Origin of the sequence: Shinella zoogloeoides (assembly GCF_003574625.1) — a bacterium.
GTDB lineage: Bacteria > Pseudomonadota > Alphaproteobacteria > Rhizobiales > Rhizobiaceae > Shinella > Shinella zoogloeoides_A.
In genome coordinates this window covers 55,140-110,229 of the sequence record NZ_QNUJ01000015.1, presented here as the reverse complement: position 1 = coordinate 110,229, position 55,090 = coordinate 55,140, and the positions used below count along the sequence as shown (strand labels likewise).

The 55,090-nt window shown below is 66.2% G+C and carries 57 protein-coding genes (2 of these 57 only partly in view); 39 read left to right on the top strand and 18 right to left on the bottom strand.

What is annotated here, in order from left to right:
* The 4 genes from rlmN to DSD28_RS24400 all read left to right on the top strand — a co-directional run.
* Positions 1 to 801, top strand: the 3' portion of a protein-coding gene (gene rlmN / locus DSD28_RS24415; protein ID WP_424549525.1) for a 23S rRNA (adenine(2503)-C(2))-methyltransferase RlmN. It extends 429 nt beyond the left edge of the window; 801 of the gene's 1,230 nt are visible here — the last part of the coding sequence; its start codon lies off the left edge, out of view; its stop codon occupies positions 799 to 801.
* Positions 802 to 1,047: 246 nt separating this feature from the next.
* Complete coding sequence (locus DSD28_RS24410) at positions 1,048 to 2,001, top strand: ABC transporter substrate-binding protein (protein ID WP_119259031.1); 954 nt, start codon at positions 1,048 to 1,050, stop codon at positions 1,999 to 2,001.
* Positions 2,002 to 2,122: 121 nt separating this feature from the next.
* Complete coding sequence (locus DSD28_RS24405) at positions 2,123 to 3,001, top strand: ABC transporter permease (protein ID WP_119259030.1); 879 nt, start codon at positions 2,123 to 2,125, stop codon at positions 2,999 to 3,001.
* A complete protein-coding gene (locus tag DSD28_RS24400) occupies positions 3,001 to 3,795 on the top strand; it encodes an ABC transporter ATP-binding protein (RefSeq protein ID WP_119259029.1) in 795 nt (264 codons plus the stop codon). The genes DSD28_RS24405 and DSD28_RS24400 overlap by 1 nt, the downstream gene beginning before the upstream one ends.
* Positions 3,796 to 3,801: 6 nt before the next feature.
* Here DSD28_RS24400 and DSD28_RS24395 read toward each other — a convergent pair whose 3' ends face one another.
* On the bottom strand, positions 3,802 to 4,443 hold the full coding sequence (locus tag DSD28_RS24395; RefSeq protein ID WP_119259028.1) for a LysE family translocator: 642 nt from the start codon (positions 4,441 to 4,443) through the stop codon (positions 3,802 to 3,804).
* Between the two features lie 70 nt (positions 4,444 to 4,513).
* Entirely contained in the window at positions 4,514 to 5,365 is an 852-nt protein-coding gene (locus DSD28_RS24390; RefSeq protein ID WP_119259048.1) for an SDR family NAD(P)-dependent oxidoreductase, read from the bottom strand.
* A 185-nt stretch (positions 5,366 to 5,550) separates the two neighbouring features.
* Here DSD28_RS24390 and DSD28_RS24385 point away from each other — a divergent pair, with 185 nt between their 5' ends.
* A complete protein-coding gene (locus DSD28_RS24385; protein ID WP_119259047.1) occupies positions 5,551 to 6,774 on the top strand; it encodes an argininosuccinate synthase in 1,224 nt (407 codons plus the stop codon).
* Positions 6,775 to 6,844: 70 nt separating this feature from the next.
* Here the strand turns inward: DSD28_RS24385 and DSD28_RS24380 are convergent, their stop codons facing one another.
* Positions 6,845 to 7,330, bottom strand: coding sequence for a MarR family winged helix-turn-helix transcriptional regulator (locus DSD28_RS24380; protein WP_119259027.1), 486 nt, complete (start codon positions 7,328 to 7,330; stop codon positions 6,845 to 6,847).
* A gap of 172 nt (positions 7,331 to 7,502) precedes the next feature.
* Here DSD28_RS24380 and DSD28_RS24375 point away from each other — a divergent pair, with 172 nt between their 5' ends.
* Positions 7,503 to 8,144 (top strand): LysE family translocator, encoded by a 642-nt coding sequence (locus DSD28_RS24375; protein WP_119259026.1) that lies wholly within the window; start codon positions 7,503 to 7,505, stop codon positions 8,142 to 8,144.
* On the opposite strand, the gene DSD28_RS24370 is transcribed toward DSD28_RS24375, so the two are convergent.
* Together DSD28_RS24370 and DSD28_RS24365 are read right to left on the bottom strand one after the other, a co-directional pair.
* Positions 8,141 to 9,529, bottom strand: coding sequence for a sensor histidine kinase (locus DSD28_RS24370; protein ID WP_119259025.1), 1,389 nt, complete (start codon positions 9,527 to 9,529; stop codon positions 8,141 to 8,143). The two genes, DSD28_RS24375 and DSD28_RS24370, sit on opposite strands and share 4 nt — an antisense overlap.
* Positions 9,526 to 10,200 carry a response regulator gene (locus tag DSD28_RS24365; RefSeq protein WP_119259024.1) on the bottom strand — a complete coding sequence of 225 codons (675 nt, stop codon included), beginning with the start codon at positions 10,198 to 10,200 and terminating at the stop codon, positions 9,526 to 9,528. Before DSD28_RS24365 ends, DSD28_RS24370 begins: the two co-directional genes overlap by 4 nt.
* 77 nt (positions 10,201 to 10,277) lie before the next feature.
* Here DSD28_RS24365 and DSD28_RS24360 point away from each other — a divergent pair, with 77 nt between their 5' ends.
* From DSD28_RS24360 to DSD28_RS26120, 5 genes are all read left to right on the top strand, one after another.
* Entirely contained in the window at positions 10,278 to 11,345 is a 1,068-nt protein-coding gene (locus DSD28_RS24360; RefSeq protein WP_119259023.1) for an ABC transporter substrate-binding protein, read from the top strand.
* A gap of 210 nt (positions 11,346 to 11,555) precedes the next feature.
* A complete protein-coding gene (locus DSD28_RS24355) occupies positions 11,556 to 12,500 on the top strand; it encodes a Bug family tripartite tricarboxylate transporter substrate binding protein (protein ID WP_119259022.1) in 945 nt (314 codons plus the stop codon).
* Entirely contained in the window at positions 12,497 to 12,985 is a 489-nt protein-coding gene (locus tag DSD28_RS24350; RefSeq protein ID WP_119259021.1) for a tripartite tricarboxylate transporter TctB family protein, read from the top strand. Before DSD28_RS24355 ends, DSD28_RS24350 begins: the two co-directional genes overlap by 4 nt.
* Positions 12,986 to 12,995: 10 nt before the next feature.
* Positions 12,996 to 14,513: a tripartite tricarboxylate transporter permease gene (locus DSD28_RS24345; protein ID WP_119259020.1), complete on the top strand. Its 1,518-nt coding sequence runs from the start codon at positions 12,996 to 12,998 to the stop codon at positions 14,511 to 14,513.
* Between the two features lie 153 nt (positions 14,514 to 14,666).
* The gene (locus DSD28_RS26120) at positions 14,667 to 14,831 is read left to right on the top strand and encodes a hypothetical protein (RefSeq protein ID WP_162911546.1); all 165 of its coding nucleotides are present in this window, start codon (positions 14,667 to 14,669) and stop codon (positions 14,829 to 14,831) included.
* Positions 14,832 to 14,957: 126 nt separating this feature from the next.
* Here DSD28_RS26120 and DSD28_RS24340 read toward each other — a convergent pair whose 3' ends face one another.
* A complete protein-coding gene (locus DSD28_RS24340; protein ID WP_119259019.1) occupies positions 14,958 to 16,064 on the bottom strand; it encodes a DUF475 domain-containing protein in 1,107 nt (368 codons plus the stop codon).
* A 378-nt stretch (positions 16,065 to 16,442) separates the two neighbouring features.
* Between DSD28_RS24340 and DSD28_RS24335 the strand changes: the two genes are divergently transcribed.
* From DSD28_RS24335 to DSD28_RS24320, 4 genes are all read left to right on the top strand, one after another.
* Positions 16,443 to 18,512, top strand: coding sequence for a M3 family metallopeptidase (locus tag DSD28_RS24335; RefSeq protein ID WP_119259018.1), 2,070 nt, complete (start codon positions 16,443 to 16,445; stop codon positions 18,510 to 18,512).
* A gap of 313 nt (positions 18,513 to 18,825) precedes the next feature.
* Positions 18,826 to 20,388 (top strand): alkaline phosphatase D family protein, encoded by a 1,563-nt coding sequence (locus tag DSD28_RS24330; RefSeq protein WP_119259017.1) that lies wholly within the window; start codon positions 18,826 to 18,828, stop codon positions 20,386 to 20,388.
* A 116-nt stretch (positions 20,389 to 20,504) separates the two neighbouring features.
* The gene (typA, locus tag DSD28_RS24325; protein WP_119259016.1) at positions 20,505 to 22,331 is read left to right on the top strand and encodes a translational GTPase TypA; all 1,827 of its coding nucleotides are present in this window, start codon (positions 20,505 to 20,507) and stop codon (positions 22,329 to 22,331) included.
* A gap of 205 nt (positions 22,332 to 22,536) precedes the next feature.
* Complete coding sequence (locus DSD28_RS24320) at positions 22,537 to 23,043, top strand: GNAT family N-acetyltransferase (protein ID WP_119259015.1); 507 nt, start codon at positions 22,537 to 22,539, stop codon at positions 23,041 to 23,043.
* A 24-nt stretch (positions 23,044 to 23,067) separates the two neighbouring features.
* Here DSD28_RS24320 and DSD28_RS24315 read toward each other — a convergent pair whose 3' ends face one another.
* Positions 23,068 to 23,688 (bottom strand): hypothetical protein, encoded by a 621-nt coding sequence (locus tag DSD28_RS24315; protein ID WP_119259014.1) that lies wholly within the window; start codon positions 23,686 to 23,688, stop codon positions 23,068 to 23,070.
* Between the two features lie 135 nt (positions 23,689 to 23,823).
* On the opposite strand from DSD28_RS24315, the gene ppa reads away from it, so the two are divergent.
* Entirely contained in the window at positions 23,824 to 24,357 is a 534-nt protein-coding gene (gene ppa / locus DSD28_RS24310; protein WP_119259013.1) for an inorganic diphosphatase, read from the top strand.
* Positions 24,358 to 24,360: 3 nt separating this feature from the next.
* Here ppa and DSD28_RS24305 read toward each other — a convergent pair whose 3' ends face one another.
* The 8 genes from DSD28_RS24305 to hemC form a co-directional block, all read right to left on the bottom strand.
* Positions 24,361 to 24,675 (bottom strand): DUF167 domain-containing protein, encoded by a 315-nt coding sequence (locus DSD28_RS24305; RefSeq protein WP_119259012.1) that lies wholly within the window; start codon positions 24,673 to 24,675, stop codon positions 24,361 to 24,363.
* Positions 24,672 to 24,962, bottom strand: a complete 291-nt coding sequence (locus tag DSD28_RS24300) for a YggT family protein (protein WP_119259011.1) — start codon at positions 24,960 to 24,962, stop codon at positions 24,672 to 24,674. The genes DSD28_RS24305 and DSD28_RS24300 overlap by 4 nt, the downstream gene beginning before the upstream one ends.
* A 144-nt stretch (positions 24,963 to 25,106) precedes the next feature.
* Entirely contained in the window at positions 25,107 to 25,823 is a 717-nt protein-coding gene (locus tag DSD28_RS24295; protein WP_119259010.1) for a glutamine amidotransferase, read from the bottom strand.
* Between the two features lie 3 nt (positions 25,824 to 25,826).
* Entirely contained in the window at positions 25,827 to 26,312 is a 486-nt protein-coding gene (locus DSD28_RS24290; RefSeq protein ID WP_119259009.1) for a TerB family tellurite resistance protein, read from the bottom strand.
* Between the two features lie 24 nt (positions 26,313 to 26,336).
* On the bottom strand, positions 26,337 to 27,968 hold the full coding sequence (locus tag DSD28_RS24285; RefSeq protein ID WP_119259008.1) for a heme biosynthesis protein HemY: 1,632 nt from the start codon (positions 27,966 to 27,968) through the stop codon (positions 26,337 to 26,339).
* A 12-nt stretch (positions 27,969 to 27,980) separates the two neighbouring features.
* Positions 27,981 to 29,228: a COG4223 family protein gene (locus tag DSD28_RS24280; protein ID WP_119259007.1), complete on the bottom strand. Its 1,248-nt coding sequence runs from the start codon at positions 29,226 to 29,228 to the stop codon at positions 27,981 to 27,983.
* A 97-nt stretch (positions 29,229 to 29,325) separates the two neighbouring features.
* Positions 29,326 to 30,051, bottom strand: coding sequence for a uroporphyrinogen-III synthase (locus DSD28_RS24275; protein WP_119259006.1), 726 nt, complete (start codon positions 30,049 to 30,051; stop codon positions 29,326 to 29,328).
* Between the two features lie 2 nt (positions 30,052 to 30,053).
* Positions 30,054 to 30,983: a hydroxymethylbilane synthase gene (gene hemC, locus DSD28_RS24270; RefSeq protein ID WP_119259005.1), complete on the bottom strand. Its 930-nt coding sequence runs from the start codon at positions 30,981 to 30,983 to the stop codon at positions 30,054 to 30,056.
* A 73-nt stretch (positions 30,984 to 31,056) separates the two neighbouring features.
* On the opposite strand from hemC, the gene tsaD reads away from it, so the two are divergent.
* From tsaD to DSD28_RS24245, 5 genes are read left to right on the top strand one after another with little or no spacing between them, the layout of a single operon-like run.
* A complete protein-coding gene (tsaD, locus tag DSD28_RS24265; RefSeq protein WP_119259004.1) occupies positions 31,057 to 32,151 on the top strand; it encodes a tRNA (adenosine(37)-N6)-threonylcarbamoyltransferase complex transferase subunit TsaD in 1,095 nt (364 codons plus the stop codon).
* Positions 32,148 to 33,134 (top strand): NAD(P)H-dependent glycerol-3-phosphate dehydrogenase, encoded by a 987-nt coding sequence (locus DSD28_RS24260; RefSeq protein ID WP_119259003.1) that lies wholly within the window; start codon positions 32,148 to 32,150, stop codon positions 33,132 to 33,134. The genes tsaD and DSD28_RS24260 overlap by 4 nt, the downstream gene beginning before the upstream one ends.
* A 15-nt stretch (positions 33,135 to 33,149) precedes the next feature.
* On the top strand, positions 33,150 to 33,443 hold the full coding sequence (locus DSD28_RS24255) for a YciI-like protein (RefSeq protein WP_119259002.1): 294 nt from the start codon (positions 33,150 to 33,152) through the stop codon (positions 33,441 to 33,443).
* A 6-nt stretch (positions 33,444 to 33,449) separates the two neighbouring features.
* Entirely contained in the window at positions 33,450 to 33,881 is a 432-nt protein-coding gene (locus DSD28_RS24250) for an EVE domain-containing protein (RefSeq protein ID WP_119259001.1), read from the top strand.
* 43 nt (positions 33,882 to 33,924) lie between these two features.
* Positions 33,925 to 34,575: a class I SAM-dependent methyltransferase gene (locus DSD28_RS24245; protein ID WP_119259000.1), complete on the top strand. Its 651-nt coding sequence runs from the start codon at positions 33,925 to 33,927 to the stop codon at positions 34,573 to 34,575.
* On the opposite strand, the gene DSD28_RS24240 is transcribed toward DSD28_RS24245, so the two are convergent.
* A complete protein-coding gene (locus tag DSD28_RS24240; RefSeq protein WP_162911544.1) occupies positions 34,569 to 35,012 on the bottom strand; it encodes a hypothetical protein in 444 nt (147 codons plus the stop codon). The two genes, DSD28_RS24245 and DSD28_RS24240, sit on opposite strands and share 7 nt — an antisense overlap.
* Before the next feature lie 299 nt (positions 35,013 to 35,311).
* On the opposite strand from DSD28_RS24240, the gene sdhC reads away from it, so the two are divergent.
* The 17 genes from sdhC (at position 35,312) to DSD28_RS24155 (ending at position 52,744) form a co-directional block, all read left to right on the top strand.
* A complete protein-coding gene (sdhC, locus tag DSD28_RS24235; protein WP_119258998.1) occupies positions 35,312 to 35,704 on the top strand; it encodes a succinate dehydrogenase, cytochrome b556 subunit in 393 nt (130 codons plus the stop codon).
* Between the two features lie 10 nt (positions 35,705 to 35,714).
* Positions 35,715 to 36,095, top strand: a complete 381-nt coding sequence (sdhD, locus tag DSD28_RS24230; protein ID WP_119258997.1) for a succinate dehydrogenase, hydrophobic membrane anchor protein — start codon at positions 35,715 to 35,717, stop codon at positions 36,093 to 36,095.
* Between the two features lie 6 nt (positions 36,096 to 36,101).
* The gene (gene sdhA, locus DSD28_RS24225) at positions 36,102 to 37,943 is read left to right on the top strand and encodes a succinate dehydrogenase flavoprotein subunit (protein WP_119258996.1); all 1,842 of its coding nucleotides are present in this window, start codon (positions 36,102 to 36,104) and stop codon (positions 37,941 to 37,943) included.
* A gap of 18 nt (positions 37,944 to 37,961) precedes the next feature.
* The gene (locus tag DSD28_RS24220; RefSeq protein ID WP_119258995.1) at positions 37,962 to 38,741 is read left to right on the top strand and encodes a succinate dehydrogenase iron-sulfur subunit; all 780 of its coding nucleotides are present in this window, start codon (positions 37,962 to 37,964) and stop codon (positions 38,739 to 38,741) included.
* A gap of 143 nt (positions 38,742 to 38,884) precedes the next feature.
* A complete protein-coding gene (locus tag DSD28_RS24215; protein ID WP_119258994.1) occupies positions 38,885 to 39,430 on the top strand; it encodes a protease inhibitor Inh/omp19 family protein in 546 nt (181 codons plus the stop codon).
* Between the two features lie 38 nt (positions 39,431 to 39,468).
* Positions 39,469 to 40,662 carry a cell division protein ZapE gene (gene zapE / locus DSD28_RS24210; RefSeq protein ID WP_119258993.1) on the top strand — a complete coding sequence of 398 codons (1,194 nt, stop codon included), beginning with the start codon at positions 39,469 to 39,471 and terminating at the stop codon, positions 40,660 to 40,662.
* A 164-nt stretch (positions 40,663 to 40,826) separates the two neighbouring features.
* The gene (gene mdh, locus DSD28_RS24205) at positions 40,827 to 41,789 is read left to right on the top strand and encodes a malate dehydrogenase (RefSeq protein WP_119258992.1); all 963 of its coding nucleotides are present in this window, start codon (positions 40,827 to 40,829) and stop codon (positions 41,787 to 41,789) included.
* A gap of 26 nt (positions 41,790 to 41,815) precedes the next feature.
* Complete coding sequence (gene sucC, locus DSD28_RS24200; RefSeq protein WP_119258991.1) at positions 41,816 to 43,009, top strand: ADP-forming succinate--CoA ligase subunit beta; 1,194 nt, start codon at positions 41,816 to 41,818, stop codon at positions 43,007 to 43,009.
* A gap of 18 nt (positions 43,010 to 43,027) precedes the next feature.
* A complete protein-coding gene (sucD, locus tag DSD28_RS24195; RefSeq protein WP_119258990.1) occupies positions 43,028 to 43,930 on the top strand; it encodes a succinate--CoA ligase subunit alpha in 903 nt (300 codons plus the stop codon).
* A gap of 116 nt (positions 43,931 to 44,046) precedes the next feature.
* The gene (locus DSD28_RS24190; RefSeq protein WP_119258989.1) at positions 44,047 to 47,043 is read left to right on the top strand and encodes a 2-oxoglutarate dehydrogenase E1 component; all 2,997 of its coding nucleotides are present in this window, start codon (positions 44,047 to 44,049) and stop codon (positions 47,041 to 47,043) included.
* Between the two features lie 49 nt (positions 47,044 to 47,092).
* Positions 47,093 to 48,325, top strand: coding sequence for a 2-oxoglutarate dehydrogenase complex dihydrolipoyllysine-residue succinyltransferase (gene odhB / locus DSD28_RS24185; protein ID WP_119258988.1), 1,233 nt, complete (start codon positions 47,093 to 47,095; stop codon positions 48,323 to 48,325).
* A gap of 74 nt (positions 48,326 to 48,399) precedes the next feature.
* Positions 48,400 to 48,825, top strand: coding sequence for an MAPEG family protein (locus DSD28_RS24180; RefSeq protein ID WP_119258987.1), 426 nt, complete (start codon positions 48,400 to 48,402; stop codon positions 48,823 to 48,825).
* A gap of 32 nt (positions 48,826 to 48,857) precedes the next feature.
* A complete protein-coding gene (locus DSD28_RS24175) occupies positions 48,858 to 49,499 on the top strand; it encodes a LysE family translocator (protein WP_119258986.1) in 642 nt (213 codons plus the stop codon).
* A 3-nt stretch (positions 49,500 to 49,502) separates the two neighbouring features.
* The gene (locus DSD28_RS24170; protein WP_119258985.1) at positions 49,503 to 49,988 is read left to right on the top strand and encodes a hypothetical protein; all 486 of its coding nucleotides are present in this window, start codon (positions 49,503 to 49,505) and stop codon (positions 49,986 to 49,988) included.
* Complete coding sequence (locus DSD28_RS24165) at positions 49,985 to 50,737, top strand: SDR family oxidoreductase (RefSeq protein ID WP_119258984.1); 753 nt, start codon at positions 49,985 to 49,987, stop codon at positions 50,735 to 50,737. The genes DSD28_RS24170 and DSD28_RS24165 overlap by 4 nt, the downstream gene beginning before the upstream one ends.
* A gap of 23 nt (positions 50,738 to 50,760) precedes the next feature.
* Entirely contained in the window at positions 50,761 to 52,167 is a 1,407-nt protein-coding gene (gene lpdA, locus DSD28_RS24160; protein ID WP_119258983.1) for a dihydrolipoyl dehydrogenase, read from the top strand.
* 82 nt (positions 52,168 to 52,249) lie between these two features.
* Positions 52,250 to 52,744 carry a DUF2867 domain-containing protein gene (locus tag DSD28_RS24155; RefSeq protein ID WP_119259046.1) on the top strand — a complete coding sequence of 165 codons (495 nt, stop codon included), beginning with the start codon at positions 52,250 to 52,252 and terminating at the stop codon, positions 52,742 to 52,744.
* Here DSD28_RS24155 and DSD28_RS24150 read toward each other — a convergent pair.
* Both DSD28_RS24150 and DSD28_RS24145 read right to left on the bottom strand, forming a co-directional pair.
* Entirely contained in the window at positions 52,728 to 53,810 is a 1,083-nt protein-coding gene (locus tag DSD28_RS24150) for a TraB/GumN family protein (RefSeq protein ID WP_119258982.1), read from the bottom strand. The genes DSD28_RS24155 and DSD28_RS24150 overlap by 17 nt on opposite strands.
* Before the next feature lie 62 nt (positions 53,811 to 53,872).
* A complete protein-coding gene (locus DSD28_RS24145; RefSeq protein ID WP_119258981.1) occupies positions 53,873 to 54,808 on the bottom strand; it encodes a tyrosine recombinase XerC in 936 nt (311 codons plus the stop codon).
* Positions 54,809 to 55,089: 281 nt separating this feature from the next.
* Here DSD28_RS24145 and DSD28_RS24140 point away from each other — a divergent pair, with 281 nt between their 5' ends.
* A protein-coding gene (locus tag DSD28_RS24140) for an AAA family ATPase (RefSeq protein WP_119258980.1) crosses the window boundary here: on the top strand, position 55,090 shows a 1-nt sliver of it. 1,133 nt of this gene lie beyond the right edge of the window; only 1 of the gene's 1,134 nt is visible here; the start codon is cut by the window's right edge — 1 of its three bases falls inside, at position 55,090; the stop codon falls past the right edge of the window.

The following is a 55,090-nucleotide window of genomic DNA, read 5'->3' as shown; positions in this document are numbered from 1 at the left end:
ACCTGTTCCTTCTGCCACACCGGCACGCAGAAGCTGGTGCGCAACCTCACGGCCGAGGAAATCCTCTCGCAGCTGCTGCTCGCCCGCGACCGGCTCGGCGACTTCCCGGACCGCGACACGCCGGCCGGCGCCATCGTGCCGGCGGAAGGCCGCAAGGTCTCCAATATCGTCATGATGGGCATGGGCGAGCCGCTCTACAATTTCGAGAGCGTCAAGACGGCGCTCCTCATCGCCACCGACGGTGACGGCCTGTCGCTCTCCAAGCGCCGCGTCACGCTGTCGACCTCCGGCATCGTGCCGGAAATCTACCGCACCGGCTCGGAGATCGGCGTCATGCTGGCGATCTCGCTGCATGCGGTGCGCGACGAGCTGCGCGACATGCTGGTGCCGATCAACAAGAAGTATCCGCTGAAGGAGCTGCTCGACGCCTGCCGCGCCTATCCGAGCCTGTCGAACGCGCGGCGCATCACCTTCGAATATGTGATGCTGAAGGACGTCAACGACACGCTGGAGGACGCCAAGCTGCTGGTGCAGCTCCTCAAGGGCATTCCGGCGAAGATCAATCTCATCCCCTTCAATCCCTGGCCGGGCACGAACTACCAGTGTTCGGACTGGGAGCAGATCGAGCGCTTCGCCGACTTCATCAACCAGGCCGGCTACGCCTCGCCGATCCGCACCCCGCGCGGCCGCGACATTCTCGCCGCCTGCGGCCAGCTCAAGTCCGAATCCGAGCGCATGCGCAAGGTCGAGCGCATGGCCTTCGAGGCCATGATGATCGTCGGCCACGGCGAGGACGACTGAGGGCGCCCCTCATCCGCCTTCCGGCGCCTTCTCCCCGGCGGGGAGAAGGGGGGCGGCGGCGGTGGATTTCCCTTCTCCCCTCGGGGAGAAGGTGGCCCGAAAGGGCCGGATGAGGGGTATGCCTCCCGGCTTGGCCCTGAGCGCACCCTCCATCAGAAAATATGATCGGCCCAACCGATTCCAAGAATTGATTTGAACGGCCGTTTTGCCTAGAAACGGCCTAAAATCATTCTAGGGAGGATTTTCATGCGCCATATTCTGCTTGCCGCCGCTGCAACGCTCGCACTTGCGCTGCCCGCCAAGGCCGAAGACGTTACGGTTGCCGTCACCGCCATCGTCGAACATCCCGCGCTCGACGCCGCCCGCGACGGCGTGAAGGAAGCGCTGGAAGCGGCCGGCTACAAGGAAGGCGAGAACCTGAAGTTCATCTACGAGTCGGCGCAGGGCAACCCCGCGACCGCCGCGCAGATCGCCCGCCAGTTCGTCGGCGACAATCCGAGCGTCATCGTGCCGATCTCCACGCCCTCGGCCCAGGCCGTCGTTTCCGCGACGAAGGACATCCCGATCGTCTTCACCGCCGTTTCCGATCCGGTCGGCGCGCAGCTCGTCAAGGACATGGACAAGCCGGGCGGCAACGTCACCGGCCTTTCCGACCTGTCGCCGGTCGCCGAGCATCTGGCGCTGATCAAGGAAATCCTGCCCAACGTGAAGACCATCGGCTACCTCTACAATTCGGGCGAGGCGAATTCCGTCTCGCTGCTCGCCGTGCTGAAGGCCGAAGCCGAAAAGGCCGGCCTGACGGTCGTCGAATCCGCCGCCACCAAGTCCGCCGAAGTGCAGGGCGCTGCCCGTGCGCTGGTCGGCCGCGCCGACGCGATCTACGTCCCGACGGACAACACGATCATCTCCGCCCTCGAAGGCGCGGTCGCGGTTGCCGAGGAAGCCAAGCTTCCGCTCTTCACCGCCGACACGGATTCCGTCTCGCGCGGTGCCGTCGCGGCGCTCGGCTTCAACTACAAGGATGTCGGCCGTCAGACCGGTGAAGTGGTCGTGCGCATCCTCAAGGGCGAGAAGCCCGGCGACATCGCCGTGAAGGTTGCCGCCGGCACCGACCTCGTCATCAACAAGGGCGCCGCCGCCAAGATGGGCGTTACCCTTCCGGAAGCCGTCGTCGGCCGCGCAACCCGCGTGATCGAATAATCCGGGATTTCCCGGACATTGCCAACCGGAATCAACCGCTGCCGGATCGCCCGGCAGCGGTTGATCTGTTAGAAAGACCCATCCGCGAGAGGCGGAGGGGGAACAAGGAAAGCCGAGAGCCGTGAGCCTGATTGCCTTCTGGGGTGCCGTCGAACTGGGGCTGGTCTATGCCTTCGTCGCGATCGGCGTTTACCTTGCCTTCCGCGTGCTGGATTTTCCGGACCTGACCGTTGACGGATCGTTTCCGCTCGGCGCGGCCGTCACGGCGGTGCTGATCATCGCCGGCCTCAATCCCTGGCTCGCCGCCGCCGTCGCCATGGTGGCGGGCGCGGTCGCCGGCCTCGTGACAGCCATGCTGAACGTGCGCTTCCGCATCCTCAACCTGCTCGCCTCGATCCTCACCATGATCGCGCTCTTCTCGGTGAACCTGCGCGTCATGGGCAAGCCGAATGTCGCGCTCATCAATGCCGACACGATGATCAGCCCGTTCTTCGGCCTCGGCCTCAGGGACTTCTACGTGCGGCCGCTCTTCGTCGGCATCCTCGTCGTCGTCGCGGTCTTCCTCGTCTGGCGCTTCCTCGAAAGCGATGCCGGCCTCTCGATGCGCGCGACGGGGGCGAATGCCCGCATGGCCCGCGCGCAGGGCGTCAACACCAACAAGCAGATCTATCTCGGCATTGCGCTCTCCAACGCGCTGGTCGCCCTCGGCGGCGCGCTCTTCGCGCAGACCAACGGCTTTGCGGATGTCACGTCGGGCGTCGGCACCATCGTCGTCGGCCTTGCCGCCGTCATCATCGGCGAGACGCTGTTCGGCGCCCGCGGGATCCTGATGGCCTTGATCGGCTGCGTCATCGGCTCGATTCTCTACCGCATCGCCATCCAGCTCGCGCTCTCCTCGGACGTGCTCGGCCTGCAGGCATCGGACCTCAACTTCGTGACGGCCCTGCTCGTCACCGTGGCGCTCGTTCTGCCGCGCCTTCGCCGCGGGGGAGCCGCCTGATGATCTCCGTTTCCGATATCAAGGTCGTCTTCGGCAAGGGCACGCCGCTACAGAAGCAGGCGCTGAACGGCGTCAGCCTCACCATCGATCAAGGCCAGTTCGTCACCGTCATCGGCTCGAACGGCGCCGGCAAGTCGACGCTGCTCGGGGTTCTCGCCGGCGACGTCATCGCCAGCGAAGGCCAGGTGAAGATCGGCACCACCGACGTCACCCGGCAGGGCACCGCCGCGCGCGCCGGCCGCGTCGCCCGCGTCTTCCAGGATCCGCTGACCGGCAGCTGCGGCGCGCTCTCCATCGAGGAGAACCTTGCGCTCGCCGCCCGGCGCGGCGAACGGCGCGGCCTTTCCTCGGCCCTCGGGCCGCAGCGCCGCGCGCATTTCCGTGAGCGCATCGCCGAGCTCAATCTCGGGCTCGAGAACCGCATGCGCGACCGGATGGACCTTCTGTCCGGCGGCCAGCGGCAGGCGGTCTCGCTCGTCATGGCGACGCTCGCCGGCTCCGACGTGCTGCTGCTCGACGAGCACACCGCTGCGCTCGACCCGGGCATGGCCGAGTTCATCATGACCCTCACCCAGAAGATCGTCTCCGAGCGCAAGCTGACGACGCTGATGGTGACGCATTCGATGCGCCAGGCGCTCGACTACGGCCACCGCACCGTCATGCTGCATGGCGGCGAGATCGTGCTCGACGTCGCCGGCGACAACCGCAAGAATCTCGAGGTTGAGGACCTGATTGCCATGTTCCGCAAGATGCGCGGTCAGACGCTCGACGACGACGCCTTGCTGATCGGCTGACGCTTCCTATCGCGCCTGCGTGAGGAAGATCTTGACGGCGAAGACCGAGAAGACGCCCGCGAAGGTGTAGTCGAGGCCGCGCAACGCCTTCGGGTTCCGCTGCAGCCAGCCGGCGAGCCGGTCGGCGGCAAGGATTACCGCGATGTTGACGGGTATGCCGACGGCGATGAAGAACAGGCCGAGGAAGACCAGCTTGCCCGTGACATGGGGATCGCCGGCGCTGACGAACTGCGGCAGGAACGTCACGAAGAAGATGACCACCTTCGGATTGAGCAGGTTCACCCAGAAGCCGGTGGAGATGCTGGCGAGCGCGGTGCCGCGCGGGCTGTCCGCCGCCTTGATCGTCAGGCTGGTGCCGTGGCGGATCGCCTGTATGGCGAGCCACAGCAGATAGGCCGCGCCACCGCTCTTCAGGATGGTGAAGGTCGTCGGTGAGGCGGCGATGAGAGCCGAGACGCCGAAGGCGACGAGCAGCGTGTGCACGAGGATGCCGAGGCAGGTGCCGAGCACCACGTAGAGCGCCGGGCCGCGGCCCTGCGACAGGGCGCGGCTGATCGAGAGCGTCATGTCCGGGCCGGGCGTGGCGGCCAGAAGCAATGTCGTCGCCGCGAAGGTGATGAGCGTCGCAAGCGCGGGCACGAAGTCCATGGCGATCCTCTGGAAGGTGGAAAGAGGCGACTCTTATCTGCCTTTCGGAAAATTGCCAGCCGAAACGCTTTCAGGGACGTTCGGCGAAGGCCTTGAATTTCTCTGCGTAATCCGGATGCCAGCGCGAGAGCGGCGGGCGGTTCTCGATGACGTCGCCCATCGCCCAGGCCATGCGGCGCTCGTCGAGGGCGCGGGCGACGTCGTTGTCCGGGCAGAGGATGTAGAAGTCGCCGCGCGCAAGGCTTTCCAGCATGAAGTCGACGGTCTGGGCCGGCGTCCAGGCGGCGTCGGGCTTTTCCGTGCGCTCGCCCTTCGTCAGGGCGGTGAAGACGAAGCCGGGGATCAGCAGATGGGCGGAAACCTTCGCGCCCGCCGTGTTGCGCAATTCGTGCTGGAGCGCTTCGGTGAAGACCTTCACGCCGGCTTTCGAGACATTGTAGGCCGGATTGCCGGGCGGTGTGGTGATGCCCTGCTTGGAGCCGGTATTGATGATGAGGCCGGGCTCGCCATGGGCCAGCATGTTCGGGCCGAAGACCTGCGTGCCGTGGATGACGCCCATCAGGTTGACCGCGAGGATATGGTCCCAGTTGGCTTCAGTGCTGAAGATGGAGGTGTCTGGCTGGATGCCGGCATTGTTCATCAGCACATGCACGCGGCCGAAGCGCTGCAGCACCGCGCGTTCCAGCGCTTCCAGTTCGTGCCGGTGGGCGACGTCGGTCTCGACGGCCATGACATTCGCCTCGCCGGCGATGGCTTCGAGTTCGACGCGGGCCTCGCCAAGCTGGTCGGCGTTGCGGTCGGCCAGCGCCACGCACATGCCGGCCTCGGCGAAGCGCCTTGCGGCGGCAAGCCCGATGCCGGAGGCGCCGCCGGTGACGACGGCGACATTGGCGGGTTTGATGATATCCTTGATGGTCGTCATGGGATCGTCCCCTTCCATGGTCCACTTTCCCCGAATATGGGGAGGCGCGCGGCGGCGTCAAACCCGCTTTGCGTCACGATGCGCCGGGCCTTGCCCTTGCGCCGCGCGCCAATCTCGCTAAAAGTGCCGCGACACCGGGCTTTCGCGGGTTTGCTGCGGCCCTTCATGCAACGGACCTCATCATCATGGCATCACATAAAGACGTGAAGAAAGTCGTGCTCGCCTATTCCGGCGGCCTCGATACCTCGATCATCCTGAAGTGGCTTCAGACGGAACTCGGCGCGGAAGTCGTGACCTTCACGGCCGACCTCGGCCAGGGCGAAGAGCTGGAGCCGGCACGCAAGAAGGCCGAGATGCTCGGCATCAAGGAAATCTTCATCGAGGATGTGCGCGAGGAATTCGTGCGCGATTTCGTCTTCCCGATGTTCCGCGCCAATGCGGTCTATGAGGGCGTCTACCTGCTCGGTACCTCCATCGCCCGCCCGCTGATCTCCAAGCACCTCATCGAGATCGCCGCCAAGACCGGCGCCGACGCCATCGCGCACGGCGCGACCGGCAAGGGCAACGACCAGGTCCGCTTCGAGCTTTCGGCCTATGCGCTGAACCCGGACATCAAGATCATCGCGCCGTGGCGCGACTGGTCGTTCAAGAGCCGCACGCATCTGCTCGAATTCGCCGAGCAGCACCAGATCCCGGTCGCCAAGGACAAGAAGGGCGAAGCGCCGTTCTCGGTGGACGCGAACCTCCTGCACTCCTCCTCCGAGGGCAAGGTGCTGGAAGACCCGGCAGTCGAGGCTCCCGAATACGTGCATATGCGCACCATCTCGCCGGAAACGGCACCCGACAAGGCGACCGTCATCAAGGTCGGTTTCGAGCGGGGCGATGCCGTCTCGATCAACGGCGTGCGCATGTCGCCGGCGACGATCCTGGCGACGCTCAACAACTACGGCCGCGACAACGGCATCGGCCGCCTCGACCTCGTGGAAAACCGCTTCGTCGGCATGAAGTCGCGCGGCGTCTACGAAACGCCCGGCGGCACGATCCTGCTCGCCGCGCACCGCGCCATCGAGAGCATCACGCTCGACCGCGGTGCCGCCCACCTCAAGGACGAGCTGATGCCGCGCTATGCCGAGCTGATCTATTACGGCTTCTGGTTCTCGCCGGAGCGCGAGATGCTGCAGGCCGCGATCGACCGGAGCCAGGAGCATGTCGAGGGCGAGGTGACGCTGAAGCTCTACAAGGGCAATGTCATGGTCACCGGCCGCGAATCGCCGAAGTCGCTCTATTCCGACAAGCTCGTCACCTTCGAGGACGACCAGGGCGCCTACGACCAGAAGGACGCCGCCGGCTTCATCAAGCTGAACGCATTGCGCCTGCGCACGCTCGCTGCCCGCAACAAGCGCGGCTGAGCGGTCTCGCATCGTGTAGGAAACCCGCTGCCGGGAACGGCGGCGGGTTTTTCGTCTGGAATTCGCCGTTCTAACGGATCGCCTGACTGGCGAGGGAAGGGGCGCCGCCGCCTTCCTCGAGGGCCGAAAGGTTGGCGCGCAGATGCTTCATGCGCGCACGCATCAGCGAAAGGTCTTCCTCGCCGATGCCATCCGTCACCAGCCGCATCAGCTCGATCTGCTCGACGCGGATGCGGGCGATGACCTCGGCGGCGGCCGGCGTCGTGTGGATCAGTTTGGCGCGGCGGTCGGCGGGGTCTGCCCGGCGCTCGATGAAACCGAGGCTCTGGAGGCGGTCGAGATAGGTGGAGAGCGTCATCGGCTCGATGCCCATCTGCTGGGCGATCTCGAGCTGGCGGCTGCCTTCCAGCGTGGCGATGCGCACGAGCGTGCGGGCCTCGCCCGGCGTGAGGCCGAGGCCGGCGGTGGCGATGCGACGCTCGAAGGCGCTACGCAGCATGCGGGCAACGTCGATAAGGACGAAACCGAGGGCATCGGGATCGGGGCGCGTGGACATGATGACTTTCTGGCTATTGTAAGCTTTCCTTACTGGCTGGCGCGGCAATGGACAACCGCCGAGCTGCGGCGGCAATGCATGGCTGCCCTGCACGGTGAAAAAATGCCCGCCGACCCAGCTTGACGAAAGCCGTGCGGCAGACTGAAATGCTTGAAATTCGAGGGAATTCCTGATGACCGGTTCCATGCTATTCGGCGCCTTCATGGCTGCCCTGCTCTATGTGCTCATCCCCGGGCCGGCGTTCCTCGCTCTGCTCGGCATCGGCGCGGGGCAGGGTCGCAAGGCAGGCGCGCTCTTTCTCGGCGGCCATCTTGCCGGCGACATGGTCTGGTCCAGCCTCGCGCTCGTCGCCATCGTCGGGGCGAAGACCATCGGCACCACGGTCTTTGACGTGCTCGGGCTGTTCTGCGGCTTCTATCTCGCCTGGCTCGGCTGGTCGGCGCTGCGGGCGAGCAAGCGCTCGGACGGCGCGTCGATGCTGACGGTCGAGCGGCCGCTGCGCCGTGGCCTGATCTTCGGTCTCACCAATCCCAAGGGCTATCCCGTGGCGCTCGCGACTTTCACGGCGCTGCTCGCCAGCTCCTCGAACGCGCTGGACTTCCAGGCGCTGCCGCTCCTCCTCAGCGCCTCGCTCGTCGGCTTCCTGCTGGCGGACGGCGTTCTCGTCGTGATCATCGGCGCGAGCCTGGTTCGCCGGTTCTATCGCCGCCACGAGCTTGCCATCGTGCGTATGTCGGGCCTGCTCTTCATGGGCTTTGCCGTGCAGGCCATCTGGCACGCCGCACCCGGCCTTCTCGGCTGGCGCAAGCCTTAACCGGCCGCCGGGAAGCGGATCGCCACGTGAAGCCCGCGGCCAGCCGGGCCGCTCTCCAGCGTCATCGCCGCATCGAACAGCGCGGCGATCTCCTCGACGATCGGCAGGCCAAGGCCCATGCCGGGCGCATCGCGATGTTCGCCGCGTGCGAACCGCTGGCGCGCGAGCGTGCGGCGCTCCGGCGGAATGCCGGGGCCATTGTCCTCGACCGTGAGGCACACCGCATCCCTTCCCTGCCGCACGCTCACCGTCACCTCCGCGCCGCGGCCAGCATAGGCGATGGCGTTCTCCACGAGGTTGCGCAGCAATTCGCCGAACAGCAGCGGCTCGACGCGGGCGAAGGCCGGGCCGTCGCCTTCGTAGCCGAGGTCGATGCCGGCCTCGGCGGCGGCGGGCACGCGGTCGGCGGTGAGCTGCTGGGCGAGGGCGGCGATGTCGACGGCGGCGAGCGTCTGCGGTTCGTTGGAGCCGGCGGCGTCGATCTTCGCCATCAGCAGGAGCTGCGCGAGGATGCGCTCGGCATGGGCGACGGCGGCATCGCCCTTGCGCGCGGCCTCCTGCGCCTCCTCCAGCGTCGCGGCGCGGCCTGCCAGCGCGAGCTGGGTGCGGATGATGGCGAGCGGCGTGCGCAGCTGGTGGCTGGCATTGCCGGAGAAGTGGCGCAGCGCGTCGAGCGCCGATTGCAGGCGCACCATGAAGGAGTTGACCGTGTCGACGAGGCCCTGCACCTCGCTCGGCGCGCGCTGCTCGATGGGGTGCAGGTCGTTCGGACTGCGCTCGGCGATGGCGTCGCCGAGCCGATAGAGCGGGCGCAGCGAGACCGTGACGGCGATCCAGACGATGGCGGCGGCGCCCGCGATCATCATGGCAAGGCGCAGCGCCGAGCGCAGGAGGATCGTCTGCGTCAGCTGGCGGCGGGCGATGGTGGTTTCGGCGACGGTCACGGCGAAGGGCACGGAATTGATGCCGGTGGAGGCGGAGCGCTGGAGCACGGCGATGCGGATCGGCTCGCCGCGGAAGGTCGCATCCGCAAAGCCGATCGACCGGCCGCCCATCTCGGCGATGGTCGGCAGGGTCTGGTAGCCGGTGATGAAGCGGCCGGGCGGGCCGTCGACGCGGTAGAAGACGCGGTCCTGCGCGGCCGAGGTCAGCATTTCCAGCGCGACATAGGGGATATCGACCTCCAGCGCGCCGTTTTCCGTCACCACGACGCGCTCGGCGATGGCGAGCGCCGAGCCGGCGAGCACGCGGTCCGAGACGTTGTTCGCCGTCGTCACCGCCTCGTTATAGGTATCGACGAGGGCGACGACGCCGATCACCGCCGTCGAGACGAGCAGCCAGAGGAGGAGGCGGCGGCGGAGCGAGGCGGCGGGAAGGAGCGTCAAGCGGCCGCCGCCTTGTCGAGATAGTAGCCGATGCCGCGGGCGGTGCGCACGGTGAGGCCGTGCGGGGCGAGACGCTTCCTCAGCCGGCTGACATATTGTTCGATGGCATTGGCCGACAGGTCGTCGTCGAAGGCGGCGAGCGACTGCATGATGGCTTCCTTGGCGACTACCTTGCCGGCGCGCATGAAGAGGATTTCGAGAAGGCCGAGTTCGCGGGCGGGAATGTCGAGCGGCACGCCCTCGGCCGAGAAGGTACGGGAATTGAGGTCGAGCGTGATGCCCCCGAAGGCGATGGCCGAGGAGCGCAGCCCCGCCTGCCGGCGCAGCAGCATGCGCACGCGCGCCTCGAATTCGGAGATGTCGAAGGGCTTGATCATGTAGTCGTCGGCGCCGAGATCGAGGCCGCGCACCCGCTCTTCCGGCGCGCCGCGCGCTGTCAGGATCAGGACGGCGGCCTTGCTGGAGCGGGCGCGCATGGCGCGCAGCACGTCGAGCCCGTCCATTTCCGGCAGCGTCAGGTCGAGGATGACGAGGTCGAAATTCTCCGACGCGATGGCTGCGTCGGCCGAAGCGCCGTCGCGCACCACGTCCACGGCATGGCCGGTGCCCTTGAGGATGGCGGAAAGGCCGTCCGCCAGGGCTTCATTGTCCTCGACCAGTAGAATGCGCACGTCTTCGTCCTCCCAGGGCGAATTTAGCGGCGGCGGGCGCTCTTGTGAACGGGCGTCCGCTTTGGCAAGGTCATGCGATGCGCCTTGTCCTCACCCTTCTTGCACTTCTGGCGGCCTCTTCGCCCGTTCTTGCCGAGCCGGCCTTCTTTGCGGCGCGCGACGGCAATGCGGACGCGCCCGTCCTCGTCGTCTATTCCTCGCTCGACGAGCCGCTCGCCCGACCGATGATCGAGGGCTTCCAGAAGGCCAATCCGGACGTGGCGGTGCGCTACGAGGAGATGTTGACCGGCGAGGTGCATGACCGCATCGTCAGCGAGACGGATGCAGGGCAGAAGACTGCCGACTTCGCTTTCTCCTCGGCGATGGACCTGCAGGTCAAGCTCAGCAATGACGGCTACGCGCAGCGCAGCGACCTACCGATGAGCGACCGCTGGCCCCAATGGGCCAACTGGCGCAACACCGCCTATGCGCTGACCTTCGAGCCCGCCGTCTTCGTCTATCACAAGCCGAGCTTCAAGGGCGGCAAGCCGCCGGCTTCGCGTGCCGAGTTCGTCGACTATCTCAAGCGGCAGGGCGAGAAGGTCTATGGCCGCATCGGCACCTACGACATCGAGCGCTCCGGCGTCGGCTTCCTCTTCATGGCGCGCGACCAGGAGCAGTTCGGCGATATCTGGACTGTGATCCAGGCGATGGGCGCGGTGGGCGTGAAACTCTATTCGACCAGCTCGGCGATCCTGGAGCGTGTCGCCGACGGGCGCTTCGTGCTCGGCTACAACATCCTCGGCTCCTATGCGGCGGACTGGGCCTCACGCCACCCGGATGTCGGGATCGTGCTGCCGAAGGACTATACCGTCGTCATGTCGCGCATCGGGCTGGTGCCGCAGGCTGCCGCCTCGCCGGAGCTTGGCCGGCGCTATCTCGCCTTCTTCATGTCGAAGGAGGGGCAGGAGATCCTGTCGCGCGAATTGCAGATCGCTGCCGTCAGCCCCGAGGTCTCGGGCTCCAACACGGCGCGCACGATGAACGCGCTGCTCGGCGCGCAGTTGAAGCCGGTGCCGGTCAGCCCCGGCCTGATGGTCTATCTCGACCAGGTCAAGCGCGCCCGGCTGATCGCGCGCTGGAACGAGGTCCTGCGCAACCAGTAGCCGGCCGTTCCGCCGCCATGTCAGGTAAATGACAGCTTTCTGTGGTCGCTTGGGGTTCTTCATCGTCCGTGGAGGCGGACGGAAGACCGGGAGGAGAATTCTGCCACAGTCGCGCCCGCCGAAAGGCGGCTCGCGCCGTCATGGCGGCTCTGTCCTCCCGCCACAGGCAACGATGCGCGGGTGAGCCCGCGCCTGACGGAGGACAGACCCTTGAAACATTTCTTCCTGGCATCCCTGATCGCCGGCGCCATGGCGCTTCCGGCCTTCGCCGCGGATTATTCGATCATCGCGCCCGCCGGCCCCGGCGGCGGCTGGGACCAGACGGCCCGGTCGATCCAGACGGTTCTTCAGGACGAGAAGATCGCCGGCAGCGTGCAGGTGGTCAACGTTCCGGGCGCCGGCGGCACGATCGGCCTTGCCCAGTTCGCCAGCCAGAATTCCGGCAATCCGAACGCCCTCATCGTCGGCGGCTACGTGATGGTCGGCGCGATCCTCACCAACCAGTCGCCGGTCACCCTCAAGGACGTGACGCCCATCGCGCGGCTTACCGGCGAGTACGAGGCGATCGTCGTTCCGGCCGCCTCGCCGATCCAGAACATGGAAGACCTCGTCAAGGCGCTGAAGGCCGATCCCGGCGCGGTCTCCTGGGCGGGCGGCTCGGCCGGCGGCACGGACCACATCACGGCCGGCCTCATCGCCAAGGCGGCGGGCGTCGACCCGACCAAGATCAACTATGTCGCCTATGCCGGCGGCGGCGAGGCGCTTGCCGCGATCCTCGGCAACCAGGTGACGGCGGGCATTTCCGGCTACGGCGAGTTCGAGGCCCAGGTAAAGGCCGGCACGCTGCGCCTGATCGCCATTTCCAGCGGCGAGCGCATCGAGGGCATCGACGCGCCGACCATCAAGGAAAGCGGCCTCGACGTCGTGGTCGAGAACTGGCGCATGATCGCCGCCGCGCCCGGCCTTTCGGATGAGCAGGTCGCCTCGATCAATGGTGACATCGAGAAGATGGTGACCTCCGCCTCCTGGAAGGACGTCCTGAAGACCAAGGGCTGGCAGGACACCTATCTCGCCGGCGATGCCTTCAAGGCGCAGCTCGACAAGGATGTCGCCGCGACGGAAAGCATCCTCAAGGATATCGGGCTCGTCAAATGAGCGAGGTTCCATCCTCCCGTGAAGCGCGCCGCCCCGACAGGGCGGCGCTGGTCATCGCTCCCGTCCTCTTCATCCTTGCCGGCATCATCTGGTGGGATGCGGGGCGGCTTGCGGAGATGACCAACTATTCGCGCATCGGCCCCGCGACGGTGCCGCATGTCATCGCCCTCGGGCTGGCGCTGCTCGCCGTCTGGACGGGCTTCGAGGCCTGGCGCGGCGATTTCCCGGAGCGCGAGCCCGTCGAGATCCAGCCGGTCGTCTGGATCGTCGCGGGGCTTGCCGGGCAGATGCTGCTGCTCAAGACGGTGGGCTTTTCCATCGCCACGGGCGTGCTGTTCGCGCTGACCGCCTTCGGCTTCGGCCGACGCAAGCTCTGGATCTCCCTGCCTCTCGGCATCGCCATCAGCTTCGTTGTCTTCATCATCTTCGGCCGCTTCCTGCAACTCTCGCTGCCCGCGGGACTGCTCGAGCACCTGTTCTTCTGAGGAGCTGACGATGGGTACATTCGAATTCCTGCTCCAGGGCCTCGTCGTCGCTGCCCAGCCGATGAACCTGCTCTATGCGCTGATCGGCGTCACGCTCGGCACGGCCGTCGGCGTGCTGCCGGGCATCGGGCCGGCGCTCACCGTGGCGCTGCTCCTGCCCGTCACCTACAAGCTCGATCCGGCGGGCTCGCTCATCATGTTCGCCGGCATCTATTACGGCGGCATGTATGGCGGCTCGACGACTTCGATCCTGCTCAACACGCCGGGCGAAAGCGCCTCGGTCGTCACCGCGCTCGAGGGCAACAAGATGGCCCGGGCCGGGCGCGGCGGGCCGGCGCTCGCCACAGCCGCCATCGGCTCCTTCGTCGCCGGCCTCATCGCCACGCTCGGCCTTGCCTTCATCGCGCCCTTCGTCGTGAAATTCGCGCTCTCCTTCGGCCCGCGCGAATATTTCGCGCTGATGGTGCTCGCCTTCGTGACCGTCTCGGCCGCCTTCGGCGATTCGACGCTGCGCGGCCTCACCGCCCTCTTCGTCGGCCTCGGCCTTGCCATTATCGGCATCGACCAGCAGACCGGCCAGGCGCGGCTTTCCTTCGGCGTTCCCGACCTTCTCGACGGCATCGAGGTGACGACGCTCGCCGTCGCCATGTTCGCCATCGGCGAGACGCTCTACGTCGCCTGCCAGGGCGACCGCATCCCCGAGAAGGTGGAGGCGGTGAAGGGCTCGGTCTGGATGAACGCGCAGGACTGGGCGCGCTCGTGGAAGCCGTGGCTGCGCGGCACCGTGATCGGCTTCCCGATCGGCGCCATGCCGGCCGGCGGCGCCGATATCGCCAGCTTCCTCTCCTATTCGGCGGAAAAGCAGTTCTCCGCCCACAAGGACGAGTTCGGCAAGGGCGCCATCGAGGGTGTGGCCGGGCCGGAGGCGGCCAACAACGCGTCGGCGGCCGGCACGCTCGTGCCGCTGCTCTCGCTGGGCCTGCCGACGACGGCGACGGCGGCCATCATGCTCGCCGGCTTCCAGCAATACGGCCTCCAGCCGGGCCCGCTCCTGTTCGCGACCAATCCGCAGCTTGTCTGGGGCCTCATCGCCAGCCTGCTCATCGCCAATTTCATGCTGCTGGTGCTGAACCTGCCGCTGATCGGCCTCTGGGTGAAGCTGCTGACGATCCCCAAGCCCTGGCTCTATGCCGGCATCCTGCTCTTCGCGACGCTCGGCACCATCGGCGCCAATCCGTCGGTCTTCGAACTCGGCATGCTGCTGGTCTTCGGCCTGCTGGGCTTTGCCATGCGGCTCTTCGGCTATCCGATCGCGCCCGTCGTGGTGGGGCTCATCCTCGGGCCGATGGCGGAGCAGCAGTTGCGCCGGGCGCTGGCCATCAGCCAGGGCGACGTGACGGTGCTTTTCATGTCGCCCATCGCCGCCGTACTGTTCGGCCTCGCTTTCCTCGCCGTCATCGTCCCGCTCATCCTGCGGGCGCGCGGCAAGGGCGAAGTCCTTTCGCAGTTCGCCGCCAACGAAGACTGACGTTCTTCTTCGAAGAGCGGAAATATTGCAGGCCGGAAACCTCGTTTCCGGCCTGCATCCGTTGCATGGCTGGGCTGAGATTCCCTCGCTTGTACTTTCGGGCCCGAAGCATCATCTTCCGTCCGTAAGCTAGAACAGAAAGCGAGCATTCCAATGACCACCCTCCGCAACTCCTTCGCCCAGGGCTTCTTCGGCCGGGCCTTCGCCGTATTGAGCGCTGCCCACGCAGCCGCCGCGGCCGTAGAGGGCCACCGCCGCCCGAAGGAACGCGACCTGAAGACCCTCGGCATCAACCCCGCCGACTTCCCGCGCGTCTGACGCGGGAGAGAGAATTCCCTGAATGAAAAGGCCCGCCGGTCGGAAGATCGGCGGGCCTTCTGTATTTGGGGCTGCGTTCGTCCTGGGAATAGCGAGCCGGCCGCTTTCGGCGGCCGGCCGCAGGCGTCAGGCGTTCTTGCCGAGGCCGTCCGTCACATGGTCGGCCTCGCGGCGTTCCAGCGCCTGTTCGCGCCGGTTATAGCGGATCGAGGACCAGAGCGAGATGCCGATGAGCGTTGCGCCGCCAAGGCCAGTGATGACCTCGGGAATGTGCACCAGCGTCTGGCAGTACATCACCACCGACAGGATCAGGATGGCGTAGAACGCGCCGTGCTCCAGGTAGCGGTATTCGGCGAGCGTGCCCTTGTCGACGAGCATGATGGTCATCGAGCGCACATACATGGCGCCGATGCCGAGGCCGATGGCGATGACGAAGAGGTTCTGCGTCAGCGCGAAGGCGCCGATCACGCCGTCGAAGGAGAAGCTGGCATCGAGCACTTCGAGATAGATGAAGGCGCCGAGGCCGCCCTTGGCCGCTTCCGACATCGCCTTCTGCGAGGCATCGAGCAGGCCGCCGACGACTTCCACCGCAAGGAAGGTGAGAAGGCCGTAGACCGCGGCATGCACGAAGGTATTGGCCGCCTCGCCCTCCAGCAGGTTCGAGAAGATCAGGATCAGCGCGAGGACGAAGGCGATCTCGATTCCCTTGACGGTCGCCGAGCGCGCCATGTGCTTCTCGATGAAGCCGATCCAGTGCACGTCCTTCTCATGGTTGAAGAAGTAGGTGAGGCCGACCATCATCAGGAAGGTGCCGCCGAAGGCCGCGATGGGCAGGTGCGCATCGTTCATGATGCGGGCATATTCCGCCGGCTCCCGGGCCGCGAGGACCAGGGCGTCGATCGGGCCGATGCCGGCGGCGATGACGACGATCAGAAGCGGGAAGACGATGCGCATGCCGAAGACGGCGATCACGATGCCCCAGGTCAGGAACCGGTGCTGCCAGGCCGGCGTCATGTCCTTGAGCTTGTTGGCGTTTACGATGGCATTGTCGAAGGAGAGCGAGATCTCCAGTACCGCGAGAACCGCGCAGATGAAGAAGACGGTCGCCATGCCGGAAAGCGTTCCGGTCGATTGCCAGCCGAGCCAGGCGCCGAGCGCAAGGCCGAGGGCGGTGACGATGAGTGCCCATTTGAGATAGGAAAGGGTGGATTTTCCTTCGCCGTTGCCGATCATGTCAGCGCCTCCGGGCTGGAGGTACGGGAGGTGAGATTGCGCATACCGCGACGGGCATGCGGGTAAGGCATGGTCAGGATGTTCATGTGCGTATGAATCCGCCGGCTGATTGCTGGCGGTACCGACATCACGAGAGCGCCGTAAAAACTCTCGCCAGAGGGGCCCGGCACCAGGGTTCACCGCGGCAACCGATGTCAAAAAGGCCGCGGGTCGGGATTGTTGTCTCCGAAGTCGCCGTCCGCGTCAAGTGGCAGGGTGCCGCACCGGCCTGAACGCGGCCGCGCGCATCCGGTTCCCTAATTTGCGACGGTGCCCTGTACCAAGGGGCATGACCGTTCCTATATTCGCCGCACGGTGATTTGCTGGAAAGGACGACCCATGACCGAAACGCGCATCGATCCTGCTCTTGTCGAGTGGAGCGGCCCCGGCGGCTTGCCGCGTTTCGATCTCGTCAGGGACGAGGCCTTCGCGGAAAGCTTCGATGCGGCGCTGGCGGCGCACGAAGCGGAGATCGACGCCATCGCCAACGATCCGGAAGCCCCCACCTTCGAGAACACCGTCGTCGCGCTGGAGATCGCCGGCGATGCGCTGTCGCGCGTCTCGGCGCTGTTCTGGAGCCGCGCCGGGGCCAATACCAACGACACGATCCAGGCCCTGGAACGCGACATCGCGCCGAAAATGTCGCGGCATTATTCGAAGATCGGCACCAATGCCGCGCTCTTCAAGCGCATCGATGCGCTGTGGGAGAGCCGTGCCGGGCTGAACCTTTCGCTGGAGCAGGTGCGCGTGCTGGAACGGCACTGGAAGGGCTTCGTGAAATCGGGCGCCAAGCTCGAAAAAACCGGGCAGGAACGGCTTTCGGCGATCAACGAGACGCTCGCCGGCCTCGGCGCGAAATTCGGCCAGAACGTGCTTGCCGACGAGAAGAACTGGGCGCTCGTCCTCGATGAGGGCGAGGCGCTCGACGGTCTGCCGGACTTCCTGAAGGACGCCATGGCGGCGGCGGCGCGCGAGCGCGGCGAGGACGGGCGCTACGCCGTCACCCTGTCGCGCTCGATCATCGAGCCGTTCCTCACCTTCTCCGCCCGCCGCGACCTGCGCGAGCAGGCGTTCCGGGCCTGGGTGGCGCGCGGCGAGAATGCGGGCGAGACGGACAATCGCGGCATCGTCAAGGAAACGCTGGCGCTCAGGGCCGAAAAGGCCGGGCTGCTCGGCTACGGGAACTTCGCGGCCCTGAAGCTCGACAACACCATGGCCAAGACGCCGGAGGCGGTGAACGGGCTCCTGATGCAGGTCTGGGAAAAGGCCGTGGCGCGGGCGCGCGAGGAGGAGGCCGAGCTTGCCGCGCTTGCCGCGCTGATCGCCGAGGAGGGGCGCAATCACGAGGTCATGCCCTGGGACTGGCGCTACTATGCGGAAAAGCTGCGCGCGAAAAAATTCAATTTCTCCGAGGCGGAGCTGAAGCCCTATCTCCAGCTCGAAAAGGTCATCGAGGCCTGCTTCGACGTTGCAGAGCGGCTCTTCGGCATCCGCGCCATCGAGCAGAAGGGTGTGCCGGTCTATCATCCCGACGTGCGGGTCTTCGAGATCCGAGACCGGGAGGACAGGCTGGTCGCCATGTTCCTCGGCGATTATTTCGCCCGCTCCTCCAAGCGTTCCGGCGCATGGATGAGCTCCTACCAGAGCCAGCATCGCCTGCCGCTGCCGAACGGCGCTGTCGGGGAACTGCCGATCATCTACAATGTCTGCAATTTCGCCAAGCCCGCGGAAGGCAAGCCCGCGCTGCTGTCGCTCGACGATGCGCGCACGCTCTTCCACGAATTCGGCCATGCGCTGCACGGCATGCTCTCCAACGTCACCTATCCCTCCGTCTCGGGCACGGGCGTCTCGCGCGATTTCGTGGAACTGCCGTCGCAGCTTTACGAGCACTGGCTGACGGTGCCGGAAGTGCTGACGCGCTATGCCGTGCATTATCAGACAGGTGAGGCGATGCCGCAGGCGCTGCTCGACAAGGTGCTGGCCGCCCGCACCTTCAATTCGGGCTTCGCGACGGTGGAGTTCACCTCCTCGGCGCTGGTCGACATGGCGTTCCATACGCGCGGCCCCGTCGAGGACCCGATGGCGGTGCAGGCGGAGGTGCTGGAAAAGATCGGCCTGCCGGCGTCCATCGTCATGCGCCACGCGACGCCGCACTTCCAGCATGTCTTCTCGGGCGATGGCTATTCGGCCGGTTACTATTCCTACATGTGGTCGGAAGTGCTCGACGCCGACGCCTTCTCCGCCTTCACCGAAACGGGCGACGCCTTCAATCCGGTCATGGCGGAGCGGCTGAAGACCTATATCTATTCCGTCGGCGGCTCGGTCGACCCGGAGGACGCCTACAAGGCCTTCCGCGGCAAGCTGCCGAGCCCGGAGGCCATGCTGGAGAAGAAGGGGCTGGCGGCCTGAGCCGGCGCCTGGCGCTCGCTCTGCCTTACACGACTTTTGCCGTGACCGTGTCTCTCCACCGACGTCATCCTCGGGCTTGACCCGAGGATCCGCGGCGGCACCGGGAGCATGGATGGTCGGGTCAGGCCCGACCATGACGAAGGAGAGGGGAGCGGGCTGCGGATAGGCCGGATAGAGCGCGGCACGCATGAACACGCCCCTCGTCATCCCCCCGTCACCAAAGCTTGGGTGAAACGTCATCGTCCCGTTACCGGACTGACATGCCGGAGACTCATGGTCTGCCCGTCTTTTCGCGGGCTGGGCCGGAGGTGGCATGGCGATCGTTCCCGAGGCGCTGACGCGGCGCTCGTTTCTGCTGACGGCGGGCGCCGGCGCGCTGGCCACGTCCTCGGCGCTGGCGGTTCCCTATTATGCGCGCCGCCATGGCAGCCCCGCCTTCTCGCATGGCGTCCAGTCCGGCGACGTGGATTGCTCGTCGGGCGTCGTCTGGGCGCGGGTCGACCGGCCGGCGGAGGTGGTGCTGGAATATGCGACCACCGACAGTTTCATCGATGCGATGCGGGTGCCGCTGCAGACGGCGACGGCAGCCTCGGACAATACGGTCAAGGCGATGCTGCAGGGGCTGCTGCCGGATCAGGACATCTTCTACCGCTTCACGGCGGGCGATCCCTATTCCAGCCATCTCGTCTCCGAGCCCATCGTCGGGCGCTTCCGCACCGCGCCGATGCGCAGGCGATCGGTGCGCTTCGTCTGGTCGGGCGATACGGCGGGGCAGGGCTGGGGCATCGACGATGTCGGCATGAAGACCTATTCGACCATGCTGCGCCACGAGCCGGATTTCTTCATCCATTCGGGCGACACGGTCTATGCCGACGGGCCGATCCCGGACGAGATCAGGCTGCGCGACGGCGGAGTCTGGAAGAACCGTATCGTCACCGACGAGAAGCGCGACGTGGCGCGCACGCTGGAGGAATTCCGCGGTCAGTGGAAATACAACCTCCTCGACGACCACCTGCTTTCCTTCAACAGGGAATGCCCGACCTTCTTCCAGTGGGACGACCATGAGGTGCTGAACAACTGGTCGGCATCGAGCGACCTTTCGGGCGACCGGCGCTATCCAGAAAAGGACATCAAGGTCTACGAGGCGCGAGCGCGGCGCGCCTTTCACGAAATGACGCCGATCCGCTATCTGCCCGGCGAGCCCGGGCGCATTTTCCGCAAGGTCGCCTACGGGCCGCTGCTCGACGTGTTCTTCGTGGACCTGCGCTCCTATCGCGGCCCCAACCGGGGCGGCACCGAGAACGACCTGTTCGGCCCGCGGCAGGCCGCGTGGCTGCGCCGCGAGCTTGCGGCCTCCCGTGCCGTCTGGAAGGTGATCGCCTGCGACATGCCGCTCGGCCTCGTCATCTGGGACGACTATGCCAATCGCCTCGGCTATGAGGGCGTGGCGGACGGGTCCGATGGCCCGCCGACGGCGCGCGAGCGGGAGATCGCGGACCTCCTCTCCTTCATGCGCGACAATGCGATCCACAATGTGGTCTGGCTGACGGCGGATGTGCACTATACGGCCGCCCACCATTACGATCCCTCGCGGGCGAAGTTCCAGGCGTTCGATCCGTTCTGGGAGTTCGTCTCCGGGCCGCTGCATTCCGGCACCTACGGGCCGCATCCGCTCGACATGACCTTCGGGCCGGAGGTGCGCTTCATCAAGGCGTCCGCCGGCGGCGCCGACAGCAACCTGCCGCCTTCCTCCGGCCTGCAATTCTTCGGCCTCGTCGATATCAGCGGAGCGAGCGAGGAGATGACCGTGCGGCTGATGGACCGGGAGGACCGGGATCTCTGGCGCGTGGTGCTGCCGCCGGTCCACTCGTCGTGAGGCAACAGAGTTGCGGCCCGCCCCTTTCGCATTTGCGGAAAAACATGTATGAGCCCGGCCATTGAAGACGGCGCCCTCGTTTTGCGCGCGCCCCTGAACCTCAGAGATTACAACCTATGTCCATCCGCAATATCGCGATCATCGCGCACGTCGACCATGGCAAGACAACGCTCGTCGACGAGCTTCTCAAGCAGTCCGGTTCTTTCCGTGAAAACCAGCGCGTCGCCGAACGCGTCATGGACTCCAACGACATCGAAAAAGAGCGCGGCATCACCATCCTCGCCAAGGCCACTTCGGTCGAATGGAAGGGCGTGCGCATCAACATCGTCGACACGCCCGGCCACGCCGACTTCGGCGGCGAAGTGGAGCGCATCCTCTCGATGGTGGACGGCGCCATCGTTCTCGTCGATTCGTCGGAAGGCCCGATGCCGCAGACCAAGTTCGTGGTCGGCAAGGCGCTCAAGGTCGGTCTGAAGCCGATCGTCGCCATCAACAAGATCGACCGCCCGGACGGCCGCCACGAGGAAGTGCTGAACGAGGTCTTCGACCTCTTCGCCAATCTCGACGCCACCGACGAGCAGCTCGACTTCCCGATCCTCTACGGTTCGGGCCGCAACGGCTGGATGAACGTCAACCCGCACGGCCCGCAGGACGAAGGCATGGCCCCGCTGCTCGACCTCGTGCTCAAGCACGTTCCCGAGCCGCAGGTTGCCGAAGGCCCGTTCCGCATGATCGGCACGATCCTCGAAGCCAACCCCTTCCTCGGCCGCATCATCACCGGCCGCATCCATTCCGGCTCGATCAAGCCGAACCAGTCCGTCAAGGTTCTCGGCCAGGACGGCCAGCTCATCGAAAGCGGCCGTATCTCGAAGATCCTCGCCTTCCGCGGCATCGAGCGCACGGCGATCGAAGAGGCCCATGCGGGTGACATCGTCGCCATCGCCGGCCTCACCAAGGGCACCGTCGCCGACACGTTCTGCGACCCCTCGGTATCCGAGGCCCTCAAGGCCCAGCCGATCGACCCGCCGACCGTTACCATGTCCTTCATCGTCAACGATTCGCCGCTCGCCGGCACGGAAGGCGACAAGGTCACGAGCCGCGTCATCCGCGATCGTCTCTTCAAGGAAGCCGAAGGCAACGTTGCGCTCAAGATCGAGGAATCGGGCGACAAGGATTCGTTCTTCGTCTCCGGCCGCGGCGAACTTCAGCTCGCCGTCCTCATCGAGACCATGCGCCGCGAAGGCTTCGAGCTTGCCGTGTCGCGTCCGCGCGTCGTCATGCACAAGGACGAGGACGGCCAGCTTCTGGAGCCGATCGAGGAAGTCGTCATCGACGTCGACGAGGAGCATTCCGGCGTCGTCGTGCAGAAGATGTCCGAGCGCAAGGCCGAGATGGTCGAGCTGCGTCCCTCGGGCGGCAATCGCGTCCGCCTCGTCTTCTTCGCCCCGACCCGCGGCCTTATCGGCTACCAGTCGGAACTGCTGACGGATACGCGCGGCACGGCGATCATGAACCGCCTGTTCCACGACTACCAGCCCTACAAGGGCGAGATCGGCGGCCGCGTCAACGGCGTGCTGCTCTCCAACGAAGCGGGCGAAGCCGTGGCCTACGCGCTCTTCAACCTGGAAGACCGCGGCCCGATGGTCATCGACGCGGGCGAGAAGGTCTATATGGGCATGATCGTCGGCATCCACACGCGCGACAACGACCTTGAGGTCAACGTGCTCAAGGGCAAGAAGCTCACCAACATCCGCGCCGCCGGCAAGGACGAAGCCGTCCGCCTGACGCCGCCGATCAAGATGACGCTGGAGCGCGCGCTGTCCTGGATCCAGGACGACGAGCTCGTCGAGGTCACGCCGAAGTCGATCCGCCTGCGCAAGCTGCATCTCGACCCGAACGACCGCAAGCGATTCGAAAAGCAGCGGGCCGCCGGCGCCGCCTGAGCCGTACGGCTCCCGAAACGGAACAGATCGAACCCCGGCCATCGGCCGGGGTTTTTCATGTGTGTGTCATCGTTTTACGGCTTGTGACGTTTGTTAAAAAAGCGTTAACTTTTCGGTGCACCGCCCGGAACTCGCCTGTGGGCAAAGCAGGTCTTCGCCTCTTGCGGGATTCCTGTGGAATCGGTGCCGGAATATGAGTCGTGTTATGAAGACACTGTCGATCGATGTGCGGCGCGCCGAACCGCTTGATGCGCGTGCGATATCCGAAACGCATCGGGTGTCGTGGCTGCAGGCCTATGCCGGCCTCATTCCGCACAAGCCGCTCAACCAGATGGTCGACCGCCGGGACGAGACCTGGTGGCGCAAGGCGACGCGCGGTCCCGCGACGCTTCTGGTGGTCGATGTCGCCGGCACGGTGGCCGGCTATGCCACGCTCGGCCTCAACCGCGCCCGCGCGCTGCCGCAGGAAGGCGAGATCTACGAAATCTACCTGCGTCCCGAATACCAGGGCATCGGTCTCGGCCGGCTGCTTTTCGGCGAGGCGCGGCGGCTGCTGAAATCGCTCGGCTGCAACGGCATGATCGTCTGGTGCCTGGAGGACAGCGAGCATGCCTATCGCTTCTTCCGCTCCTCCGGTGGAAGCGACATCGCCGAGGGCATGGAGAGCTTCGGCGACAAGGAACTGAAGAAGATCGGTTTCGTCTGGTCCTGATGGCCAGCGGCCTTGCCGGAATGCCTATTTCCCGGTGTCTTCCGGCAGGTAGCGCATCGGTTCTCCCGCCAGGCTTCCCCGCTTTTCGTGCCATTGCGGCTCGTCCTTGCCGCAGGTGAAGCCGCTTGCCTTCGTATCGGCGATTTCGCGGGCGAGGGCATTCGCGTCTTTGTTCTCCAGTGCATCGACATAGCCGACGACGCAGCTCGTCGGGTCCTGCGCCGTCGCCACCGTCGAGACGACGAGGACCTGGCCGTAGCGCGTCTTGATGTCGGACGTCGTTTCCGGATCGGACACGAACCAGCGCACGATGGTCGCCACCGGGGCGCCCTCGCCGTCGAGCCGCCATTCGATCTTCGCGTTGCTGTGGTTGAAGGGGCCGAAGCTCTCGAAGGCCTCGTCGAGCCAGGCCTTCGATACCGGGCCGTAAGACTGGCTCTGCCGGAGGTCGCCTTCCTTGAAATAGACGGCGAGGTTCCTGTAGCCGTCGCATTGCAGCGTCACGCTCGCGCCCTCCTCTTCCTGCGAGAGCGTCTTGCAGGCGTCGAGGTTCCGGTCGGTATAGGCGCTCTCGTTCGCCCGGGCGGGCGCGGCGGCCGCAAGGGCGGCGAGGCTGGCGATGAAAAGGCAGCGGCTCGGGTGCATTGGTCATCCTCCGGTCAAGATGAAGACGGCATATGCCGCCGGTCTATTCGGGTGAGGCGAAAGTCATGTTGCGCTGCAACGGGATTCGCATTAGGAAACCCGCAAACCAACCCATTGCCTTTCAAGGGGACCCCCATGCGTATCGATGCGATTTCCGTTGGCAAGAACCCGCCGGACGACGTGAACGTCATTGTCGAGGTGCCGGTCGGCGGCCATCCGATCAAGTACGAGATGGACAAGGAAGCCGGCGCGCTCGTCGTCGACCGTTTCCTCTACACGCCGATGACCTATCCGGGCAATTACGGCTTCGTGCCGCACACGCTCTCGGAAGACGGCGACCCGATCGACGTGCTGATCGCCAATACCCGTCCGCTCGTTCCGGGCTGTGTCATCAATGTGCGCCCGATCGGCGTCATGGTCATGGAAGATGACGGCGGCAAGGACGAGAAGATCATCGCCGTGCCGGTGCCGAAGCTGACGCGCCGCTACGACAAGGTCGAGAACTACACCGACCTGCCGGAGATCACCCTCAAGCAGATCGAGCACTTCTTCGAGCATTACAAGGACCTGGAGCCCGGCAAGTGGGTGAAGATCGCCGGCTGGCAGGACGTCACCGTCGCCAAGAGGATGATCCTCGAAGCCGTCGAGCGCTACAACAAATCCAAGTAAGGTTTAGCGCGGCACCGCGCTTTCGAGTCTTGAAACGATATCCTCCGGGTCGCCCTCGATCCGGAGGATTTTCTTTCTCTGGGTGTCGCCGGAAACGAGGCTGACGGCGGACTTGGCGACGCCTGCCGCCTTGGCGACGAGCACGATCAGCGCCTTGTTGGCCTTGCCCTTGTCCGGCGGATCGCTGACGCGGGCCTTCAGGTGGCCCTCGCCATCGGCGCCGGTTTCCCATCCGTCCATGGCATCGCGCCCGCCGTTCGGCGTCAGCCGGACGGTCAGGCGTACATGGTCGCTGTGGCGGCTCAGCGCCGCCGTCACAGGATCGCGGGGGCCAGTACCGTGCGGACGATCTGTTCCAGGAAGAACAGGATGACGAGCACGACGAGCGGCGACAGGTCGACGCCGCCGAAATTCGGCAGGACGCGGCGGATCGGCCGGTAGATCGGCTCGGTCAGCTGGTAGAGCGAGCGGCCGATGGTGGCGATCACCTGATTGTTCGCGTTGATGACGTTGAAGGCATAGAGCCAGGAGAAGATCGCCGAGGCGATCACCAGGAACCACGCGATATTGATGATGAACAATAGGGTGTTGATGACCGCTATCATTGACGTCTCCGATTGGTTTCGTGCTGACATGTAGCCATTGCGGCTTGCGCCAGCAAGGCCGCGCATAGGACGGGGCGGCAACATGTTTAATGCGCGGCGACCTGCGCGGGCGCAAAGCCTGCCGGTTCCCTCGCGGAATGGCGTTCATGCCTCGTGGAAAATGCGATCGAGGAAGGACGCCATCCAGTGCCGCAGCGCCGCGTCGTGCAGCAGGCGCCCGTCGAGATGGAGGCTGCCGACCTGCGCGCCGGGCAGGTCGAAGCGATGCGCCCCGCGCACCACCCAGCGGTGCATCATGGCGAGCGTCAATTCGCCGTGGAACTGGATGCCCCAGGCATTGTCGCCGTAGCGGAAGGCCTGGTTCTCGTAGTGGTGGCCGGTGGCGAGCAGGGTGGCGCCCGTGGGAAGGTCGAAACCCTCGCGGTGGAACTGGTAGACCATGCTCGGCCAGGCCATCAGCGCCGTGCCGGCCGTCGTCGCCTTCAGGGGATACCAGCCGATCTCCGTCCAGCCGTCCGCATGGCCCGACACCGTGCCGCCGAGGTTCTTCACCAGCATCTGGGCGCCGAGGCAGATGCCGAGGAAGGGGCGGTTCTCCCTGAGCGGCACCGAGAGCCAGTCGATCTCCCGGCGCACATAGGGCTCGGCGTCATTGGCGCTCATCGGCCCGCCGAAGACGACGGCGCCGGCATGGTGGGCGAGCGTCTCGGGCAGCGGATCGCCGAGCACCGGGCGGCGGATATCCAGCGCATGGCCCATTCGCTGCAGGATCTGGCCGACGCGGCCGGGGCTGGAGCTTTCCTGGTGCAGCACGACGAGGATGGGCCGCTTCCGGGGCTGTGCGGTGGAGAGATCGGGCATGGCTCAGCCTTCGTCCGGCTCCTCGTGCCCTGCCGAAACGCCATGCCGTCCGGCCACTTCCTGCCGCTTCATGATGCGCTCGCGGCCGGAAACGCCGAGAAGGTCCGCGATGCGCCAGATGGCGTGGTCCTCCATCTCGCTGCGCTCGCCGTCGGCATAGACGATCTCCCAGAGGAGGCCGATGAGGGCGACGCGCTGCTCTTCCGAAAGCTGGCGCTTCAGTTCCGAGGTGAAGTGGAAGAAGTCGATCGCCTCGCTCTCGGCATCGGCGCCGGCGGCGGCGAGCGCGTCGAGCTCGGCCTCGTCCACGCCGTAGAACGCCTTGAAGTGGGCGCGCAACGCCTTCTTCTCGACGGCCAGCACCTTGCCGTCGGCTTCCATGACCTGGATGCAGAGCGCCATGACGGCGACCCGCGGATCGTCGGCGGCGAAGGCGCGCTTGCCGTCGCCGGAAAGGCTCGCAAGAAAATGCTGCAAGCGTTCGAACATCGATTTAAGCCCCGTTTCCCGTACTCAGAACAATCGGAAACTGCTGGTGCCGTCGCGCTTGGCGACCGCGCCTTCCTTGACGCCCGGGTCGTCCGGCAGGCCGTAGAAGGGGCGCTCCTCCTCCATGCCGCCGACTGTCTCGACTTTCGTTTTTTCTGGCGTCTTCTCGGGTGCCTTCTCCGGCGTCACGGTCCTGACCGGCGCGGGTTCGGCCACCGCGGCCACAACGACCGGCCTTGCCGTTTCGGTCTTCTCGACCCTTTTCTCCGGCTCGATCCGGGCGGGCTTCGCCTCGATGGCGAGCGGCGGCAGGGTGCGGATGGCCTCGTCGACAGCATCAGTCGAGCCTTCCTCGACGGGCCCCTGCAATTCGCTGACCGGCGTCTTCCATTCGAAGGCGTCGAGGCGGCCGGTGACGGGCGAGACGGCGCGCCATTCCGGCGCGGTGATGCCGTCGGCCGTCCAGGCCGGATCGCGCGGGGCCTTCAGCGCCTGGTTCATCCAGTGGCGGATGCGGCCCTGGTCGCCGGTCTCGGCATCCTCGATGTCGGCCAGGAGCAGGAAGGCGCTTTCGCGCGGGGAAAGGCGGGCGGCGGCTTCGGCCTTGGTGCGGGCGCGGGCGAAATCACGGGCCTCCAGCGCGGCCTCGGCAACGGCATAGAGCGCCTCGGCATTGTTCGGCCGCATCGCCTCCAGCTTTTCCGCCCGTTTCAGCCGGTCGGTCGCCGAATCGCCGCTGCGGGCGCGGACATAGAGCCGCGCGACGTCGCCATGCGCCGTCGCCTTCCAGAGCCTTTCGAGGATGGAGGCGGCCTTGCGAAGATTGTCCTCGCGCAGATACGCCTTCACCTCGATGAGGCCGGCGGGCACGAAATTCTCGTCGAGCTTCAAGGCCTGGTGGGCATCCTCGCGGGCGCCCTTCGGGTCGGCGTCGAGCTTTGCCGCGGCGCGGGCGGTGAGGAGCACGGCCTTGCGGCGGGCATGGGTCTTCTTCTCTTCCGCCGAGCCGGAGCGGCCGTCGCCGAGGAGTTTCAGCGCCTCGTCCCAGTCGCCGGCCTCGGAGCGGTATTCGAGGGCCGCTTCCGTCGCCCAGGGAAGCTGCGGGGCCTTTTCGGCGGCGCGCTCGGCATATTGCCGGGCCGCCTCGTTGGCGCCGAGGCGGCGGGCCTCGAGATAGAGGCCGCGCAAGCCGAGTTCGCGCGTTTCCGGATCGTCGGCCATCAGCTCGAATTTCTTGCGGGCGTCGTCATAGCGCCCCTCGATCATCGCCGCCTGCGCTTCGAGCAGATGGATGAGCGGTTCCTGGTCGGCGCTGAGAAGGCCCTTGGTGCGGCCCAGCATCTTGCGGGCATTGGCGGCGTCGCCGGCGCCGGCGGCGATCAGCCCGGTCGACAGGGCCTGATAGCCCCGGTCGCGCTTGCGGGCGCGGAAATAGCGCTGGATGGAATGCGGCGAGGTCCAGACGACGCGCACCAGCCACCAGCAGAACATGACGGCGGCGACCAGCGAGACGACGAGCGTCGCGGCCACCATCAGGCTCATATCGGCGCGCTGGCCCTGCCAGATGATGGAAAGCTCGCCCGGACGGTCGGCGAGCCAGGCAAAGCCGGCGGCAAGGGCAAGAACGAAGAGGATGAAGACCAGAATGCGAAACATGAAGCCTTCTCCTCAGCCCTGGTTGCCGGTGGCGGTGGTCTGGCCGTTGAGGGCGCCGGAAACGGCGGCGCCGATCAGGTCCTCGACGCCGACGCGTGCATCCAGCTTGCGCTTGTAGTCCGCCGCCGCTGCCTTGCCCGGCTCCGGCAGGGTCTGCCATTCGATCGCGGCGCCCTTGAAGTCGCCGTTCTGCAGCTTGTTCTCGATGCGGGCGACGACCGCCTCGGGCGTGTCGCCCTCGATGCTGCCGACCGGGCGCACGCGGATCGCCGAGGCGGCGCTCGACATCAGGCGGTTGAAGATGCCCTGGTCGCCTTCCGGCTGGTGCACGGCATCGAGGATGGCGTCCGCCGTCGGCTGGAAGTCGCGCACGAGATCGGCGCGCGAGGGCACGCCGACGGCCGCATGTTCGCGCAGGCCCGCGATGGACGGATCGTCCGGCGCGACGCTGGCGAAGGCCTCCAGCTCGGCAAGGTAGGGGCCACCACGGTCGATGGCGGTCTTCAGTGCGCTTGCCGCGACGGCGCGCGCCATGGCGACGTCGCTGCGCGGCTCGTCGATCTTCTGCTCGGCGGCGGCGATGCGCTCCGTCAGCTGGGTCTCGGTGGTGCTGACCGCCTCCGTCGTGCGGGTGACTGCCTCGCGGAGAGTGGCGAGCTCGGTCGTGAGCCGGCTAACATCGCCTTCCAGCTTGCCCACGGCTTCCGGATCTGCGCCGGGCGTGACGTCGGTCGCGCCGGCCGATTTTTCGAGGGCGGCGAGGCGGGTCTCCAGCGGCTGGAGATCGCCGGGGCTTGCGGCGGTGCTTTCGGCAAGCCGCGCCTTCAGCGCCTCGACCTCGTTGGAAAGCGAGGCGACGGCGCCGTTGTCGCCGGGCCTTTCCGGGCCGAGCGACGGCAGGTAGCCGCCATATTGCAGGCTACCGGCGCCGATGAGGGCGATCAGGCCGCCGAGGATGCCGGCGGCAAGCGGGCCGGCATTGCCGCGCTGGCGGGGTGGCGGCGTTTCGGCGCGAGCGGGTTCCTCATAGGTGGCGCGGGCGGGCTCGATCGGCTCCGCCCTGTCCTCGACGGGATCGGCGGTGGCCGTGACAGTTTCGGCATCCGCGGTTTCGGCGTTTTCCGGCACGGATGCCTCGGTTTCGGCCGTCTCCTCGGCGGCGGGCGCCTCGTTGTCGACGGCGGCGGGAGCGGCTTCGAGATCGATCGTCACGGGCTCGTCGCCGGCCTTCTTACGACGGGACGGGGTTTCCGGTTCCATGGCGGCCTCCTCGCATTCATGTGCATTGCACTCAAGGTAGACAGGGATGGCAGGGAGGGAAAGACCCTTGCGGCAATTTCACCGCCGGTGCCTGCATTTAGAGCAGCGCGAGAAGGCTTTCCTCGCTCGGCGCCCGGGCGACGGCGACGCGGGCCGGAAAGCCTTGCGGCACCGCCGCCGCGACATTGGCGCTCATGCAGAGGAGGCGGAGGGCGGCAAAGCGGTCCGGCGCTTCGGCAAGGGGGGCAAGGGCGAAGAAGGCGCAGGCGCTCTCCCGCGAATAGAGCAGCACGGCGTCGGGCACCGGATGCAGCAGGGCGGCCTCCACCGCCTCGCGGGTGGGGGCGAGCGGCACCATGCGGTAGCCTTCAACGGTGCGGAACGGAATGCCGGCCGCCGCCAGCCGGGCCGCGAAACCCGGGCCGCGCGGATTGCCGGCGAGATAGAGGAGGGGATGCGGCAGCGGCCCCTTCGGGCGGACATGGGCCGCGATCACTTCGGCAAGGCTTTCGCCATCACCACCTGCGCTGATGACATCGGTGAAGCCGTTCCGGCGCATGGCCTTTGCGGTCGCTTCCCCGACGGCGAAGACGATGGTGTCCCGGTGCGCGGCAGGGGCGCCGCCGAGCCCTTCGAAGAGGCGGGCCATTTCCGCGCTGGTGACGGCGATGGCTCCATGGGGTTCGGCCAGGGCGGCCTTCACGGCATCGACGGCATGCTCGGCCTTCGAGAGCGGCAGGCGCACGGCCTCGTGTCCGAGCGCCGCGAGCCGGTCGGCGGTGCGGGCCGCCGCGGGCTCGGGGCGCAGGACGAGGACGCGCATGGTCAGGTCCAGCTTTCGAAGAAGTCCGCTCCCGCCATGGCGCGGATATCCTCGCCCGCCTTTTCGCCGAGGGCGGCGGCATCGGCGGCCGGGCCGCTCGTCTCGATCTCGTGGAAGCGGCTGCCGTCCGGTGTCAGGATCGTGCCGCGGAAGCGCAGGTGATCGCCCTCGACGGTGGCATAGCCGGCGATGGGCGTGCGACAGGAGCCGTCGAGCGTTGCGAGGAAGCCGCGCTCGCAGGCGACGGCCGCATGGGTCGGGCGGTCGTCGATGGCGGACAGCAGGCCGTTCACCCGGTCGTCGCCGATGCGGCTCTCGACGCAGATCGCGCCCTGCGCCGGGGCCGGCGGGAAGGTGAGGGGATCGAGGATCTCCGTCGGCACGTCGAGCTTGCCGAGGCGCTTCAGGCCGGCATAGGCGAGCAGCGTCGCATCGGCCTTTCCTTCGGCGAGCTTGCCGAGGCGGGTATCCACCTGGCCGCGGAAGACGATGACATTGAGGTCCGGCCGAAGGCGGCGAATGAGCGCCTGGCGGCGCAGCGAGGCCGAGCCGACGGTCGCGCCCTGCGGCAGGTCGAGGAGGCGCTTTGCCGCGCGGCCGATGAAGGCGTCGCGGATATCTTCGCGCGGCAGGAAGGCGGAAAGATGCAGGCCCTCCGGCAGCTTCGTCGGCATGTCCTTGGAGGAGTGCACGGCAAGGTCCAGTTCGCCGGAGGAAAGCTGCGCCTCGATCTCCTCGGTGAACAGGCCCTTGCCGCCGATCAGCGCCAGCGAGCGGTCGGTGATGCGGTCGCCGGTGGTCGAGAGCACGACGATCTCGAACATCGCCTCCGGCAGGCCGTGCGCCGCCATCAGGCGCGAACGGGTCTCGTAGGCCTGGGCGAGCGCCAGCGGGCTGCCACGGGTGCCGATCCTGAAAGGTTTTGTTTGCATCCGCCTTGATCCATTGTTACCGGGATGTCTCGTAACCGGCTTTAGAGCCGCCCGCAATCGATCCTAGTGCTTCATGTCGCCCCACCTGACCATTCTCGGCATCGAAACGAGCTGCGACGAGACCGCCGCGTCCGTCGTCGCGCGCGATGCCGACGGGCGGGGCGAGATCCTCGGCGAGGTCGTGCTGAGCCAGCTCGAAGAGCACAGCGCCTATGGCGGCGTGGTGCCGGAGATCGCGGCGCGCGCCCATGTCGAGGCGCTGGACAGCCTGATTTCCGAGGCGCTGCTGCGCGCCGGCCGTTCCCTCGACGATGTCGACGCCATCGCCGCGACGAGCGGGCCGGGGCTGATCGGCGGGCTGATCGTCGGGCTGATGACCGGCAAGGCGATCGCGCGGGCGACCGGCAAGCCGCTCTATGCGGTCAACCATCTGGAAGGCCATGCGCTGACGGCGCGGCTGACGGACGGGCTTTCCTTCCCCTATCTCATGCTGCTCGTTTCCGGCGGCCATACCCAGCTCGTGCTGGTGCGCGGCGTCGACGATTACGAGCGCTGGGGCACGACCATCGACGACGCGCTCGGCGAAGCCTTCGACAAGACGGCCAAGCTCCTCGGCCTGCCCTATCCCGGCGGGCCGGCGGTGGAGCGCATGGCGAAGACCGGCAATCCCGAGCGTTTCACCTTCCCGCGCCCGCTCGTCGGCGAGGCGCGGCTCGATTTCTCCTTCTCCGGCCTCAAGACGGCGGTGCGGCAGGCGGCGCAGTCCATCGAGCCGGTGACGGACCAGGATATCGCCGATATCTGCGCCTCCTTCCAGCGCGCCGTCTCGCGCACCCTGAAGGACCGTATCGGCCGCGGACTGGAGCGGTTCCGCACGCTTTATCCCGATGCCGAAACGCCGGCGCTCGTCGTTGCCGGCGGCGTGGCGGCGAATGCGGAGCTGCGCGCGACGCTGCAGGCGCTCTGCGACAAGAACAGGTTCCGCTTCATCGCGCCGCCGCTGGCGCTCTGCACCGACAATGCCTCGATGATCGCCTGGGCCGGGCTGGAGCGCATGGCGGCCGGCTTTGCGCCGGACGACCTTGCCGTCGCGCCGCGCTCGCGCTGGCCGCTCGACCGCGATGCGGCGACGGTTCTCGGATCAGGCAAGCGGGGAGCCAAGGCATGAGCATCAGCCGCAAGATTGCCGTGGTCGGCGCGGGCGCCTTCGGCACGGCGCTGGCAAGTGTGGCGGCCGCCAGCGGCGGCGACGTCACGCTGATCGGCCGCGACGCGGTTTCCATCGAGGCCATGCAGGCCACCCGCCGCAATGAAAAGGCGCTGCCGGGCATCGAGCTGCCGGCGGCGCTGGCCTATAGCGCCGATGCGGAAGCCATGCGCGGCGCAGGCATCGTGCTCTTCGCCATGCCCTCGCAGGCGCAGCGCGCGGCGGCGCGGTCGCTTGCGCCGCTTCTTGCGCCGGGCACGGCCGTCGTCATCTGCGCCAAGGGCATGGAGAAGGGCACCGGCCGGCTCCTGACCGAGGTGCTGGAAGAGGAATTGCCCGGCCGCGAGATCGCGGTGCTCTCCGGCCCCGGCTTCGCCGCGGATATCGCGAAAGGCCTGCCGACGGCGATGGTGATCGCCGCGCGCACGGCGGAGATCGGCGCCGCGCTGGCGCAGGCGCTGTCCGGGCCGACCTTCCGGCTCTATCCCTCGACGGATCGCATCGGTGTGCAGCTCGGCGGTGCGCTCAAGAATGTGCTGGCGATTGCCTGCGGCATCATCGAGGGCGCCGAGCTTGGCGATTCCGCCCGCGCGGCACTCATTTCGCGCGGGCTTGCGGAGCTGTCGCGCTTCGTCGAGGCGCATGGCGGGGAGGGCATCACGGTGACGGGGCTTTCAGGCCTCGGCGACCTCGTCCTCACCGGCACCAGCCACCAGTCGCGGAACCTGCGCTTCGGTATCGCGCTCGGCCGGCACGGCAATGCCGCCGGCTGGTCCGGCGATCTGGTGGAAGGCGCCTTCGCCGCCTCGGTCGCCTCTGTCGTCGCCGCCGAAAAGGGCATCGACATGCCGATCACCGACGCCGTCGCCCGCATCGTCGACGGCACGCTCGACGTGAAGACCGCCATCGGGCAGCTCATGACGCGCCCCATCACCCAGGAATAAGGAAGGGACAGCCGCATGCATTTCGCATTTCTCTGCAAGGACAAGCCCGGTTCGCTCCAGGTGCGTCTCGACACGCGCCCCGAACATCTCGCCTATCTCAACGCGCTCAATGCGGACGGCAAGCTCGGTTTCGCCGGCCCCTTCCTCGGCGATGACGGCAAGCCGACCGGCAGCCTCGTCGTGGTGAAGGCCGAGACCATCGAGGAGGCGCGGCGGATCGCGGCCGACGATCCCTATGCCAAGGCCGGTCTCTTCGCCGAGGTCGAGGTGAAGGCCTGGAACTGGGTCTTCAACAATCCGGAGGCGTAAGACCCGATGGCATACTGGCTCTACAAGTCCGAACCCTTCAAGTTCTCCTGGGAAAAGCTCAAGTCGAAGGGCGAGGCCGGCGAGGAATGGGACGGCGTGCGCAACTACCAGGCACGCAACAACATGCGGGCCATGAAGATCGGCGACAAGGGCTTCTTCTATCACTCCAACGAGGGGCTCGAAGTCGTCGGCATCACGGAAGTCTGCGCCCTGGTGCATCCCGATTCGACCGCCGGCGAGGATCCGCGCTGGGAGTGCGTCGACATCCGCGCCGTGCGCGACATGCCGAAGCCCGTGACCCTCAAGGACATCAAGGCCAATCCGAAGCTCGCCAACATGTCGCTCGTCACCTCCATGCGCCTTTCGGTGCAGCCGGTGACGGAGGAGGAGTGGATCGAGGTCTGCCGCATGGGCGGCCTCGACAACCCGCCGCGCTGATGGCTTCCGCTTTGCGTGCCGCCTTCTCCGGAGCGATGCTTTCGTGAAGACGGACCCCGAAGTCTTCATCCGCGGCAATACGGACGTGCTGTCGCCGCCACATGTGCCGGAGGTGAAGCTGAGGCTCGCCACCGAGGCGCACGATCTCTGGCTGAAGACGGAGGAGGAGCTGGAAGCGATCGGCCTGCCACCGCCCTTCTGGGCCTTCGCCTGGGCGGGCGGGCAGGGCCTTGCCCGCCATGTGCTCGATCATCCGGCGCTGGTGGCCGGAAAGACGGTGCTGGATTTCGCCAGCGGCTCCGGCCTTGTCGGCATTGCCGCGCGCATGTCGGGTGCTTCGAAGGTGCTGGCGGCGGATATCGATCCCTGGAGCGAAACGGCGATCCGCCTCAATGCCGGCCTCAACGGCGTGACGCTCGACCATACGTCCGACGATCTTATCGGGCGGGACGGCGGCTGGGACGTCGTCCTTGCCGGCGACGTCTTCTACGACCGCGGTTTTGCCGGTCTGCTGATCCCGTGGCTTTCAGCGCTGGCGGCGCGCGGGGCGAGCGTGCTGGTCGGCGATCCCGGTCGCGCCTATTGCCCGCGCGAGCGCATGGAGGCGCTTGCCACCTATACGGTGCCGGTGACGCGGGCGCTGGAGGACAGCGAGGTCAAGAAGACGACGGTCTGGCGCTTCCGGGCTCAATAACCCGGCCGGATGACGCAGACGCCGGCCTGCCATGCGCAACCGTTCTGGCCCGGCCGCACGGTGATGACCTTCGGACCGCTCCTGTGGCGCCTTGCCGGCCGGTCGTACCAGCCGATCGGGCCGTCGTCGCCGTCGACATAGAGATAGATGCCGTTGCCGCGCTCGCGATAGGCCGTTACCGCCCCGCCGTAGAAATTGTCCTCGCGCCGCAGAAGCGGGCGGCCGGCGCGGCCGTAGCGTAGCTCGGTGCCGAGGCGGTGGCCGTCGTGGACGGCGTTCCGGTCCATCCTCGGCAGCTGGTGGTAGCGGCCATGATGACCATTGTGGTGACGGGGATGCCACCCGTCCCCGGCTTCGGCGGCCGTCATGCCGCCGGCGACAAGCACGACCGCCAGCCCTAAGACTTTGGTCGCACGGAGCGCTGATAACAGAGTCATTCTGTCCTGCCTTCCGGGTTACGCTTAACAAATCGTTAACCGCAAGATGGGGCAGGAACCGGCGAAAGTCACGGATCGCGCAGGGTTTTCCGCGCTCTTGGTTAACGGGCGCGGCCGGTGAACGAGCGCGCGGATGCATGCCGGCGTCTAATCGATTAAATTCATTTTGCACTGCAAGAAGGCTTGTGGTTCCGCCTTCCGGTGATTAAACGTCGCAATCACTGCATTGTGCACAACATACTGCAATTCCGGAGAAAATTTGTCCAGATTTTGGCTCTCCGGGGTTCCGTGAGGTTCAGATGGCGAATGTCACTCGAAGCCGGCCGCTCTCGCCGCATCTCCAAGTCTACAAGCCGATCCCGACGATGGTCATGTCCATCGTGCACCGCGTTACCGGCGCGGCGCTCTATTTCGGCACTGTCCTCGTTGCCTGGTGGCTGATCGCGGCGGCGACGGGCGAAGCCTATTTCGACTGGGTGAGCTGGTTCTTCGGCACCTGGATCGGCCGCCTCGTCCTCTTCGGTTACACCTGGGCCTTGATGCATCACATGCTTGGCGGCCTGCGCCATTTCATGTGGGACATGGGCCGCGGCTACGAGAAGCACTTTTCCACCCGGCTCGCCCTTCTGACCCCGGTCGTCTCCGTCGCCCTGACGGTGCTGATCTGGATCGTCGGCACCCTGGCCCGCTGAGGAGACACCCATGGACATGCGCACGCCCCTCGGCAAGGTTCGCGGCCTCGGCTCGGCAAAGGACGGCACGGAGCATTTCTGGCGCCAGCGCCTGACGGCCGTCGCCAACGTTCCGCTGATGCTGTTCTTCGTCGGCTTCCTGATCTGCTATAACGGCGCGTCCTACGCGGAAGTGACGGCAGCGCTATCGCATCCGATCGTCGCCGTCCTCATGGGCCTCGTCGTCATTTCCGGCCTCATTCACATGAAGCTCGGCATGCAGGTCATCATCGAGGACTATGTGCATGCGGAGGGCGTGAAGATCGGCCTTCTCATGCTCAACACCTTCTTCGCGATCCTGGTCGGCGGGCTCTGTCTCTTCGCCGTCCTCAAAATCGCTTTCGCAGGATAATCCATCATGGCAGCGATCTCCTCCCCGGCGGCCAACGGCAAGGCCTATACCTATGTGGACCACTCCTTCGACGTGATCGTCGTCGGCGCCGGCGGCGCGGGCCTTCGCGCCACGCTCGGCATGGCCGAGCAGGGCCTGAAGACGGCCTGCATCACCAAGGTTTTCCCGACGCGCTCGCACACCGTCGCCGCGCAGGGCGGCATTGCCGCCTCGCTGCAGAACATGACGCCGGACAGCTGGCAGTGGCACCTCTACGACACCGTCAAGGGCTCCGACTGGCTCGGCGACGTCGACGCCATGCAGTATCTCGCCATGGAAGCGCCGAAGGCGGTCTATGAGCTGGAGCATTACGGCGTGCCCTTCTCGCGCAACGCGGAAGGCAAGATCTACCAGCGCCCGTTCGGCGGCCACATGCAGAACTACGGCGAAGGCCCGCCGGTGCAGCGCACCTGCGCCGCCGCCGACCGTACCGGCCACGCCATCCTGCACACGCTCTACGGCCAGTCGCTGCGCAACAATGCGGAATTCTTCATCGAGTATTTCGCGCTCGACCTGATCATGTCGGCCGACGGCCGCTGCACCGGTGTCGTCGCCTGGAACCTCGATGACGGCACGATCCACCGCTTCGCCGCCAAGATGGTGGTTCTGGCGACCGGCGGCTACGGCCGGGCCTACTTCTCCGCCACCTCGGCGCATACCTGCACGGGCGACGGCGGCGGCATGATCGCGCGCGCCGGCCTGCCGCTGCAGGACATGGAATTCGTCCAGTTCCACCCGACCGGCATCTACGGCGCGGGCTGCCTCATCACCGAGGGTGCACGCGGCGAAGGCGGCTATCTCGTCAATTCCGAGGGTGAGCGCTTCATGGAGCGCTATGCGCCGTCGGCCAAGGATCTTGCCTCGCGGGACGTCGTCTCGCGCTGCATGACGATGGAAATCCGCGAAGGCCGCGGCGTCGGCAAGAACAAGGACCATATCTTCCTGCATCTCGACCATCTCGACCCGGCCGTTCTGCACGAGCGCCTGCCGGGCATTTCCGAGAGCGCGAAGATCTTCGCCGGCGTCGACGTGACGCGCGAGCCGATCCCGGTCCTGCCGACCGTCCACTACAACATGGGCGGCATCCCGACGAACTACTGGGGCGAGGTGCTCAACGCCGACAGCCAGAACCCCGAGCGCATTGCGCCCGGCCTGATGGCGGTGGGTGAAGCCGGCTGCGCCTCGGTGCACGGCGCCAACCGTCTCGGCTCCAACTCGCTGATCGACCTCGTGGTCTTCGGCCGTGCCGCCGCCATCCGCGCCGGCCAGGTCATCGACCGCAACGAGGCGGTCCCGGCGCTCGACATCGCTGCCTGCGACAGGATCATGGATCGCTTCGACCATCTCCGGAACGCCAACGGTAGCACGCCGACGGCGGTGCTGCGCGACAAGATGCAGCGCACCATGCAGGAAGACGCCGCCGTGTTCCGTACGCAGGAATCGCTTGAAAACGGCTGCAAGCGCATGACGGAAATCTGGAAGGAAATGTCCGACATCAAGGTCACCGACCGCTCGATGATCTGGAACTCCGACCTCGTCGAGACACTGGAGCTGGAAAACCTGATGGCCAACGCCATCACGACGGTCTACGGCGCCGAGGCCCGCAAGGAAAGCCGCGGCTCGCATGCCCGCGAGGACTATGTCGACGGCCCCTTCGCCGGCCGCGACGACGTCAACTGGCGCAAGCACACACTCGCCTGGGTCAACGAGGCGGGCGAGGTGAAGCTCGACTATCGCCCTGTTCACACCGACCTCATCGCCGACGGGATCGATCCGCAGAAGATCGCGCCCAAGGCGCGCGTCTACTGATATCGAGGAGAACTGGACATGGTTGAACTCGCTCTCCCGAAGAACTCGCAGATGACCGAAGGCAAGGTCTGGCCGAAGCCGGACGGGGCCACGAACACTCGCGAGTTCCGCATCTACCGCTGGAACCCGGACGATGGGAAGAACCCGTCGATCGACACGTTCTACATCGATGTCGACGATTGCGGCCCGATGGTCCTCGATGCGCTGCTCTACATCAAGAACAAGATCGACCCGACGCTGACGCTGCGTCGCTCCTGCCGCGAAGGCATCTGCGGCTCCTGCGCCATGAACATCGACGGCACCAACACGCTCGCCTGCACCAAGGGCATGGACGAGGTGAAGGGCACCGTGAAGGTCTATCCGCTGCCGCATATGCCGGTGGTCAAGGACCTCGTTCCCGACCTTACCAATTTCTACGCCCAGCACCGCTCCATCGAGCCCTGGCTGAAGACCGTGTCGCCGACGCCGGCCAAGGAGTGGAAGCAGAGCCATGAGGACCGCCTCAAGCTCGACGGCCTCTACGAGTGCATCCTGTGCGCCTGCTGCTCGACCTCCTGTCCGAGCTACTGGTGGAACGGCGACCGCTATCTCGGCCCCGCCGTACTGCTCCAGGCCTATCGCTGGCTGATCGACAGCCGCGACGAGGCCACGGGCGAGCGTCTCGACAACCTGGAAGACCCCTTCCGCCTCTATCGCTGCCACACGATCATGAATTGCGCCCAGGCCTGCCCGAAGGGCCTCAATCCTGCCAAGGCGATCGGCGAAATCAAGAAGATGCTGGTCGAGCGTCGCCTCTGATCTCCATAAGCGACGTTCATGAAACGTGAGGAGGCGGCCCGATCATTCGGGCCGTTTCATCTTGATTCGCGCGGGCGATTCACGTTAATTCGGCGGGAATTGCTGCAGGGCAGCAGTATCGGGCAGATATCGGGAGTATCGAGATGCGGATTCACCATGCGGCAGGCGGACTGATGATGGCGCTTGCTCTTGCCGGTTGCCAGCGCACCGCTTCGATGGACAGCGTCAATACGCAGCCGAACCTGCGGCCTCTCGAAGCCCAGCCGGTCGGCACGGTCTCTTCGAGCCAGCTTCCCGATCCGACGACGAGCACCGCCGGCGGCCAGTTCCCGGACAAGCCGACGACCGATACGGCGATGGCGACCGGCACGGGCATGGGCGGCGATGCCGCGGCAGCGGCCAACGGCCTCGAGGTCAAGAAGGAAGGCATGGTCGGCAACTGGCGCGTTTCCAACGGCCCGTCCTCCTGCGACATGTTCCTGACGCTTACCAATCTCGGCAGCGGCCTTCGCGGCGGCACGCGCGGCTGCGCCGGTGAACTGACGACCATGCGCTCCTGGGAAGTGGCCGGCAAGCAGGTCATCCTCAAGGACCTCAATGGCAATGCGATTGGACGCCTCTACAAGTCGGCCGATTCCCGCTTCGACGGTTCGACCAATTCGGGCCAGCCGCTCAGCCTCTCGCGCTGATTTCGCCCTTTCGCCATCGATACGGATGATTGCCGCCCATGGGCAAGGACTGGGACAGGGTTTCGACACATCCGGACCACGGCGTCTCGGATAGGCTGGAGGCCCTTGTCGCAAGCGGCGCGCTGAAGGCGGATCCGGCGCAGAAGGCGATGGCCCTGCGCTTCGACCGCCTGCTCGGGGAGGTCCATGCCCAGCGCCCGGCGCGCAAGTCGAGCGCCCTCGGCTGGCTTTTCGCCTCCCGCAAGCCCGAAAGCGCCAGCGTTCCGAAGGGGCTCTATCTCTATGGCGGGGTCGGGCGCGGCAAGACCATGCTGATGGACATGTTCTTCGAGCTCGCGCCGGTCAAGCGCAAACGCCGGGCGCATTTCCACGAGTTCATGGCCGATGTGCACGAGCGCATCCACAAGCACCGCCAGAAGCTGAAGGCCGGGGAGACCAAGCAGGCCGATCCCGTGCCGCCGGTGGCGGCGAGCCTCATCGAGGAGGCGCGGCTGCTCTGCTTCGACGAATTCTCCGTGACCGACATCGCCGATGCGATGATCCTGTCGCGGCTTTTCGGAGAGCTGTTCCAGCGCGGCTGCATTCTCGTCGCGACCTCCAATGTGGAGCCGGACAATCTCTACAAGGACGGGCTCAATCGCGGGCTTTTCCTGCCCTTCGTCGATCTCCTGAAACAGCATGTCGAGATCGTGCCGCTGGACTCGCTGACCGATTACCGGCTCGAAAAGGACAGCGGCCTGCCCGTCTTCCGCCATCCGCTCGGCGCGGAGGCCGACATGGCGATGGATGCGGCCTGGCGGCGGGAGACGGCGGGTATGTCGACCGGCCCGCGGACGATCTCCTTCCGTGGCCGGAGCATCGCGGTGCCGCAGGCGGCGGGGCGGATCGCCCGGTTCTCTTTCGCGGATCTGTGCGAGCGGCCCCTGGGCGCGGCCGACTATCTCGAAATCCTCGCGTATTTCGATACGCTCTTCGTCGATCATATTCCTCTTCTGGGAGCGGAGAAGCGCAACGAGACGAAGCGCTTCATCAATCTCGTCGATACGATCTACGATCATCGGGCGCGGCTCTTCGCTTCCGCGGCGGCGGCGCCGGAGAACCTGCTGGTGACCCGCAAGGGAACGGAAGGCTTCGAATTCGACCGGACAGTGTCGCGCCTCATCGAGATCCGCAGCACGGAATATCTTGCCGACCATCGGGCAAGATACGATGGAAAGGTGACGGAAGCGTGACGGAAATACTTACGTTTACGTAAGATATTTTGCATCTAACCGATTGAAATATTTCAGTCCAAAAGTATGTGTTGAATTTTTAACCGGGTAGGCGTAAGCCCTTGCCCCGAAAGGTCCCGCAACTGCGACATGAGGGACCGTTGATCGGAGCAAAGGAAGCTTTCATGGCCCGCAAGAAGATCGCACTTATTGGTTCTGGCATGATCGGTGGCACGCTGGCGCATCTGGCCGGCCTGAAGGAGCTGGGCGACATCGTCCTCTTCGACATCGCCGACGGCATTCCGCAGGGCAAGGGCCTCGACATCGCCCAGTCCTCGCCGGTCGAAGGCTTCAACGCCTCGCTGACGGGCGCCAGCGACTATGCCGCCATCGAAGGCGCCGATGTCTGCATCGTCACCGCCGGCGTCGCCCGCAAGCCGGGCATGAGCCGCGACGACCTGCTCGGCATCAACCTCAAGGTCATGGAACAGGTCGGCGCCGGCATCAAGAAATACGCTCCGAACGCCTTCGTCATCTGCATCACCAATCCGCTCGACGCCATGGTCTGGGCGCTGCAGAAGTTCTCCGGCCTGCCGAAGAACATGGTCGTCGGCATGGCCGGCGTGCTGGATTCGGCCCGCTTCCGCCTCTTCCTCTCCGAGGAATTCAAGGTTTCCGTCCAGGACGTCACCGCCTTCGTTCTCGGCGGCCACGGCGACACGATGGTGCCGCTTGCCCGCTACTCGACCGTCGCCGGCATTCCGCTGACCGATCTCATCAAGATGGGCTGGGTCACCAAGGAACGTCTCGAAGAGATCATCCAGCGCACCCGTGACGGCGGCGCCGAGATCGTCGGCCTCCTGAAGACCGGCTCGGCCTATTACGCCCCGGCCGCCTCCGCCATCGAGATGGCCGAATCCTATCTCAAGGACAAGAAGCGCGTCCTGCCCTGCGCGGCCTTCCTTTCCGGCCAGTACGGCGTAAAGGACATGTATGTCGGCGTTCCGACCGTGATCGGCGCCGGCGGCGTCGAGCGTATCGTCGAGATCGACCTCAACAAGGCCGAGCAGGAAGCCTTCGACAAGTCGGTCGGCGCCGTTGCCGGTCTTTGCGAGGCCTGCATCAACATCGCTCCCGCCCTGAAGTAATCCGGTAGCCAGACAGGATTTTCCCGATGAACATTCATGAATACCAGGCCAAGGCTCTCTTGAAGAGCTACGGCGCGCCGGTCGCCGAGGGCGTCGCGATCTTCTCCGCGGACGAGGCGGAAGCGGCTGCGAAGTCGCTGCCCGGCCCGCTCTACGTGGTCAAGAGCCAGATCCACGCCGGCGGCCGCGGCAAGGGCAAGTTCAAGGAACTCGGCCCCGACGCCAAGGGCGGCGTGCGCCTTTCCAAAAGCGTCGAGGAAGTCGTCGCCAACGTCAAGGAGATGCTCGGCAACACGCTCGTCACCGCGCAGACCGGCGAAGCCGGCAAGCAGGTGAACCGCCTCTATATCGAGGACGGCGCCGACATCGACCGCGAACTCTATCTCTCGCTGCTCGTCGATCGCTCGGTCGGCCAGGTCGCCTTCGTCGTCTCGACCGAAGGCGGCATGGACATCGAGGCCGTCGCGCATGACACGCCGGAAAAGATCGTCACCGTGGCGATCGACCCGGAAGCCGGCGTCACCGCCGCGGACCTTGCCAAGCTCACTTCGGCCCTCAAGCTCGAAGGCGAAGCCAAGGCCGATGGCGAGAAGCTGTTCCCGATCCTCTACAAGGCCTTCGTCGAGAAGGACATGAGCCTTCTGGAGATCAACCCGCTGATCGTCATGAAGAACGGTCGCGTGCGCGTTCTCGACGCCAAGGTTTCCTTCGACGGCAATGCCCTCTTCCGCCACGACGACATCAAGGCGTTGCGCGACGAGACCGAAGAGGACGCCAAGGAAATCGAGGCCTCCAAGTGGGACCTCGCCTATGTGGCGCTCGACGGCAATATCGGCTGCATGGTCAACGGCGCGGGCCTTGCCATGGCGACGATGGATATCATCAAGCTCTACGGCAAGGAGCCGGCGAACTTCTGCGACGTCGGCGGCGGCGCCGGCAAGGAGAAGGTGGCGGCGGCCTTCAAGATCATCACGGCCGACCCGAAGGTCGAGGGCATCCTCGTCAACATCTTCGGCGGCATCATGAAGTGCGATGTCATCGCAGAAGGTGTCGTTGCGGCCGTGCAGGAAGTCGGCCTCAAGGTTCCGCTGGTCGTTCGCCTCGAAGGCACGAATGTCGAGCTTGGCAAGAAGATCCTGAACGAATCCGGCCTGGCGATCACCGCCGCCGACGATCTGGACGACGCCGCCAAGAAGATCGTCGCCGCGATCAACGGCTAACTGAAGGACCCAGACCTCATGTCGATTCTCGTCAACAAGAACACCAAGGTCCTCGTTCAGGGCCTGACCGGCAAGACCGGCACCTTCCACACCGAACAGGCGCTCGCCTATTACGGCACGCAGATGGTCGGCGGCATCCACCCGAAGAAGGGCGGCGAAACCTGGACCGGTTCCAAGGGCGAAAGCCTGCCGATCTTCGCTTCCGTCGCCGAAGGCCGCGAGAAGACCGGTGCGGACGCATCCGTGATCTACGTTCCGCCGGCAGGTGCCGCGGACGCGATCATTGAGGCTATCGATGCGGAAATCCCGTTCATCACCTGCATCACCGAAGGCATCCCGGTTGCCGACATGGTGCGCGTCAAGGCCCGCCTCGACCGCTCCAAGTCGCGTCTGCTCGGTCCGAACTGCCCCGGCATCCTGACGCCGGAAGAATGCAAGATCGGCATCATGCCGGGCTCGATCTTCCGCAAGGGTTCGGTCGGCATCGTCTCGCGCTCCGGCACGCTGACCTATGAAGCCGTCTTCCAGACGTCCAACGAAGGCCTCGGCCAGACGACGGCCGTCGGCATCGGCGGCGACCCGGTCAAGGGCACCGAGTTCATCGACGTGCTTGAGATGTTCCTGGCCGACGACGCCACGACCTCGATCATCATGATCGGCGAAATCGGCGGCTCGGCCGAGGAAGATGCGGCGCAGTTCCTCATCGACGAGGCCAAGAAGGGCCGCAAGAAGCCGATGGCCGGCTTCATCGCGGGCCGTACCGCTCCGAAGGGCCGCACCATGGGCCACGCCGGCGCTGTCGTTTCCGGCGGCAAGGGCGATGCGGAATCCAAGATCGCGGCGATGGAAGCTGCGGGCATCCGCGTTTCGCCTTCGCCGGCACGCCTCGGCAAGACCCTGGTCGAAGTCCTCAAGGGCTGAGAAACGAAACGAGGGGAGGCCGGCTGAAATGCCGGCCTCTCTGGCTCTTCCCGGCAAGATGTGCCGGGCAGTCACAACACGATCGTTCGGGAGGCGGGCGGCGCCCGCAGAGAACCATGGCACGGCAAGACGCCAACGAACAATTCCTGGCCACGTCCTTCCTCGACGGGGCGAACGCAGCCTATATCGAACAGCTCTATGCCAGCTACGAGGCGGATCCCGCCTCCGTCGGCGAGGAATGGCGGACCTTCTTCAAGGCCCTCGAAGACCAGCCCTCCGACGTGATCAAGGCGGCCAAGGGCGCCTCGTGGAAGCGCGCGAACTGGCCGATCGTCGCAAACGGCGAACTCGTCTCGGCGCTCGACGGCAACTGGGGCATGGTCGAGAAGGTTCTCGAAAAGAAGGTCCAGGCGAAGGCCGAGGCCGTCGCCGCGCAGACCGGCGCGCCGGTCAACCAGGCCGACGTCAACCAGGCGACGCGCGATTCCGTGCGCGCCATCATGATGATCCGCGCCTATCGCGCCCGCGGCCACCTGCATGCGAAACTCGACCCACTCGGCATCGCCGCCCCGGTCGAGGACTATCACGAGCTTTCGCCCTCGAACTACGGTTTCGAGGAGAAGGATCTCGACCGCAAGATCTTCATCGACAACGTGCTCGGCCTCGAATACGCGACCGTGCGCGAAATGGTCGAAATCCTCGAGCGCACCTATTGCTCGACCATCGGCGTCGAGTTCATGCACATCTCCAACCCGGAAGAGAAGGGCTGGATCCAGGAGCGCATCGAAGGCCCGGACAAGGGCGTCGACTTCACCGTCGAAGGCAAGAAGGCGATCCTGCAGAAGCTGATCGAGGCGGAAGGCTTCGAGCAGTTCATCGACGTCAAGTACAAGGGCACCAAGCGCTTCGGCCTTGACGGCGGCGAGGCGCTGATCCCGGCGCTGGAGCAGATCATCAAGCGCGGCGGCCAGATGGGCCTCAAGGAAATCGTGCTCGGCATGGCGCACCGCGGCCGCCTCAACGTCCTGACCAACGTGATGGCCAAGCCCCACCGTGCCGTTTTCCACGAGTTCAAGGGCGGCTCCTACGCGCCCGACGACGTGGAAGGCTCGGGCGACGTGAAGTACCACCTCGGCGCCTCCTCGGACCGTGAGTTCGACGGCAACAAGGTGCACCTTTCGCTGACCGCCAACCCCTCGCATCTGGAGATCGTCAACCCGGTCGTCATGGGTAAGGCCCGCGCCAAGCAGGACCAGATGGCGACCGTCTTCGAGGGCGACATCATTCCGCTGCGCGAACGCGCCAAGGTCATGCCGCTGCTGCTGCACGGCGATGCGGCCTTCGCGGGCCAGGGCGTCGTTGCCGAGATCCTCGGCCTTTCGGGCCTGCGCGGCCACCGCGTCGCCGGCACCGTGCATGTCATCATCAACAACCAGATCGGCTTCACCACGAACCCGGCCTTCTCGCGCTCCTCGCCCTATCCGTCCGACGTGGCGAAGATGATCGAGGCGCCGATCTTCCATGTGAACGGCGACGACCCGGAGGCGGTGACCTATGCCGCCAAGGTCGCGACCGAATTCCGCATGACCTTCCACAAGCCGGTCGTGCTGGATATCTTCTGCTACCGCCGCTTCGGCCATAACGAAGGCGACGAGCCGGCGTTCACCCAGCCGAAGATGTACAAGGCGATCCGCGCCCACAAGACGGTCGTCAATCTCTACGGCTCGCGCCTGATCGCCGAAGGCGTCATCACCGAGGGCGAATTCGAGAAGATGAAGGCCGACTGGCGCGCCAACCTCGAAACCGAATTCGAGATCGGCCAGTCCTACAAGCCGAACAAGGCCGACTGGCTCGACGGCGTGTGGTCGGGCCTGCGCTCGGCCGACAACCAGGACGAACAGCGCCGCGGCAAGACCTCGGTGCCGATGAAGCAGCTCAAAGAGATCGGCCGCAAGATCGCGACGATCCCCGAAGGCTTCCACGCCCACAAGACCATCCAGCGGTTCATGGACAACCGCATGCAGATGGTCGAAACGGGCGAGGGCATCGACTGGGCGATGGGCGAGGCGCTGGCCTTCGGCACGCTCTGCGTCGAGGGCACGAAAATCCGCCTGTCCGGCCAGGACTGCGAGCGCGGCACCTTCTCGCAGCGCCATTCGGTTCTCTACGATCAGGAGTCCGAAGACCGCTACATCCCGCTTGCCAACCTCTCGCCGACGCAGGCGCGCTACGAGGTCATCAACTCGATGCTCTCGGAAGAAGCGGTGCTCGGCTTCGAATACGGCTACTCGCTGGCCCGCCCGAACGCGCTCACCCTGTGGGAAGCCCAGTTCGGCGACTTCGCCAACGGCGCGCAGGTCATCTTCGACCAGTTCATCTCGTCGGGCGAACGCAAATGGCTGCGCATGTCGGGCCTCGTGTGCCTCCTGCCGCACGGCTATGAGGGGCAGGGTCCGGAGCACTCCTCCGCCCGCCTCGAACGCTTCCTGCAGCTCTGCGCGGAAGACAATATGCAGGTCGCCAACGTCACGACGCCGGCGAACTACTTCCACATCCTGCGCCGCCAGGTGAAGCGCGACTTCCGCAAGCCGCTGATCATGATGACGCCGAAGTCGCTGCTGCGCCACAAGCGCGCCGTCTCCTCGCTGTCGGAAATGGCGGGCGAAAGCTCGTTCCATCGCCTGCTGTGGGACGATGCCGAGGTCATCAAGGACGGCCCGATCAAGCTCCAGAAGGACGCCAAGATCCGCCGCGTCGTGATGTGCTCGGGCAAGGTCTATTACGACCTTCTGGAAGAGCGCGAGAAGCGCGGTATCGACGACGTCTACCTGCTGCGCCTCGAACAGCTCTACCCGTTCCCGGCCAAGGCGCTGATCAACGAGCTCTCCCGCTTCCGCAACGCGGAGATGGTGTGGTGCCAGGAAGAGCCCAAGAACATGGGCGCCTGGGCCTTCATCGACCCGTATCTGGAATGGGTGCTGGCGCATATCGACGCCAAGTACCAGCGCGTGCGCTATACCGGCCGTCCGGCCGCCGCCTCGCCGGCGACGGGCCTGATGTCCAAGCATCTCGCGCAGCTTGCCGCCTTCCTCGAGGACGCACTGGGCGGCTAAGCCGCCCGGTTCCCCTAACGCAAAGACACGAACGAACGGAACTCAACTCATGGCTACCGAAATCCGCGTCCCGACTTTGGGCGAATCCGTCAGCGAAGCGACCGTCGGCACCTGGTTCAAGAAGGTGGGCGACGCCATCAAGGCCGACGAGCCGCTCTGTGAACTGGAAACCGACAAGGTGACGATCGAAGTGCCGGCCCCGGCCTCCGGCGTCCTGTCGGAAATCACCGCCAATGCCGGCGACACCGTCGAGCCGGGCGGCCTGCTCGGCCAGATTGCCGAGGGCGCTGCCGCCGCCGCTGCTCCGGCCGCTGCCGAGAAGGTCGAGAAAGCTGCCGCCGCGGCACCTGCCGCCGAGGCCAAGCCCGCTGCCGGCGCGTCCTCCATGCCGCCCGCTCCGGCCGCTGCCAAGCTGCTCGCCGAAAACAACATCGCGGCCGATCAGGTCGATGGTTCCGGCAAGCGTGGCCAGGTGCTGAAGGGCGACGTCATCGCCGCCGTCGCCAAGGGCATCACGGCCCCCGCCGCCTCGGCCGAGCCGGTCAAGGTTGCCGCCCGTCCGGCCTCCTCGGCGGCCGACGCGCCGCGCGAGGAGCGTGTGAAGATGACGCGCCTGCGCCAGACCATCGCCAAGCGCCTCAAGGACGCGCAGAACACTGCCGCCATGCTGACCACCTACAACGAGGTGGACATGAAGGCCGTGATGGACCTGCGCAGCCGCTACAAGGACATCTTCGAGAAGAAGCACGGCGTGAAGCTCGGCTTCATGGGCTTCTTCACCAAGGCCGTCACCCACGCGCTGAAGGAACTGCCGGCCGTCAACGCCGAGATCGACGGTACGGACATCATCTACAAGAACTACTGCCATGTCGGCGTCGCCGTCGGCACGGACAAGGGCCTCGTGGTCCCGGTGGTGCGCGATGCCGACCAGATGTCGATCGCCGAGATCGAGAAGGAAATCGGCCGTCTCGGCAAGCTCGCCCGTGACGGCGCGCTGTCGATGGCCGACATGCAGGGCGGTACCTTCACCATCTCCAACGGCGGCGTCTACGGCTCGCTGATGTCCTCGCCGATCCTCAACGCCCCGCAGTCGGGCATCCTCGGCATGCACAAGATCCAGGAGCGCCCGGTCGTCGTCGGCGGCCAGATCGTCATCCGTCCGATGATGTATCTCGCGCTCTCCTACGACCACCGCATGGTCGACGGCAAGGAAGCCGTGACCTTCCTGGTGCGCGTCAAGGAAAGCCTGGAAGACCCGGAGCGCCTCGTTCTCGATCTCTGATCGTTCGCGAGACCGAAGCCGCCCCGTAGCAGGGGCGGCTTCGACCGAGCCAGAAGCCAGGAAGCGCAATTGCCATGGACCTGTCCTCCCTTTCCGCATCGCCTTTCCTGCCGATGGTCGGCTGGAGCGCCGTTCTCCTCGCTGTCCATGTCATGCTGCAGGCCTTCACGATGAGCGCGGAAGCCGCAAGGACGATGGGCGCATCGTGGAATCCCGGGCCGCGCGACGTGGACTTCAAGCCTTCCGGCAAGATCGCCGGCCGCGCCGCGCGGGCATCCGGCAATTTCCGCGAGACCTATCCGGCCTTCATCGCGCTGGCGCTGGCCCTCGCGCTGAGGGGCGATGCCTCAGGCTGGGGCATTGGCGGCGCCTGGTTGTGGTTTGCCTGCCGTATCGTCTACATTCCGCTCTATCTGGCTGGCGTGCCCTATGTCCGCTCGCTGGCATGGGTCGGCTCGATGCTTGGCCTTGCCGCGATGTTCGCGGCGCTGGTCTCTTGACGGCGGCTTGCGCCTGAAACGGAGCAGATGCGATGCATCCCTATCTCTTCGAACTAGCTTCCCTGATGGCGATCTTCGCCTTTGCCATCGTCTCTCCCGGCGCGGACCTTGCCATGGTCATGCGCCAGTCCATCGTGCAGGGACGGCGCGCGGCAATCGTCACGTCCTTCGGCATCGGCGCGGCGCTGATGCTGCATGTCACCTATACGATCCTCGGGCTCGGCCTCATCATCTCGCAGTCGATCTACCTCTTCAACATCGTGAAGTGGTGCGGCGTCGCCTATCTCGTCTATATCGGCATCAAGGCGCTGCGCGCCGGCAAGGCTGATCTTTCCGTCGAGGCGATGGGCGGTGAGGAGGACAGGGGCCGGCAGACGGCGCTGCGCGCCTTCGGCCTCGGCTTCCTTGCCAATGCGCTCAATCCCAAGGCCGTCTTCTTCTTCCTGTCGATCTTCTCGACGGTCGTCGGCGCCCATACGCCGATCGCCGTCAAGTTCGGCTACGGCCTCGTCATGGCGACCTGCCTCATCGCCTGGTTCGTCGGCGTCTCGCTGTTCATGACGACACCGAAGATGCAGGCCGCCTTCTCGCGCATGAGCCAGTGGATCGACCGCACGAGCGGCCTCGTCTTCATCGCGCTCGGCATCAAGCTCGCCACGGAAAAGGCCCACTGACGAATGCGCGCCGCCCTCGTCCTTGCCGGATTGCTCGCCGCGACCGCCGCCTCCGCAGCGGAATGCCGGCAGGAGCATGCGATCTATGCGGATCGCGACGGGGGCTATGAGCTCGCCTTCGAACCCGTCGGCTCCGACGCCGCGGTGACCACGCATCACTTCAAGCTGAAGGTCCTGGCCAGCGATACGGTGCTCGACGGCATGGTCATGCCGGGCGATCCGGCGCGCTCGAACGGCATGGCCATGCACGATTGCCCCGAGGGCGATTCCACGGGTGAGGAGATCGCCGCCTGCACCGTCTGGGAAGGCGTGATCTACGCCCTTGCCGGCGGCGATGCCGCGCTCCTGCCGGAAGAGGGCAGGCCGGCGGCCGAAACACTTCTTCTTTCCGGCTTCGGCGCCTCGCTGCGCTATTCGAAACTCTGGGACGAGGGCAAGGCGAGCGCCGTGCCGTGGGACGTCTTCAAGCGGAAGGGATGCAAGGCATGAGCGAGGCGCCCGTTCTTCTCGTCACCGGCGGCAGCCGCGGTATCGGCGCAAGCGTCTGCCGCATGGCGGGCGCTGCCGGCTGGCAGGTCGCGGTGAACTATGTCTCCAATGTCGCGGCGGCCGAGGCGGTGGTGGCGGAGATCCGCGATGCCGGCGGCTCGGCAATCCCCGTTCAGGGCGATGTCGGCAGCGAGCTTGGCCTTGCCAATATCTTCTCGACCATCGACGGCACCTTCGGCCGGCTGGACGGCCTCGTGAACAATGCGGGCATCGTCGCCACGCCGCAGCGCGTCGACGAGATGTCCGCCGAGCGGCTGGAGCGCATGTTCGCGGTCAACGTCATGGGCTCGATCCGCTGCGCGCAGGAAGCCGTGCGCCGCATGTCGACCCGCCGTGGCGGAGAGGGCGGTTCCATCGTCAATGTCTCGTCGGTCGCCGCGCAGCTCGGCGGGGCGGGGCAATATGTCGACTACGCCGCCAGCAAGGGCGCCATCGAAAGCTTCACCATCGGCCTTGCCCGCGAGGTCGCGGCCGAGGGCATCCGGGTCAATCTCGTGCGCCCCGGCATCATCGACACCGAGATCCACGCCTCCGGCGGCCTGCCGGATCGTGCTCGCGACATGGCCTCGCTCATCCCGATGCAGCGGCCGGGCACGGCCGACGAAGTCGCCCACTCCATTCTCTATCTTCTCTCCGACGCGGCATCCTATGTGACGGGTGCCGCCCTCAACGTCAGCGGCGGCCGCTAGGCCCCGCGCAGGAAGGACTTGCCATGGCATATGATCTCATCGTTATCGGTTCCGGCCCCGGCGGCTATGTCTCAGCCATCAAGGCGGCCCAGCTCGGCCTGAAGGTCGCGGTCGTCGAGAAGCGCGCGACCTATGGCGGCACCTGCCTCAATATTGGCTGCATCCCCTCCAAGGCGCTGCTGCACGCCTCCGAGACCTACAGCCACGCCGCCCACGGCATGGAGGCGCTCGGCATCGAGGGCGTGAAGCCCACGCTGAACCTGTCGAAGATGATGGCGCACAAGGATGCGACGGTGAAGTCGAATGTCGACGGCGTCGCCTTCCTCTTCAAGAAGAACAAGATCGACGGCATCCAGGGCACCGGCAAGGTGCTCGGCGCGGGCAAGGTCTCCGTCACCAGTGACAAGGGCGAGGAACAGGTCCTGGAGACGAAGAATATCGTGATCGCCACGGGGTCGGACGTCGCCGGTATTCCGGGCGTTCCGGTCGAAATCGACGAGAAGGTCATCGTCTCCTCGACGGGCGGCATCGCGCTCGACAAGGTGCCGGGCCATCTGGTGGTCGTCGGTGGCGGCGTCATCGGCCTCGAGCTCGGCTCTGTCTGGGCCCGCCTCGGCGCCAAGGTCACGGTCGTCGAATATCTCGACGCCATCCTCGGCGGCATGGACGGCGAGGTCTCCAAGCAGTTCCAGCGCATGCTCGCCAAGCAGGGCATGGACTTCAAGCTCGGCGCCAAGGTGACGGGCGTTACGAAGTCCGGCTCTGGCGCGAAGGTGACCTTCGAGCCCGTCAAGGGAGGCGATGCCACCACCATTGACGCCGACGTCGTGCTGATCGCGACGGGCCGCAAGCCCTACACGGAAGGCCTCGGCCTTGCGGAAGCCGGCGTCACGCTCGACAGCCGCGGCCGTGTCGAGATCGACAAGCACTTCCAGACCAACGTTCCCGGCATCTACGCCATCGGTGATGTCGTTCGCGGCCCGATGCTCGCACACAAGGCGGAGGACGAGGGCGTCGCCGTCGCTGAGATCCTCGCTGGCCAGGCCGGCCATGTGAACTACGACGTCATCCCCGGCGTCGTCTACACCCAGCCGGAAGTCGCCTCCGTCGGCAAGACGGAAGAGGAGCTGAAGGCTGCAGGCGTCGCCTACAAGGTTGGCAAGTTCCCCTTCACCGCCAACGGCCGCGCCCGCGCCATGCTGGCGACGGACGGCTTCGTGAAGGTGCTCGCCGACAAGGAGACGGACCGCGTGCTCGGCGTCCACATCGTCGGCTTCGGCGCCGGCGAGATGATCCACGAGGCGGCCGTCCTCATGGAATTCGGCGGTTCCTCCGAGGACCTCGGCCGCACCTGCCACGCGCATCCGACCATGTCGGAAGCCGTCAAGGAAGCCGCGCTCGCGACCTTCGCCAAGCCGATCCATATGTGATGGCGACAGGCGGCTGCGACAACCGGCCGCCTGTCCTGCCCGTTCGAACAGGCGCAGCATGCAGGCACTCAAGGAGGCCTGCATGTCGCCCGTGTCGAGACCCGTCTCGCTGCCCCATCCCATTCTTCCCGCCGCCGACTGGGCGGATCGCTTCACGCTCGGCCTTGCGGTCGAGGGGCTGACGGCGCGGGAGGCGGCGCGGCTGGCGCTGGAGCATCCGCCGGGCTGGGTGCGCAGGCTCATGGTGCTGCGCAACGCGCTGGTGGCGCCCTTCGGCCTCAAGGGGGCGGCGGAAAGGGTGGCGACGTCGGAGACGGAGATCGGCGGTTTCCCGGTGGTCAGCGCCAGCGACGGCCGGGTCGTCCTCGGCTTCGACGACCGGCATCTCGATTTCCGCATCGTCATCGACGTGTTGCAGGACCGGCCGAGCGGCCAGACCCTTTCCGTGATGACACTGGTCCATCGCAACAACCTGATCGGCCGGCTCTATCTCGCGGCGGTCATGCCGTTCCACAAGCTGATCGTGCGCAGGATGCTGTCGGGCATCGGCGAGCGGGTCCTCACTTCACCGCGGTGACCGAAAAACCTTCCTTGCGCAGCAGTTCGACGACGCCTTCCGGGCCTGCCAGATGCAGCGCGCCGACGGCCATGAAGACATTGCCTTCCGCAAGGATCGGCGCGGCGCGTGTCGCCATCACATGGTTGCGGTCGACGATGATGCGCTGCTCGAAATCCGCATAGGCCTTCGCGTCCTCGGTCGTCTCGGGCGCGGCGGCGCGCATCATCGGCATGATCATGCCGGTGTCGCCGGCAAGATAGAGCTGGCTCATCGTCTCGATGACGTCCGTCAGCTTGTCGCCGAGTTCGACCGCCTGCACGAGGCCCTGGATCTGCGGCTCGACCGGCAGGGAATCGAGGGCGGAAATCTGCTCGATGAGCGTTTCGAGGCCCTTCAGCGTCTTGCCTTCGGCAAGCGCATCCTTGGCGAGGCGCTGGTCGAGGAAGGCGGCGCCGGCCGTCTTGCGGGCGATCTCGCAGGCCGGCAGCGCGACGAAGCTGGCGATCATCCACGGCTTCATGCGGCTGACGGCGGCAAGCGACAGGCCGCGGCTCTTCAGGCCCTCCGCCAGCCTTTCCGCTTCGGCCTTGTCGATGAAGTCGGTGATGGACTTGCCGTCCGCGAACATGGTGAGGTCCGGGCGGGCCATGATCGTCGCGCCGGCCTTCTTCTCGTCGGCGATCTCGTCCGATTCGACGATGACTGTCGAAGCCGCGGCATAGGCGGTGCGGGCGGCCTCCGGCATGGCGAGCACGCGCGGGTCCGTCACATGCATGGTGCCGAGCAGCCAGGAGGCGGGGCGGCCATCCCTCTCGATCTTCCAGAAGATGCCCTTGCCGTTGGGCAGCGCGTCGGCCTCGGCGCGCAGCTTCGCATAGCCGGCGGGATCGTCCTTCTCGTACTGGACCAGCAGGTTCTCGCCGCCGCAGGCCGGCGGCTCCTGCGCATGCGCCGGGGAAAGGGTCGCCAGCACGAGGAGGAAGGACAGGGCGAGGAGGACGTTGATGGCGGCGAGCAGCCAGAGGCCCGCATCGGCGGCCCGGTCGGCGAGCGCCAGTCGGGTTTTGTGAAGAAGGACTGTCATGGTCGAACGCTCCGAATTTCGCCGGACCCTAGCCGTCCTCCTCCTCACAATCCCTTAACGGATCAGGCGCGGGGATGGGCACGGTCGTAGATTTCGAGCAGGCGCGCCGAATCGACGCCGGTATAAACCTGCGTGGTGGAAAGGCTGGCGTGGCCGAGCAGTTCCTGGATGGTGCGCAGATCCCCGCCGCCGGCGAGCAGATGGGTGGCGAAGGAATGGCGCAGCGCATGGGGCGTCGCGCTGTCCGGCAGGCCGAGCGCGCCGCGCAGCTTCTGCATCTCGCGCTGGATGATGGCGGGCTGCAGGGGGCCGCCACGCGCGCCGCGGAAGAGCGGTCTGTCTTCGCCGAGCGGGTAGGGGCAGAGCTTGATATAGTCCTCGACGCCCGTGCGGGCCGGCGTAATCAGCGGCACGATGCGTGTCTTGCCGCCCTTGCCGGTGATGCGCAGCGATGCGGGGCTGCCGGCAAAATCGGCGGGGGTCAGCGACAGCGCCTCGGAGATGCGCAGGCCGCAGCCGTAGAGGAGGGCCAGGACCGCCGCATTGCGCACGCGGATCCAGGGTTCCTCGGCCAGTTGTTCATGGGCATCGACGACGGCGATGGCCTGCCGGTCCGACAGCGGCTTGGGCAGGGATTTCGGCTGCCTGGGCGAGCGCACCGCGGTCGCGCCCGCGGCATTGGCAAGGCCCTTGCGCTCGAGATGGCGCAGGAAGGAGCGCAGGCCCGCAAGGCCGCGGCCGAGCGTGCGCGCGCCGGCGCCGTCGCGGCGACGGGCAGCGAGGAAGCCGCGCAGGTCCGCCGGGCGCAGGGCCTCGATGTCCTTGAGGCTGGCAGGGGCGGCGATATGTTCGGTGAGGAAGGCGAGGAACTGGCGCGTGTCGCGCTCATAGGCTTCCAGCGTGTTGTCGGAAAGCCGGCGCTCGCCGGCAAGCGCCGCAAGCCAGCCTTGCCGCTCGGCCATGAGCGCCGGATCGGCGATGATGAGAAGTTCGGTCATGTCCTGCCTCCGGCATTTGCAAGGCTATCGCATAGGAAATTCGAGGTTTCCGCCCTCTCCTTCTCCCCTCGGGGAGAGGTGGCCCGAAGGGTCGGATGAGGGGGATGGAGAGACGCCCTCCTTGCACGTGCGATAGCCTTCTGGCGTTCGGGACAGGATGGGCGATGCATGGCTAAGGAATTGCTAACGTTCCGCGCCGGGGCTGGGCAAGCATGGCCGCCTTCCTCTAGACATGGTGGCTCGTATAGAGAGAGAGCTTTCTTCCGCATCCGGGTAAGCGCA

Excerpts from the sequence above, each read along its gene's own strand:
- DSD28_RS24300 (WP_119259011.1), bottom strand. The coding sequence starts at position 24,962 with ATGATAGCGGTCATCAACACCCTATTGTTCATCATCAATATCGCGTGG.
- DSD28_RS24375 (WP_119259026.1), top strand. The coding sequence starts at position 7,503 with ATGACCGGTTCCATGCTATTCGGCGCCTTCATGGCTGCCCTGCTCTAT.
- DSD28_RS24360 (WP_119259023.1), top strand. The coding sequence starts at position 10,278 with ATGCGCCTTGTCCTCACCCTTCTTGCACTTCTGGCGGCCTCTTCGCCC.
- DSD28_RS24250 (WP_119259001.1), top strand. The coding sequence starts at position 33,450 with ATGGCATACTGGCTCTACAAGTCCGAACCCTTCAAGTTCTCCTGGGAA.
- tsaD (WP_119259004.1), top strand. The coding sequence starts at position 31,057 with ATGTCGCCCCACCTGACCATTCTCGGCATCGAAACGAGCTGCGACGAG.
- hemC (WP_119259005.1), bottom strand. The coding sequence starts at position 30,983 with ATGCAAACAAAACCTTTCAGGATCGGCACCCGTGGCAGCCCGCTGGCG.
- DSD28_RS24275 (WP_119259006.1), bottom strand. The coding sequence starts at position 30,051 with ATGCGCGTCCTCGTCCTGCGCCCCGAGCCCGCGGCGGCCCGCACCGCC.
- DSD28_RS24385 (WP_119259047.1), top strand. The coding sequence starts at position 5,551 with ATGGCATCACATAAAGACGTGAAGAAAGTCGTGCTCGCCTATTCCGGC.
- DSD28_RS24175 (WP_119258986.1), top strand. The coding sequence starts at position 48,858 with ATGCATCCCTATCTCTTCGAACTAGCTTCCCTGATGGCGATCTTCGCC.
- sdhA (WP_119258996.1), top strand. The coding sequence starts at position 36,102 with ATGGCAGCGATCTCCTCCCCGGCGGCCAACGGCAAGGCCTATACCTAT.
- DSD28_RS24215 (WP_119258994.1), top strand. The coding sequence starts at position 38,885 with ATGCGGATTCACCATGCGGCAGGCGGACTGATGATGGCGCTTGCTCTT.
- mdh (WP_119258992.1), top strand. The coding sequence starts at position 40,827 with ATGGCCCGCAAGAAGATCGCACTTATTGGTTCTGGCATGATCGGTGGC.
- DSD28_RS24315 (WP_119259014.1), bottom strand. The coding sequence starts at position 23,688 with ATGCACCCGAGCCGCTGCCTTTTCATCGCCAGCCTCGCCGCCCTTGCG.
- DSD28_RS24335 (WP_119259018.1), top strand. The coding sequence starts at position 16,443 with ATGACCGAAACGCGCATCGATCCTGCTCTTGTCGAGTGGAGCGGCCCC.
- odhB (WP_119258988.1), top strand. The coding sequence starts at position 47,093 with ATGGCTACCGAAATCCGCGTCCCGACTTTGGGCGAATCCGTCAGCGAA.
- DSD28_RS24320 (WP_119259015.1), top strand. The coding sequence starts at position 22,537 with ATGAAGACACTGTCGATCGATGTGCGGCGCGCCGAACCGCTTGATGCG.
- DSD28_RS24150 (WP_119258982.1), bottom strand. The coding sequence starts at position 53,810 with ATGACAGTCCTTCTTCACAAAACCCGACTGGCGCTCGCCGACCGGGCC.
- DSD28_RS24410 (WP_119259031.1), top strand. The coding sequence starts at position 1,048 with ATGCGCCATATTCTGCTTGCCGCCGCTGCAACGCTCGCACTTGCGCTG.
- DSD28_RS24330 (WP_119259017.1), top strand. The coding sequence starts at position 18,826 with ATGGCGATCGTTCCCGAGGCGCTGACGCGGCGCTCGTTTCTGCTGACG.
- DSD28_RS24390 (WP_119259048.1), bottom strand. The coding sequence starts at position 5,365 with ATGACGACCATCAAGGATATCATCAAACCCGCCAATGTCGCCGTCGTC.
- DSD28_RS24255 (WP_119259002.1), top strand. The coding sequence starts at position 33,150 with ATGCATTTCGCATTTCTCTGCAAGGACAAGCCCGGTTCGCTCCAGGTG.
- DSD28_RS24155 (WP_119259046.1), top strand. The coding sequence starts at position 52,250 with ATGTCGCCCGTGTCGAGACCCGTCTCGCTGCCCCATCCCATTCTTCCC.
- sucD (WP_119258990.1), top strand. The coding sequence starts at position 43,028 with ATGTCGATTCTCGTCAACAAGAACACCAAGGTCCTCGTTCAGGGCCTG.
- ppa (WP_119259013.1), top strand. The coding sequence starts at position 23,824 with ATGCGTATCGATGCGATTTCCGTTGGCAAGAACCCGCCGGACGACGTG.
- DSD28_RS24165 (WP_119258984.1), top strand. The coding sequence starts at position 49,985 with ATGAGCGAGGCGCCCGTTCTTCTCGTCACCGGCGGCAGCCGCGGTATC.
- DSD28_RS24145 (WP_119258981.1), bottom strand. The coding sequence starts at position 54,808 with ATGACCGAACTTCTCATCATCGCCGATCCGGCGCTCATGGCCGAGCGG.
- DSD28_RS26120 (WP_162911546.1), top strand. The coding sequence starts at position 14,667 with ATGACCACCCTCCGCAACTCCTTCGCCCAGGGCTTCTTCGGCCGGGCC.
- DSD28_RS24290 (WP_119259009.1), bottom strand. The coding sequence starts at position 26,312 with ATGTTCGAACGCTTGCAGCATTTTCTTGCGAGCCTTTCCGGCGACGGC.
- DSD28_RS24380 (WP_119259027.1), bottom strand. The coding sequence starts at position 7,330 with ATGTCCACGCGCCCCGATCCCGATGCCCTCGGTTTCGTCCTTATCGAC.
- zapE (WP_119258993.1), top strand. The coding sequence starts at position 39,469 with ATGGGCAAGGACTGGGACAGGGTTTCGACACATCCGGACCACGGCGTC.
- sucC (WP_119258991.1), top strand. The coding sequence starts at position 41,816 with ATGAACATTCATGAATACCAGGCCAAGGCTCTCTTGAAGAGCTACGGC.
- DSD28_RS24280 (WP_119259007.1), bottom strand. The coding sequence starts at position 29,228 with ATGGAACCGGAAACCCCGTCCCGTCGTAAGAAGGCCGGCGACGAGCCC.
- DSD28_RS24220 (WP_119258995.1), top strand. The coding sequence starts at position 37,962 with ATGGTTGAACTCGCTCTCCCGAAGAACTCGCAGATGACCGAAGGCAAG.
- sdhC (WP_119258998.1), top strand. The coding sequence starts at position 35,312 with ATGGCGAATGTCACTCGAAGCCGGCCGCTCTCGCCGCATCTCCAAGTC.
- DSD28_RS24400 (WP_119259029.1), top strand. The coding sequence starts at position 3,001 with ATGATCTCCGTTTCCGATATCAAGGTCGTCTTCGGCAAGGGCACGCCG.
- DSD28_RS24345 (WP_119259020.1), top strand. The coding sequence starts at position 12,996 with ATGGGTACATTCGAATTCCTGCTCCAGGGCCTCGTCGTCGCTGCCCAG.
- DSD28_RS24295 (WP_119259010.1), bottom strand. The coding sequence starts at position 25,823 with ATGCCCGATCTCTCCACCGCACAGCCCCGGAAGCGGCCCATCCTCGTC.
- lpdA (WP_119258983.1), top strand. The coding sequence starts at position 50,761 with ATGGCATATGATCTCATCGTTATCGGTTCCGGCCCCGGCGGCTATGTC.
- DSD28_RS24170 (WP_119258985.1), top strand. The coding sequence starts at position 49,503 with ATGCGCGCCGCCCTCGTCCTTGCCGGATTGCTCGCCGCGACCGCCGCC.
- DSD28_RS24180 (WP_119258987.1), top strand. The coding sequence starts at position 48,400 with ATGGACCTGTCCTCCCTTTCCGCATCGCCTTTCCTGCCGATGGTCGGC.
- DSD28_RS24350 (WP_119259021.1), top strand. The coding sequence starts at position 12,497 with ATGAGCGAGGTTCCATCCTCCCGTGAAGCGCGCCGCCCCGACAGGGCG.
- DSD28_RS24285 (WP_119259008.1), bottom strand. The coding sequence starts at position 27,968 with ATGTTTCGCATTCTGGTCTTCATCCTCTTCGTTCTTGCCCTTGCCGCC.
- typA (WP_119259016.1), top strand. The coding sequence starts at position 20,505 with ATGTCCATCCGCAATATCGCGATCATCGCGCACGTCGACCATGGCAAG.
- DSD28_RS24260 (WP_119259003.1), top strand. The coding sequence starts at position 32,148 with ATGAGCATCAGCCGCAAGATTGCCGTGGTCGGCGCGGGCGCCTTCGGC.
- DSD28_RS24190 (WP_119258989.1), top strand. The coding sequence starts at position 44,047 with ATGGCACGGCAAGACGCCAACGAACAATTCCTGGCCACGTCCTTCCTC.
- DSD28_RS24340 (WP_119259019.1), bottom strand. The coding sequence starts at position 16,064 with ATGATCGGCAACGGCGAAGGAAAATCCACCCTTTCCTATCTCAAATGG.
- DSD28_RS24395 (WP_119259028.1), bottom strand. The coding sequence starts at position 4,443 with ATGGACTTCGTGCCCGCGCTTGCGACGCTCATCACCTTCGCGGCGACG.
- sdhD (WP_119258997.1), top strand. The coding sequence starts at position 35,715 with ATGGACATGCGCACGCCCCTCGGCAAGGTTCGCGGCCTCGGCTCGGCA.
- DSD28_RS24240 (WP_162911544.1), bottom strand. The coding sequence starts at position 35,012 with ATGACTCTGTTATCAGCGCTCCGTGCGACCAAAGTCTTAGGGCTGGCG.